The 57,671-nt window shown below is 47.1% G+C and carries 49 protein-coding genes and 1 riboswitch (2 of these 50 running past the window's edge); of the genes, 48 read left to right on the top strand and 1 reads right to left on the bottom strand.

Features of this window, described 5'->3' with window-relative positions; genetic code table 11:
- From RQP50_RS26980 to RQP50_RS26905, 16 genes are all read left to right on the top strand, one after another.
- Positions 1–258, top strand: partial view of a low molecular weight protein arginine phosphatase gene (locus RQP50_RS26980; RefSeq protein ID WP_315747263.1) — the 3' portion only. 324 nt of this gene lie to the left of the window's left edge; 258 of the gene's 582 nt are visible here — the last part of the coding sequence; the start codon falls outside the window, past its left edge; its stop codon occupies positions 256–258.
- A 121-nt stretch (positions 259–379) separates the two neighbouring features.
- Positions 380–460, top strand: a riboswitch (ZMP/ZTP riboswitch).
- 184 nt (positions 461–644) lie between these two features.
- Positions 645–1,103 (top strand): ribose 5-phosphate isomerase B, encoded by a 459-nt coding sequence (rpiB, locus tag RQP50_RS26975; protein WP_021257184.1) that lies wholly within the window; start codon positions 645–647, stop codon positions 1,101–1,103.
- Positions 1,104–1,179: 76 nt separating this feature from the next.
- Complete coding sequence (locus RQP50_RS26970) at positions 1,180–1,749, top strand: TIGR01440 family protein (protein WP_197081630.1); 570 nt, start codon at positions 1,180–1,182, stop codon at positions 1,747–1,749.
- A 151-nt stretch (positions 1,750–1,900) separates the two neighbouring features.
- The gene (locus RQP50_RS26965; RefSeq protein ID WP_044353147.1) at positions 1,901–3,151 is read left to right on the top strand and encodes a serine hydroxymethyltransferase; all 1,251 of its coding nucleotides are present in this window, start codon (positions 1,901–1,903) and stop codon (positions 3,149–3,151) included.
- A 472-nt stretch (positions 3,152–3,623) separates the two neighbouring features.
- Positions 3,624–4,253 (top strand): uracil phosphoribosyltransferase, encoded by a 630-nt coding sequence (upp, locus tag RQP50_RS26960; protein ID WP_005544846.1) that lies wholly within the window; start codon positions 3,624–3,626, stop codon positions 4,251–4,253.
- A gap of 307 nt (positions 4,254–4,560) precedes the next feature.
- Complete coding sequence (wecB, locus tag RQP50_RS26955) at positions 4,561–5,715, top strand: non-hydrolyzing UDP-N-acetylglucosamine 2-epimerase (RefSeq protein WP_315747262.1); 1,155 nt, start codon at positions 4,561–4,563, stop codon at positions 5,713–5,715.
- Between the two features lie 174 nt (positions 5,716–5,889).
- Complete coding sequence (locus tag RQP50_RS26950; protein ID WP_044353145.1) at positions 5,890–6,123, top strand: AtpZ/AtpI family protein; 234 nt, start codon at positions 5,890–5,892, stop codon at positions 6,121–6,123.
- The gene (locus tag RQP50_RS26945) at positions 6,116–6,496 is read left to right on the top strand and encodes an ATP synthase subunit I (RefSeq protein WP_021257179.1); all 381 of its coding nucleotides are present in this window, start codon (positions 6,116–6,118) and stop codon (positions 6,494–6,496) included. Before RQP50_RS26950 ends, RQP50_RS26945 begins: the two co-directional genes overlap by 8 nt.
- A gap of 30 nt (positions 6,497–6,526) precedes the next feature.
- A complete protein-coding gene (atpB, locus tag RQP50_RS26940) occupies positions 6,527–7,315 on the top strand; it encodes a F0F1 ATP synthase subunit A (protein ID WP_315747261.1) in 789 nt (262 codons plus the stop codon).
- Positions 7,316–7,413: 98 nt separating this feature from the next.
- A complete protein-coding gene (gene atpE / locus RQP50_RS26935; protein WP_021257177.1) occupies positions 7,414–7,626 on the top strand; it encodes a F0F1 ATP synthase subunit C in 213 nt (70 codons plus the stop codon).
- A gap of 90 nt (positions 7,627–7,716) precedes the next feature.
- A complete protein-coding gene (gene atpF / locus RQP50_RS26930; protein ID WP_005544831.1) occupies positions 7,717–8,202 on the top strand; it encodes a F0F1 ATP synthase subunit B in 486 nt (161 codons plus the stop codon).
- Positions 8,199–8,747, top strand: coding sequence for a F0F1 ATP synthase subunit delta (locus RQP50_RS26925; RefSeq protein WP_028533392.1), 549 nt, complete (start codon positions 8,199–8,201; stop codon positions 8,745–8,747). Before atpF ends, RQP50_RS26925 begins: the two co-directional genes overlap by 4 nt.
- A 78-nt stretch (positions 8,748–8,825) precedes the next feature.
- Complete coding sequence (atpA, locus tag RQP50_RS26920) at positions 8,826–10,340, top strand: F0F1 ATP synthase subunit alpha (protein WP_021257175.1); 1,515 nt, start codon at positions 8,826–8,828, stop codon at positions 10,338–10,340.
- Positions 10,341–10,443: 103 nt separating this feature from the next.
- Entirely contained in the window at positions 10,444–11,304 is an 861-nt protein-coding gene (gene atpG, locus RQP50_RS26915; protein WP_028533393.1) for an ATP synthase F1 subunit gamma, read from the top strand.
- A 35-nt stretch (positions 11,305–11,339) separates the two neighbouring features.
- Positions 11,340–12,746, top strand: a complete 1,407-nt coding sequence (atpD, locus tag RQP50_RS26910; protein ID WP_072729073.1) for a F0F1 ATP synthase subunit beta — start codon at positions 11,340–11,342, stop codon at positions 12,744–12,746.
- 66 nt (positions 12,747–12,812) lie between these two features.
- The gene (locus tag RQP50_RS26905; RefSeq protein ID WP_005544821.1) at positions 12,813–13,229 is read left to right on the top strand and encodes a F0F1 ATP synthase subunit epsilon; all 417 of its coding nucleotides are present in this window, start codon (positions 12,813–12,815) and stop codon (positions 13,227–13,229) included.
- Between the two features lie 100 nt (positions 13,230–13,329).
- On the opposite strand, the gene RQP50_RS26900 is transcribed toward RQP50_RS26905, so the two are convergent.
- On the bottom strand, positions 13,330–13,983 hold the full coding sequence (locus RQP50_RS26900; protein WP_072729072.1) for an SDR family NAD(P)-dependent oxidoreductase: 654 nt from the start codon (positions 13,981–13,983) through the stop codon (positions 13,330–13,332).
- A 668-nt stretch (positions 13,984–14,651) separates the two neighbouring features.
- Here RQP50_RS26900 and RQP50_RS26895 point away from each other — a divergent pair.
- The 32 genes from RQP50_RS26895 to RQP50_RS26740 all read left to right on the top strand — a co-directional run.
- Complete coding sequence (locus RQP50_RS26895; RefSeq protein WP_315747260.1) at positions 14,652–16,733, top strand: serine hydrolase domain-containing protein; 2,082 nt, start codon at positions 14,652–14,654, stop codon at positions 16,731–16,733.
- Positions 16,734–17,226: 493 nt separating this feature from the next.
- Entirely contained in the window at positions 17,227–17,598 is a 372-nt protein-coding gene (locus RQP50_RS26890) for an NADH-quinone oxidoreductase subunit A (RefSeq protein WP_005544817.1), read from the top strand.
- A complete protein-coding gene (locus RQP50_RS26885; RefSeq protein ID WP_021257170.1) occupies positions 17,583–18,101 on the top strand; it encodes a NuoB/complex I 20 kDa subunit family protein in 519 nt (172 codons plus the stop codon). The genes RQP50_RS26890 and RQP50_RS26885 overlap by 16 nt, the downstream gene beginning before the upstream one ends.
- The gene (locus tag RQP50_RS26880) at positions 18,098–19,237 is read left to right on the top strand and encodes an NADH-quinone oxidoreductase subunit C (protein WP_315747259.1); all 1,140 of its coding nucleotides are present in this window, start codon (positions 18,098–18,100) and stop codon (positions 19,235–19,237) included. Before RQP50_RS26885 ends, RQP50_RS26880 begins: the two co-directional genes overlap by 4 nt.
- 4 nt (positions 19,238–19,241) lie before the next feature.
- Positions 19,242–20,342, top strand: a complete 1,101-nt coding sequence (locus RQP50_RS26875) for an NADH-quinone oxidoreductase subunit D (RefSeq protein WP_072729070.1) — start codon at positions 19,242–19,244, stop codon at positions 20,340–20,342.
- Positions 20,342–21,352, top strand: coding sequence for an NADH-quinone oxidoreductase subunit NuoH (nuoH, locus tag RQP50_RS26870; protein ID WP_021257167.1), 1,011 nt, complete (start codon positions 20,342–20,344; stop codon positions 21,350–21,352). Before RQP50_RS26875 ends, nuoH begins: the two co-directional genes overlap by 1 nt.
- Positions 21,353–21,368: 16 nt before the next feature.
- Positions 21,369–21,821 (top strand): NADH-quinone oxidoreductase subunit NuoI, encoded by a 453-nt coding sequence (gene nuoI, locus RQP50_RS26865; protein ID WP_021258897.1) that lies wholly within the window; start codon positions 21,369–21,371, stop codon positions 21,819–21,821.
- Positions 21,814–22,341: an NADH-quinone oxidoreductase subunit J gene (locus RQP50_RS26860; RefSeq protein ID WP_021258896.1), complete on the top strand. Its 528-nt coding sequence runs from the start codon at positions 21,814–21,816 to the stop codon at positions 22,339–22,341. The genes nuoI and RQP50_RS26860 overlap by 8 nt, the downstream gene beginning before the upstream one ends.
- Entirely contained in the window at positions 22,338–22,649 is a 312-nt protein-coding gene (gene nuoK, locus RQP50_RS26855) for an NADH-quinone oxidoreductase subunit NuoK (protein ID WP_021257164.1), read from the top strand. Before RQP50_RS26860 ends, nuoK begins: the two co-directional genes overlap by 4 nt.
- A 20-nt stretch (positions 22,650–22,669) precedes the next feature.
- On the top strand, positions 22,670–24,568 hold the full coding sequence (gene nuoL / locus RQP50_RS26850) for an NADH-quinone oxidoreductase subunit L (RefSeq protein WP_315747258.1): 1,899 nt from the start codon (positions 22,670–22,672) through the stop codon (positions 24,566–24,568).
- Positions 24,569–26,179, top strand: a complete 1,611-nt coding sequence (locus RQP50_RS26845; RefSeq protein WP_142544838.1) for a complex I subunit 4 family protein — start codon at positions 24,569–24,571, stop codon at positions 26,177–26,179.
- Between the two features lie 4 nt (positions 26,180–26,183).
- Positions 26,184–27,737 carry an NADH-quinone oxidoreductase subunit N gene (locus tag RQP50_RS26840; RefSeq protein ID WP_315747257.1) on the top strand — a complete coding sequence of 518 codons (1,554 nt, stop codon included), beginning with the start codon at positions 26,184–26,186 and terminating at the stop codon, positions 27,735–27,737.
- Between the two features lie 372 nt (positions 27,738–28,109).
- Positions 28,110–30,995 (top strand): S8 family serine peptidase, encoded by a 2,886-nt coding sequence (locus RQP50_RS26835; RefSeq protein ID WP_315747256.1) that lies wholly within the window; start codon positions 28,110–28,112, stop codon positions 30,993–30,995.
- A 12-nt stretch (positions 30,996–31,007) separates the two neighbouring features.
- Complete coding sequence (locus RQP50_RS26830) at positions 31,008–31,268, top strand: DUF1146 family protein (protein ID WP_021257159.1); 261 nt, start codon at positions 31,008–31,010, stop codon at positions 31,266–31,268.
- A 296-nt stretch (positions 31,269–31,564) separates the two neighbouring features.
- On the top strand, positions 31,565–32,893 hold the full coding sequence (gene murA / locus RQP50_RS26825) for a UDP-N-acetylglucosamine 1-carboxyvinyltransferase (RefSeq protein ID WP_315747288.1): 1,329 nt from the start codon (positions 31,565–31,567) through the stop codon (positions 32,891–32,893).
- Between the two features lie 419 nt (positions 32,894–33,312).
- Positions 33,313–34,494: a stage II sporulation protein D gene (spoIID, locus tag RQP50_RS26820; RefSeq protein WP_315747255.1), complete on the top strand. Its 1,182-nt coding sequence runs from the start codon at positions 33,313–33,315 to the stop codon at positions 34,492–34,494.
- Between the two features lie 164 nt (positions 34,495–34,658).
- On the top strand, positions 34,659–35,453 hold the full coding sequence (locus RQP50_RS26815; protein ID WP_065291428.1) for a M23 family metallopeptidase: 795 nt from the start codon (positions 34,659–34,661) through the stop codon (positions 35,451–35,453).
- 349 nt (positions 35,454–35,802) lie between these two features.
- Positions 35,803–36,090: a sporulation transcriptional regulator SpoIIID gene (gene spoIIID / locus RQP50_RS26810; protein ID WP_021257153.1), complete on the top strand. Its 288-nt coding sequence runs from the start codon at positions 35,803–35,805 to the stop codon at positions 36,088–36,090.
- Between the two features lie 168 nt (positions 36,091–36,258).
- Positions 36,259–37,257, top strand: coding sequence for a rod shape-determining protein (gene mreB, locus RQP50_RS26805; RefSeq protein ID WP_021257152.1), 999 nt, complete (start codon positions 36,259–36,261; stop codon positions 37,255–37,257).
- A 45-nt stretch (positions 37,258–37,302) separates the two neighbouring features.
- Positions 37,303–38,184, top strand: coding sequence for a flagellar hook-basal body protein (locus RQP50_RS26800; protein WP_315747254.1), 882 nt, complete (start codon positions 37,303–37,305; stop codon positions 38,182–38,184).
- Positions 38,185–38,207: 23 nt separating this feature from the next.
- Complete coding sequence (locus tag RQP50_RS26795) at positions 38,208–39,032, top strand: flagellar hook-basal body protein (RefSeq protein ID WP_315747253.1); 825 nt, start codon at positions 38,208–38,210, stop codon at positions 39,030–39,032.
- A gap of 17 nt (positions 39,033–39,049) precedes the next feature.
- Positions 39,050–39,523, top strand: a complete 474-nt coding sequence (locus RQP50_RS26790; RefSeq protein WP_083545107.1) for a DNA-directed RNA polymerase subunit beta — start codon at positions 39,050–39,052, stop codon at positions 39,521–39,523.
- A gap of 182 nt (positions 39,524–39,705) precedes the next feature.
- Positions 39,706–40,239, top strand: coding sequence for a CDP-alcohol phosphatidyltransferase family protein (locus RQP50_RS26785; RefSeq protein ID WP_072729063.1), 534 nt, complete (start codon positions 39,706–39,708; stop codon positions 40,237–40,239).
- A gap of 285 nt (positions 40,240–40,524) precedes the next feature.
- Positions 40,525–40,956 (top strand): 3-hydroxyacyl-ACP dehydratase FabZ, encoded by a 432-nt coding sequence (fabZ, locus tag RQP50_RS26780; protein ID WP_021257147.1) that lies wholly within the window; start codon positions 40,525–40,527, stop codon positions 40,954–40,956.
- Positions 40,957–41,145: 189 nt separating this feature from the next.
- The gene (locus RQP50_RS26775; protein ID WP_315747252.1) at positions 41,146–43,152 is read left to right on the top strand and encodes a DUF5693 family protein; all 2,007 of its coding nucleotides are present in this window, start codon (positions 41,146–41,148) and stop codon (positions 43,150–43,152) included.
- Positions 43,128–44,312 carry a polysaccharide pyruvyl transferase CsaB gene (gene csaB, locus RQP50_RS26770; protein ID WP_315747251.1) on the top strand — a complete coding sequence of 395 codons (1,185 nt, stop codon included), beginning with the start codon at positions 43,128–43,130 and terminating at the stop codon, positions 44,310–44,312. The genes RQP50_RS26775 and csaB overlap by 25 nt, the downstream gene beginning before the upstream one ends.
- Before the next feature lie 13 nt (positions 44,313–44,325).
- Complete coding sequence (locus tag RQP50_RS26765) at positions 44,326–45,084, top strand: WecB/TagA/CpsF family glycosyltransferase (RefSeq protein WP_021257144.1); 759 nt, start codon at positions 44,326–44,328, stop codon at positions 45,082–45,084.
- A gap of 114 nt (positions 45,085–45,198) precedes the next feature.
- Complete coding sequence (locus RQP50_RS26760) at positions 45,199–46,332, top strand: MraY family glycosyltransferase (protein WP_268624079.1); 1,134 nt, start codon at positions 45,199–45,201, stop codon at positions 46,330–46,332.
- Between the two features lie 633 nt (positions 46,333–46,965).
- On the top strand, positions 46,966–50,976 hold the full coding sequence (locus tag RQP50_RS26755) for an S-layer homology domain-containing protein (RefSeq protein WP_315747250.1): 4,011 nt from the start codon (positions 46,966–46,968) through the stop codon (positions 50,974–50,976).
- Between the two features lie 613 nt (positions 50,977–51,589).
- A complete protein-coding gene (locus RQP50_RS26750; RefSeq protein ID WP_315747249.1) occupies positions 51,590–54,640 on the top strand; it encodes an Ig-like domain-containing protein in 3,051 nt (1,016 codons plus the stop codon).
- Positions 54,641–54,786: 146 nt separating this feature from the next.
- Positions 54,787–57,363 (top strand): hypothetical protein, encoded by a 2,577-nt coding sequence (locus tag RQP50_RS26745; protein WP_315747248.1) that lies wholly within the window; start codon positions 54,787–54,789, stop codon positions 57,361–57,363.
- A 63-nt stretch (positions 57,364–57,426) separates the two neighbouring features.
- Positions 57,427–57,671, top strand: the beginning of a protein-coding gene (locus RQP50_RS26740) for a hypothetical protein (protein ID WP_315747247.1). The gene runs 307 nt beyond the window's last position; only the first 245 of its 552 coding nucleotides appear in the window; the start codon lies at positions 57,427–57,429; the stop codon falls past the right edge of the window.

Below are 57,671 nucleotides of genomic sequence, written 5' to 3'. Positions count from 1 at the left end.
AAGGAATATGTGAGCAATCCGGATTCAGAGCAGGAGCAATATCAACAGCTGCAATCATTGGCTGCGGATCTTCAATTGAAGCTTGCTATGGGACAAGCTCCAACGGAAGACGAGCTGGTACAGCTTGCTGAATTGCAGCGGCTTATGCCGAATCAGGATGTGGCAGACCCGTATGGCGGTTCTTTGGAGCAGTATCGGATGACAGCGGCGGAGATTCAGACTGCGCTGACTAGGTTGCTTGATAAGCTTCAGCCATAGACGGTTTAAGTGTTGGGTTTATGGCACTGCCAAATGCAGCAGTAGGATGCTGTGTATGTGTGGGCAGGAAAATAACGGTTGCAATTGGTTGCGACATCCATTATGATCGTTCTATATGGAGAGGATCCGATGTAACTGGCGACGGAAGTGGGGAACCACGGTGGAGCATCGGAGCATACGGCCGGTCGCCTGGGCAGAAGAGCAGTGTACGGATAGAGAGCCGTGCTATGCTCTTTTTTTCAATCAATGAGACATGTTACACTGGGAGTAACGTGCAATTGGCTCGTCTAATTTGCGGGAAATTCGTTATAATAGACCCGTAGCATACCGAGCATGGTAACATGGACGGAGAGCACAATTGAAGACAACGGATGGAGGGTACGACAATGAAAATTGCCATTGGTGCAGACCATGCTGGCGTACGACTTAAGGAAGGGATTGTACAAGTCATCAAGGAGCTTGGTCATGACGTCATTGATGTAGGCTGTGATTGTACAACATCAGTAGATTATCCGGATTATGCGGTACCTGTTGCAGAGATGGTTGCCTCAGGCGAAGCAGATCGAGGCGTGCTCATATGTGGTACCGGGATTGGGATGTCCATCGCAGCGAATAAGGTGCCAGGCGTCCGCTGCGGGCTTGTTCATGATTTATTCTCTGCTAAGGCAACGAGAGAGCACAATGATACGAATGTACTTGCTATGGGCGAGCGTGTCATTGGACCTGGACTTGCTGAAGAGATTGTACGCGTATGGCTGGGTACAGAATTCAGCCAAGGAGAGCGCCATATTGGACGTCTTCGCAAGGTCGCGGACGTAGAACATAAATATCACTCGCAAGCGTAGCGAGTGGAGGTGAATGGGCAGTATGGATGAGATCGAGAAGAACGAACATCAAGGTCCAGCATCGTCATTCTTGAAAATGGGGCAGGTTCGCGAGCAAGCAGAAGCAGCTGCACATGCCCTCGTTCGCGAGGCAGGGCTCAAGCCCGGGCAGCTAGTCGTCATTGGCTGCAGTACAAGCGAGGTGGCAGGTGCGCGTATTGGAACTTCGGGCGCAACGGATACCGCGCAGGCGATATTTGCCGGTCTCGACGTGCTCCGCTCAAGCTATGGCCTCGAGATTGCATTCCAATGCTGTGAGCATTTGAACCGCGCACTTGTCGTTGAACGCCGCACATTGGAGCGGCTCCGGCTGGTGGAAGTATCGGCTGTTCCGGTACGGAAGGCGGGCGGCTCGATGGCCGCTTATGCATATCGCCATCTGACTGATGCATGTCTCGCAGAAGAGATATGCGCCCATGCTGGCATCGATATCGGCGAGACGCTTATTGGCATGCATTTGCGCCGGGTAGCTGTTCCTCTGCGTACAGAAGTGCGATATATTGGCAAGGCGCGTGTCAATATGGCGAAGACGCGGCCGAAGCTTATAGGCGGGGAGCGGGCAGTCTATCAGCTTCCAACTGAGGATGGATTGTCATCATGTGAATAGGAGCAGTGTTTGAATGCAGGCCGTTCACAATTATTTGCAGTGGGGCGGGAGAGCCACTGTTGCACTTTTATTACTGCTACGATAGAACCTTAACGCAGATGCGTTGTCATACATTGCAATAAGGGAATGAAAATGTGGGAGGGCTATGCCAATGGTAGATCATTTACGACAAGCAGATCCTGAAGTGTTGAAAGCAATGGACTTGGAGTTGCAGCGTCAGCGCAACAATATCGAGCTGATTGCTTCTGAAAACATCGTCAGTGAGGCGGTTATGGAAGCAATGGGGACGGTTCTGACGAACAAATACGCGGAAGGTTATCCAGGCAAACGCTACTATGGCGGCTGCGAGCACGTGGACATTGTTGAGGATATTGCCCGCAACCGTGCGAAGGAACTCTTCGGCGCTGAGCATGTCAATGTACAGCCGCACTCCGGTGCGCAAGCGAACATGGCTGTGTACTTGGCAGCATTGAAGCCAGGAGATACCGTGCTTGGCATGGATTTGGCGCATGGTGGACACTTGACTCACGGAAGCCCTGTGAATGCATCTGGTTTGCTGTACAACTTTGTGGCTTACGGTGTGGAAGAAGATACGTTCCGTATTGATTATGATAAAGTGCGCAAGGCAGCATTCAAGCATCGTCCGAAAATGATCGTGGCAGGCGCAAGCGCTTATCCACGTATTATCGATTTTGAAGCACTCGGCCAAATTGCGAACGATGTAGGCGCTTTGTTCATGGTAGACATGGCGCATATCGCAGGATTGGTTGCCGCAGGACTTCATCCAAGCCCAGTACCGCACGCTCATTTCGTTACGACAACAACACATAAGACACTGCGCGGTCCGCGCGGAGGTATGATTATGTGCCGTCAAGCTTGGGCGCAAGCGATCGACAAGGCTGTATTCCCAGGTACACAAGGCGGCCCGCTTATGCATGTGGTGGCTTCTAAGGCTGTTGCATTGGGCGAAGCACTGCAGCCATCGTTCAAGCAGTATGCTGAGCAAGTGATCAAGAACGCGCAAGTATTGGCGAGTACGCTGGTTGAGGAAGGTTTGAGTATTGTATCTGGCGGTACAGACAACCATCTGATGCTGATCGATACGCGCAATATCAATATCACGGGTAAAGATGCGGAGAAAGTATTGGATTCCGTTGGCATTACCGTGAACAAGAACGCCATTCCATTCGATCCGACAAGTCCGTTCATAACGAGCGGTATTCGTATCGGAACACCAGCGGCGACATCCCGAGGCATGGATGAAGCAGCAATGCGCGTTATTGGCCAAGTCATTGCTATGACATTGAAGCAGCCACAGGATGAGGCTGTATTGAACAAAGCACGCGGTATGGTCAGCGATCTGACAGCTCAGTTCCCGTTGTACTCTACATTGAAATATTAATTAGGTAGGAAGACACGCCCTTTTGGCGGGTAGGACTCTTTTATTGCATATTTAATGGACAGAGCAGGTAATCACTCTTGAAGATGATCACCTGCTCTTTTTTGCGTAAATAGGCAGGGAGAACTCTCGATTTCAGTATAGGATGCCTAGGTAGTGTGCGAGAGGCTCAGCAGAGTAGAATCTCGACAATTTCCGATGTTTGCTGCATGACCATGTATAAGCTGTCTTCAACATGCTTAGAAATAGTACAGTGTGATCCTTTTGCACCGAGTTGTCGGAAATGTGAAAAATACCTCAAAAGTGCCTGCAAAACGTGCAGTGATAGGCTCGGAATGTTATAATAGAGCCTGTTTAGCTTAGATGAAGCCGGATAAGCTTGGCATGTACGGCTGTTCAAAGTAGGAATATCAGTTCAAATCATCACGTATTGAGATGAAAAGCAACGAGAGTAAAAGGCGGAGGGACACGAAATATGGGTAAACTGGTCATTTGCGATCATCCACTGATTCAACACAAATTGACATTGATTCGAGACAAAAAGACAACGACGAAGGACTTCCGCGAGCTCGTGGACGAAGTAGCAACTTTGATGGCGTATGAGATTACACGTGAACTGCCATTGCAAACGGTGACAGTCGAAACGCCAGTTGCCGAAACAGAGAGCAAAATGATCGCTGGCCGCATGCTGGGACTAATCCCTATTTTGCGTGCTGGACTAGGTATGGTAGAAGGCGTTGTAAAGCTGATTCCAGGTGCGAAGATCGGACATGTGGGCTTGTTCCGCGATCCTGAGACGCTTCAACCGGTTGAGTACTATACGAAGCTTCCTACAGACGTGACTGAGCGGCAATTGATCGTTATTGATCCAATGCTTGCTACAGGCGGATCGGCGATTGCGGCTATTGACGTGCTGAAGAAGCGCAGCTGCACGCAAATTAAATTGATGTGCCTCATTGCAGCGCCGGAAGGTGTCAAGGCTGTTCAAGAAGCACATCCGGACATCGACATTTATTTGGCGGCATTGGACGAGCGTCTGGACGATCACGGCTATATTGTTCCAGGTTTGGGTGACGCCGGCGACCGCTTGTTCGGCACAAAGTAGAAGAATTCGCTTTTGATCACGAAGCAACTCAAGAGGCAATTCGGCATCGAATCTTGCATTCACTCTCGAAGAACTTATGCTTACGAAGTATGTTTCCTGCGGAAACATTTTATCTGCTCATGTAGTCTTTGTCTGCACTCTGCTGCTCCTTACAAGTTTTGCTCGGCAAAACTCGCTTCGGAAGCTCGGCTTCGAGTTCTTGCAACCTTCTCGGTGCTGAAAAGCGATCTTTTTGAGGTCAAAAAAATGATTTTAGAGCCAATAATGTATTGACTATTATGCAAGAAGAAAGACGGAGGATAAGACTATGTCCAAAGTGAAAGTAATGACGGTATTCGGTGTTCGTCCAGAAGCAATTAAGATGGCGCCGCTTATTCTGGAATTACAGAAGCATCCGGAACACATCGAATCCATCGTATGCGTCACGGCCCAACATCGTCAGATGTTGGACCAGGTGCTCGATGTGTTCAATATTAAGCCAGACTATGATCTGGACATTATGCAGGCGCGTCAGACGCTGAATGATATTTCTGTGCGTGTCCTTCAAGGATTGGAGCCTGTATTGCGTGAAGCGAAGCCAGATATTGTGCTTGTACATGGTGACACATTGACGACGTTCCTCGCCAGCTACGCAGCATTCATGCAGCAGATTAAGGTAGGGCACGTTGAAGCGGGACTTCGTACATGGAATAAGCTTTCTCCGTTCCCGGAAGAAATGAATCGCCAATTGACAGGCGTTTTGGCTGATTTGCACTTTGCGCCTACCGATTGGTCGGCAAGCAATTTGCGTAAAGAAAATAAGCAAGATGCATCGATATTTGTCACAGGCAACACAGTTACAGATGTGTTTCAATATACAGTACGATCTGACTACAAGCATGAGGTGCTCGATTGGGCGCAAGGCAAACGTCTAGTATTGATGACTGCACATCGCCGCGAATCACAAGGTGAGCCGCATCGCAACATTTTCCGTGCTGTTCGCCGTATTGCAGACGAATTTGAAGACATCGCTATCGTATATCCGGTACATCCAAGTCCGGCTGTACGTGAACCGGCTCATGAGATGCTGGGAGATCACCCGCGCATTAAGCTGATAGAACCGCTTGATGTGGTTGACCTCCACAACTTCTATCCGCACACGCATCTCATCCTTACCGATTCAGGCGGTCTTCAGGAGGAAGCACCGTCATTTGGCATTCCTGTGCTTGTCCTCCGCGAAACTACCGAACGACCGGAAGGCATTGATGCAGGAACACTGGAGTTGGTCGGCACGGATGAAGAGAAAGTGTACGAGCGTGCGAAGGCGCTGTTGTCGGACGAAACGACATATGCACGTATGAGCAAGGCTGCGAACCCTTATGGGGATGGCAAAGCGTCCCAAAGGATCGTCAGTGCGATTCTTCACAGTTTTGGGGTTCAAGAAGAGCGTCCGGAGCCATTTCACACAAAGTTCACAAATTGATAGATGACACTCTTCTATGAGGGAAGGCACCAGCATACAGTGATACTGTACGGTTTACGCGGATTTTCGAAGCTTGAAAGCGAATGTATATCGTTTTCATCCTTGTTGTTACGCGGTTTTTATCAATTGACAAAGACTCGTAATCTTAAGTAAAATGAATGGGAATTATAGGCTATGAAAATGTCGAATCGTAACGATCGCCCATGGCTGGTCGCCCTCTCTATTAGTGGAGCGGGTGTCTTGCTTGCCTTGTACATACTCTTAGGCTTTTACGCGGGGAAGTGGATCGCGAATGCGTCTAATGGGTCCAAGCTCTGGCTTGGAGTAGGGAGTATCGTCGGGCTATGCCTTGGCATCGTCAATATCATCTACTTAGTAAAGAAGTTCATGGGGGAACAAAATGAATGATATGGCTTCCATGGTTCGTGCCGTTACGAGAGTAACGCTCCTCTTGTTGTCTGCGTTCATCCTCGGTTGGGCTGTAGCGCCGGAATACCGGATATATACGGCTGGACTGACACTGGGAACTGCGGCAGGGCTGGCCTATGCTCACTATTTGTCTATCAAAGTTAGACAGATTGCAGAGATGGCTGCTAGTCAAGAGAAGAGGCGGTACAGCTTTGGATTTGTAACTCGGATGTGCATTGTACTCTTGGCAGTCATGTTCGCCATTAAGTTCGAACAGCACATATCCCTTGTGGCGACAATTGTCGGATTTTTCATTACTCAGTTATTGTCGATTTTCGTTAGTATAATTTGGGCAAGCAAAAAGAAAGTGTAAGCAGTCTATTGGAAAGGGGTGAACACATTTATGCACTCAGCACCGATTATCGAGGTTATGGGACTGCACCTGGATTTGTCCATCATCTTCACGCTACTTCTTAGCGGAATCATTACCTTTATTATTGCCCGGCTCGCTGTTCGCAATCTTTCGGTTGAAAAGCCTTCCAAGATGCAGAACTTCTTGGAGTGGGTTGTCGAATTCGTGCACGGCATTATCGGTAGTGCGATGCCGCTGAAGAAGGGGAAGGCATTCATCTCATTAGGGATGACGCTTATCTTGTTTATTTTCGTATCTAACGTACTAGGATTGCCGTTCGCAGTGATTACCGAAGCGCACCATCCGGTGTCTATCTTCGGTCACGAGATTGTAGCAACTAGTCAGGCGGCATTCGATGAGCTTGCAGCTAAGGGTAAACCTGAACACGTCCACTTGTTGTGGTATAAGTCGCCAACGGCTGACGTATCCGTAACATTCGGTCTGGCGTTCTTGGTTTTCATTCTCGTGAACTACCTAGGCCTCAAGAACAATCGGAAGCACTACTTGAAGCACTATATCGAGCCATTCCCAATCTTCCTTCCATTGAACATCGTGGAGAACTTGGCGAAGCCAATTGCGCTTGGTATCCGGTTGTACGCGAACATCTTCGCGGGTGAGGTACTGATATCCACGCTCATTGGAGCAGGGGTATTCGGTCTACCATTCCTCGCGGCATGGCAAGGCTTCAGTATATTTATCGGCGCGCTCCAAGCCTTCATCTTCACGATGTTGACAATGGTATACATCGCGCAGGCATCTGTACATGAAGAAGAACATTAACAAACTCTGCCGAGACCCATACTCGTATGGGCAACTTCGGGTGAGACATATAAACAAAGCAATTCAATAATACATGAATTTTGAGGAGGACTTTTCTAATGAATTTGATCGCAGCAGCAATTGCAGTAGGTTTGGGCGCTTTGGGCGCAGGTCTTGGTAACGGTATGATCGTTAGCCGCACAGTTGAGTCGATTGCTCGTCAACCAGAAGCTCGTAACATGTTGCAAACGACAATGTTTATCGGTGTTGGTATCGTCGAGGTTATTCCGCTCGCCGCTACAGTTATCGCGTTCTTGGCAATGTTCTCTTAATGAATAGACAAACGGTTTGGCGGGGAAGGCCGATGCCATCCGCGCCTTCGTTTTGTTAGCACGTCATGTTAACGGAAAGGAGTGACTGTAGTGAGTTTTGTTTGGGAAAATTTCGTGTGGGCGATCCTTGCTTTCTTAATCCTATATTTCTTACTTCAAAAGTACGCGTTCGGACCATTGTTCGACGTGATGGAGAAACGCCGCGAGCTCGTGCAGCAGCAATTGGATGAAGCGGCGAATAGCCGTTCACAGGCACAAGTATACGTAGAAGAACAGAAGGAAGCTCTTGCTACAGCGCGCAAAGATGCGTATGACATCATCGAACAAGCGAAACAAACGAGCGTTCGTCAAGCAGACGAGATTATCGGCGGCGCGAAGAGCGAGGCTGTTCGTCTGAAGGAAGAAGCAGCTCGCGATATCGAGAGCGAGAAGAACAAGGCAGTTGCCGCTCTTCGTGAAGAAGTGGGCAACATGTCCGTTGCAATCGCATCGAAGATCTTGGAGAAGCAAGTTGACGAGAAAGATCAAGAGCAATTGGTCGGCCAATACCTGAAAGAGGTAGGAGGCAAACAATGAGCCAGAACATCGTAATCGCCAAGCGTTATGCCAAAGCGTTGTTCGAACTTGCTCAGGAGCGTCAACTGGTCTCAGAAACGGAACAGCAGTTGAAAGATACTGCGGAATTGGTGAAAGCCAATCATGAATTGTACCTTATTCTGACGTCGCCGAATATTGGTCATGCCGAGAAGTCAGCAGTACTTAGCAAAGTACTGGACGGTCACGTATCTGATATCGTGTTGAACATGGTTCAGCTGCTTATCGAACGTGGGCGCATTGACGCACTGCGCGAGATTGCGGACAGCTATGTTCGCATTGCTGGCGAAGCACTCGGCGTCCTGGATGCAACAGTGACATCCGCTTATCCGCTTGATGAATCGGAGAAGGAAGCTGTCGCTGCTGAATTCGGTCAGAAACTAGGCAAGACGATTCGCGTTCATAACGTTGTTGACGCATCCGTAATCGGAGGCTTGCAAGTCCGCATTCGGGATCACCTGTATGACGGCAGCTTGTCCGGCAAGTTGGAACGCCTAAATAGATCATTGAAATCGCAAGCGCAGTAGTTCTTATCGAGACTGTTCAAGAAGTCCGTTTTTGAACTCTCATTTACTATTTAGCACGGAAGAATGGGGTGAAGCGAGTTGAGCATCAGACCTGATGAAATCAGTACACTGATTAAAAGTCAAATCGAACAATATAAATCGGAGATCGAAGTGGCGGAAGTCGGTACGGTCATTAATGTTGGTGACGGTATTGCCCGTGTACACGGACTAGAGCAATGTATGTCCGGCGAGTTGCTCGAGTTCTCTAACGGCGTTATGGGTATGGCCCTCAACTTGGAGGAGAATAACGTTGGTATCGTAATTCTTGGGCCTTACAAAGACATTCGCGAAGGTGACCAAGTAAAGCGTACAGGCCGCATCATGGAAGTTCCAGTCGGTGAAGCGCTGCTTGGACGCGTTGTCAATCCGCTCGGCCAGCCAGTAGACGGCAAAGGCCCAATCGCTACGACGGAATTCCGTCCAGTCGAATCCAATGCACCAGGTGTTATCGACCGTAAATCGGTACATGAGCCGATGCAAACGGGTATTAAAGCGATTGACTCCATGGTTCCAATCGGCCGCGGTCAGCGTGAGCTGATCATCGGTGACCGTCAAACAGGTAAGACAACGATCGCAATCGATACGATCATTAACCAAAAAGGCAACGGCGTGAAATGTATTTACGTCGCAATCGGCCAAAAGCAATCTACAGTTGCACAAGTTGTAGAAACACTTCGTCGTCATGGCGCATTGGAGTACACAATCGTGGTTACAGCATCGGCATCCGAGCCAGCACCGCTTCTGTTCTTGGCTCCATATGCAGGCGTCTCCATGGGCGAGTACTTCATGTACAAAGGCGAGCACGTGCTCGTAATCTATGATGACTTGTCGAAGCAAGCTGCGGCTTACCGCGAATTGTCCTTGCTCCTTCGCCGTCCTCCAGGCCGTGAGGCATATCCTGGTGACGTATTCTACTTGCACTCCCGCTTGCTGGAGCGCGCTGCGAAGCTGAGCGACGAGAATGGCGGCGGTTCTTTGACTGCATTGCCATTTATCGAAACACAAGCATCTGACGTTTCGGCTTACATTCCGACGAACGTAATCTCGATTACCGACGGACAAATTTTCTTGGAAGCTGACCTGTTCTATTCCGGTCAACGTCCAGCGATTAACGTAGGTATTTCCGTATCCCGTGTTGGTGGTTCCGCACAGATCAAGGCGATGAAGAAGGTAGCAGGTACACTTCGTCTCGACTTGGCACAATATCGTGAATTGCAAGCCTTCTCCCAATTCGGATCCGATTTGGATAAGTCAACGCTTGCCCGCTTGAACCGTGGTGAGCGCTTGATGGAAATTCTGAAGCAAGGTGTCAACCAGCCGCTTCCAGTAGAGAAGCAAGTTGTCAGCTTGTATATAGCGACGAGAGGGCATCTGGATGAAATTCCAGTTGCAGATATTCAACGCTTCGAGAATGAATTCCATGCTTACTTGGCAAGTAACCAAGATAGCATCTACCAATCGATCAGCGATACGAAAGACTTGGTAAAAGAAAACGAAGACGCACTGGTTGAAGCGGTAACGAAATTCAAAAAGAGCTTCGCCGTGTCCGTGTAATAGATAGAAGTTGACTGCAGCTGGGAAGCCTCAGGGCTCCCGGTGCGCATTCGAAGAAGTCCGCTTTGCCCTGCGCAAAGCGCTAAAGGCAGGTGAGATGGAAGTGGCTAAAGGAATTCTCGAGATTAAGCGCCAGATCAAGAGCGTGCAGAGCACGAAGCAGATCACGAAGGCGATGGAGATGGTTGGTGCGGCGAAGCTGCGCCGCGCACAATCGAAGGCTGAGGCAGCTCGTCCTTATGCGGATAAGCTGAAGGAGGTCGTCTCCAGCATTGCGGCTGGTACGCAAGGGATTTCCCACCCGATGCTAGAGAAGCGTCCTGTGAAGAAGACGGGATATCTCGTTATCACATCCGACGGTGGCTTGAAGGGCGGCTACAATGCCAACGTGCTTCGTAAGGTCATGGTGACGATGCAGGAAAACAAGCTGACGAAGGATGATATCGTATTATTCGTCATCGGACGCAAGGGTCGTGATTACTTCCGCAGAAGAGGATTTAATATCGTGGAGGCTGTTACGGAGTTGCCGGACACGCCTACATTTGCAGATATTAAGTCTATCGCATACAACGCCGTGAAATATTTCGAAGAGCACAAGTATGATGAACTGATTCTGTTCTATAACGAATTCGTGAACGCAATCACACAGGTGCCGGTAGAGAAAAAACTCTTGCCGCTTGATGATGAAGCGTTTAACGGTCCAGTAACATCGTATGAATATGAGCCTTCTGCTGAAGAAGTGCTCGGGCAGTTGCTGCCGAAATATGCGGAGACACTTATTTATAGTGCGCTCCTCGATGCGAAGGCAAGTGAGTTCGGCGCGCAGATGACCGCGATGGGCAGTGCGACGAAGAACGCAACGAAGATGATCAACTCGCTGACGCTCGTGTACAACCGTGCACGCCAAGCGGCGATTACGCAGGAAATTTCGGAAATTGTAGCAGGGGCAAACGCTCAGGCTTAATCGGAAATGCATGTTTGACAGTAGGAGGGAACGAGATGAGTAAAGGACGCGTGATTAGCGTAATGGGTCCGGTTGTCGACATTGAGTTCGAACGTGGACAACTGCCTGAAATTTTGAACGCGATCAAGATTGAGCAGAAGTCGACAACTGCCGGCGCGCCTGATATCAACTTGACGTTGGAAGCATCGGTTCACTTGGGTGACAACGTAGTTCGCTGCGTTGCGATGTCTTCTACAGACGGCTTGATTCGCGGCATGGAAGCGTCAGATCTTGGCGCTCCAATTACAGTACCGGTAGGCGAAGTGACGTTGGGTCGTGTATTCAACGTGCTTGGAGAAGCAATTGATAATGCGGGCGAGGTTGTGAAAGAAACGGTTAGCCCGATTCATAAAGAAGCTCCTAAGTTTGACGAGCTTTCCACGCAAGCGGAAATTCTCGAAACAGGGATCAAAGTAATCGACTTGTTGGCTCCTTATGTGAAGGGCGGTAAGATCGGTCTGTTCGGCGGTGCCGGCGTAGGTAAGACGGTAACGATCCAAGAGCTGATCAACAACATCGCGCAGGAGCACGGCGGTATTTCCGTATTTGCGGGTGTCGGCGAGCGTACGCGCGAAGGTAACGACTTGTACCATGAAATGAAGGATTCCGGCGTTATCAGCAAAACGGCGATGGTATTCGGTCAGATGAATGAGCCGCCAGGAGCGCGCTTGCGCGTTGCCTTGACGGGTCTGACAATGGCTGAACATTTCCGTGATGAAGAAGGCAAGGACGTTCTCTTGTTCATCGATAACATCTTCCGCTTTACACAAGCGGGTTCCGAAGTATCCGCCTTGCTCGGCCGCATGCCTTCCGCGGTAGGTTACCAACCTACATTGGCTACGGAAATGGGTCAGTTGCAAGAACGTATTACTTCAACGAAAAAAGGTTCTGTTACATCCATCCAGGCGATCTACGTTCCTGCGGATGACTACACAGACCCGGCTCCAGCTACGACGTTTGCTCACTTGGATGCAACGACGAACTTGGAGCGTAAAATTTCCGAGATGGGTATCTTCCCTGCGGTTGATCCGCTTGCATCCTCATCCCGGATCTTGGCACCAGACATTGTAGGTGAAGAGCACTATCATGTCGCACAAGGTGTTAAGCGCCTCTTGCAGCGCTATAAAGAGCTTCAAGATATTATCGCAATCCTTGGTATGGACGAGTTGTCCGAAGAAGATAAGTTGACGGTTGCGCGCGCGCGCAAAATTCAACGCTTCTTGTCTCAACCGTTCCATGTTGCGGAACAATTTACGGGTCTTGCTGGTAAATACGTACCTGTTAAAGAAACAGTACGCAGCTTCAAGGAAATCCTGGACGGCAAGCATGATGACCTTCCAGAAGCAGCCTTCTTGTACGTTGGTACAATCGAAGAAGCTGTGGAAAAAGCAAAGACGCTGTAAGCGGCTTGACGTGAAACGGGCTGTCTATTGCTAAGGCATGGACAGAACGGAAGGAGGAAACCGCAGTTGAGCACCTTTTTGTTGGAAATCGTTACACCGGAGCACAAAGTGTTCGAACAGCAGGTGGACATGATTAGCGTCAAGGGCGTCGAAGGAGATCTCGGTATTTTGGCGAACCATATTCCGATGGTTACGCCGCTTCGCATTGGTCCAATGAAGATCAAAGAAGGCGGCAAGGAGCATTGGATTGCGGTTCATGGCGGATTTGTTGAAGTACGTAAGGACAAAGTCGTTGTGCTTGCAGAAAGCGCGGAAATGCCGGAAGACATCGATGTGGAACGTGCCAAGGCAGCGAAAGCCCGGGCGGAGCAACGTCTGGCGATGGCTGCACGGAGCAAGCAGGATTCCCTGGACTTCCGTCGTGCGGAATTGTCGCTCCAACGTGCCGTGACGCGGATTAAAGTCTCGCAAAAAGAATGGTAATCATGATATAAATCGAAGAAGAGCTGTTCCAGAACCCCTCAGGTTTTGGAACAGCTCTTTTTTCATAAGGATTATTTTTTCATCATTCATATGAACTTGATTATGGCTTCAACATAACCTCAGCCTCAGAGCGCTTCGTATGCATGCTGTAGAAGGCTTCTCCGACCAATTGTGGGTCAAAGGAGGTATTGGGCTGGACGAAGCCGCAGACGGTCAATGTGCCAGCATAGAGACCGTATTGCTTGAACTCATCATGTAGGCTGAGGGCAAGGCTGCGCAGACCAGATTTCCCGACACCGAGAGATGCCAGTGATGCTGTCGGCTGCAGTGCTTGTCCACCACCCGTCAGCAGGTATGAACCTGTACCGCGTGTTTTCATGCCCGGAAGAATACATTGGGCAGTCGTCAACGCTCCTACTACGTTTACCTTGAAGTCTTCGATCATATCAGAAGGCTGTACTTCAGAGGGAAGTCCAGGTGCATGGGCGGAGGCGTTGTATACGACGGCCTCAGGCGTGCCGTACTCTGTTTCAAGTGCTGACAGTGTTTGACGAATAGCAGTTTCGTCGCTAGTAAGTGCGACAGCCCCTGTCGCTTCAATATTCATATCATGCAGGATGTCTTTCATTTGCTCTAGCGTATCTGCTTCTCGCGTAATGAGAACAGGAAGGTAACCACGTTGTCCAAATGACTTGGCAATGCCAAGTCCGATGCCGCAGCCGGCGCCGACGATCCAAATCATCGGTTGTGTCATATTATCGTTCAACCCCTTGTTGTATGATCCGATGTATGGATATTGTAAACCGAATATGTAGCAGAGTTCAAAACCATTTTTCACATAACCCGTCATTCATCGGAAAATAAATTTTGGAAAATATCATTTTATTGCTTGACGCATGTACGGGGTCTGATTATAATAAAGACAGTTAATATTGATAATCATTCTCAAATGAAGGTTATCAATTAACCTCATCAAGTGTACGTTCGGGAAGGCTGCTTCTTGAACCGTCACATCAAGTGAAATATCCTTCTTCTTGGTTCTTTTGATTTTCAGTAGGTTGGTTAATTGTAGGTAGTTTCCTCATCCTCCGTGAGCTGTGGCCGGATCGCAGCTCTCTTTTTTTTGCCCTCATTTCCACGCTCAGCTAAATGGATGGTCACTGCTCAAAAGAGTGAATCTAGGTTAGGGCTGAGCTGAATTGAAAATGAGCTATATGAGTTGAATATAAGTTGGATATAAGTTGAATATGTACTGGATCGCGATGAAGAAGCTGGCCCGTGGAATGCGGGCATTCATTGGCCCCTTTTTTGATCTGTAGATCAGGAAGGGGGTTTGTTGTTTTACTTTTTTTACTTTTTAAAATGAACGAACCTTAATGGTAAATCGTACTAAATACAAATTCACAATAGGGGGAATTTGTAATGAGGAACAAAACATTCTTTTGGGTACCGGCACTAACCCTTGCACTGTCCATGATCGTACCATCATCGGCAATGGCTTCTACATCAGGAGGCAATGTCGCCTCAGCTGCTCCAGGATTAGAACAGATCGCGGCGGAGAAAGCTGCTCTTCTCACTAAAATGGGGACAGTCAGTGTACAATATGCACTGATTGACAACGGCAAGATTACGGTGTCCGGCCAGGCTGGCATTAACGATAGAGAAGGGAAGAAGCCGTTGACCAAGGATACGATGTATGGCATCGGCTCAACGAGCAAAGTGTTCACGGCCGCAGCCGTCATGAAGCTGGCAGACGAGGGAAAGATTGACCTCGATGCGCCCTTGATCGACTATATTCCTGACTTCACAATGAAGGATGAACGGTACAAGCAGATTACTCCGCGCATGCTGCTAAACCATTCCTCCGGCCTGCAAGGCACCAGCATGGGAAACGCCTTCCTGTTCGAGGATAATGACACTTACTCGCATGATACGCTGTTGAAACAATTATCAACACAAAGCTTAAAAGCGAACCCAGGCGCGTTTTCTGTTTACTGTAACGATGGCTTCACATTGGCTGAGATTCTGGTAGAGAGAGTTAGCGGCATGAGCTTTACAGCATTTATACACAACAATTTTACGGAACCATTGAAGTTGAGCCATACGAAGACATCGCAGGACGTACTGGAACAAGACAAGTTGGCGGGGCTCTATTTCCCTTTCTACCCAGGTCAGCTTCCTAATGAAACTGTGAATATGATTGGTACAGGGGGGATATACTCCACGGCGGAAGATTTGGTGCGATTCTCGCAACTCTTTACAGGTGAGACTAAGGGTATCCTCTCTGATAAAGCGGTGCAGGCGATGGCAAATGAGGAATACAGGAAAGGTTTATGGCCAGAAGATACAGACAATAGTTTCAACTACGGACTCGGCTGGGACAGCGTGAAGCTGTTTCCATTCAATGAATATGGCATGAAGGGATTAGCCAAAGGCGGCGATACGATGCTGTATCATGCTTCCCTCGTAGTGCTTCCAGAACAGAAGATGGCGGCAGCAGTGTTGACTTCTGGCGGTTCAAGCATGACAAATGAGATGCTGGCGAACGACTTGCTGCTGCAAGCGCTGAAGGAGAAGGGGGCAATTAAAACGATAAAACCGGAGAAATCCTTCGGCAAGCCGGTAAAGGCGGGAATGCCTGCTGAGGTGGCGAATCAGGCTGGTTATTATGGTACTAGAAATCAGCAAGTGAAGGTTGAGATCAAGAAGGACGGTGAACTGACTTTGCCGTTAATGACTCTCATTGACCATTCGAAAGAAAAGTATGTGTACACATCGGATGGAAGCTTCATCAATGAGAATGGAACTTCCAAGGTCAGTTTTGTAACCGAGAAGAATGGCCGCACATACATCTGGGTGAGAGAATATATGACAATGCCAGGTCTGGGACAGTTTGTACTGTCGCACTATGCAGCAGAAAAATTGGAAGAGAACAAGCTCTCTAAGGAGACTGCTGAGACTTGGGAGAAGCGAAAAGGCATTACGTTCTATCAAGTAAACGAGAAATATACCTCCATTCTGTATTTCTTGATGAAACCTACGATACAAATAGCCCTTACTGATGAACTGCCAGGTTATCTAGGGGACAAAAAAATTACAGGTTCAAACACGGCCGAAAGCGAGCTTAATATTCCGGGCATGCTGGGCGGTCGGGATCTGGCGGAATCCAGATTCTTCTCTCAAGACGGAGTCGAATACATGGAGGAAGCCGGCAAATTGTATATCAGCGGTGCGAACGTTAATCCCCTCTATGCAGGAAAAAGTTCAACTGCCACGCTGCAAGCGAACGGGCACGCCAGATGGTATACAGTTCCGGATGCAGCTGCAGGCAAGACGATGACTGTTGCGCTACCGGCGAAGGGTGGATTCGTGGTCTATAACGAGCAAGGCCTACCAGTTAACTTTACAGTTGTCAGCGGCAAAAACGAAGTGACGCTGCCTAAGAATGGCACAATCGTCTTTGCTGGTACACCGGGCTCGGAATTTGGCATTACATTGAAATAAACCAAACGATAGATAATGGAACGGCGACAGCAGCATGCATGCGATAGTTGAAGTAAGCTGAGCCGCTTCTTGGATCTGCTAATCTGAAGTGCACTCTTCATAGTAGTCATTGGGTAGACAGCTCTGTGTCATATCTAATGAATGTCTATAAGGAGTGCATTTTTGGTTTTTACAAAATATATTCCATAGCTCTGCCAGTGGTCGCATTCAGTGAGAGGAAAGAAGCATATCTGCAGATTGGTTACTCTCCTGAGACTCCAGAGCTGCTCGAGCTCCCAGATGTTCATAAAACATTCACCAGCTGATCTTCTATCGTTCTGCTTATGTGAATATGTATATAACCAAAACCGAACAACTTTTCATAAAACTGTCCAAAAGGTGGTATTAATTGCATAGACGGAGTTGGTAGGTTTTGTTATAATTGTGGCGGGTTTATTACAAAATTCTCTATTTTTTTGCAAAATGGCAGTTGCTGCGGCGGAGGGGATGACTTTTGGAACAGTACATCAACAATTACGTCATTGTGGCCATTTTTATTGCACTCGGTATTTTATTGCCGGTTGTCGCACTGACGGTAGGGAGATGGCTTAGACCAAAGAAGCCGACAGATATGAAGCAAACAACTTATGAAAGCGGTAACGAACCTGTTGGTGTCGGACAAGTCCGATTCAACGTACGGTACTATTTGTTTGCGCTCATGTTTGTCATTTTTGATGTCGAAACCGTTTTCTTGTATCCATGGGCGGTTGCATACAATCAGCTTGGATTGTTTGCACTTGTCGAAATGTTGATTTTCGTCGGATTGCTGTTGGTTGGATTAATTTACGCCTGGAAAAAGAAGGTGCTTCAATGGGACTCACTTTAGAATCAATTACGCCGGAAGAACGGCAGGAGTTGGAACGCAATGTGTTCTTTGGCACGCTTGAACAGTTGAAGGCATGGGCTCGCAGTAATTCATTATGGCCGCTTACGTTCGGTCTTGCCTGCTGCGCAATCGAGATGATGGGGACGGGAGCGTCGCACTACGACTTGGATCGCTTCGGTGTTATCTTTCGAACGTCTCCAAGACAATCGGATGTTATGATCGTATCTGGTACAGTCACGAAGAAGATGGGGCCGCTCTTGAAGCGTCTGTATGATCAAATGCCTGAGCCGAAATGGGTCATCGCAATGGGATCATGCGCGACGGCTGGAGGGCCGTACGTGAAGTCGTATTCAGTCGTCAAAGGCGTGGATCAGATAGTGCCTGTTGATGTTTATATTCCTGGCTGCCCGCCTAATCCTGCGGCCCTTATCTACGGCATCAACAAGCTGCAAGAGAAAATCCGCTATGAGGCGAAAACCGGAAAGCGGGTGACGAATCGATGAGCGAGGAACAAGAGAAGGACAAGACAGCTGAAGAACAATCCTCTGAGCAACGATCGAAGCAAGAATCAAATACGGAATCTAATTCGATTCCAGAATCAAAATCAGAATCGAATCTAGGTTCGAAACCGGATTTAGATGAAGCAACTGCAAGTGAAGGACACAAGACCGCAGCAGGAGAACAGTCCGAAGTGAAAGCGGATGAACCGCAAGTGCCAGTTCAGGCGGCATCAGATGTGGAGACCGTCCCTGAAGTGCCAGCGCAGAAGCTAGAGACGGTCGAAGGGACAGTAGAAGAGCAGAAGGAAGCGGCAGCACTACAAGATGATCCAGTGGCTCCTGCATCTGCTGAATCCCAGGAGCATGCGGATGCGACGAAGGAGGTTTCCGTTACAGCGGAAACGGAGAAGCCGAAGCGTGCCCCTTTGACGGAAGAGGAGAAGGCTGCGCGAATTCAAGCGGCTGCTGAGGCGCGCGCGGCGCGGGCGAAGGCAGCAGAAGGCGATAGTGAAACATCGACTACAGCCGATGCAGTAGCTCGTCCACCAAGAGCGCGTGCGAAGGAAGACGGTGCAGGGGATGCTGCGGAGAAGCCAGAACGGCCCGCACGAGCGCCTCGGGCTAAGGCAGACGAAGAACCGCCAAAGCCGAAAGAGCCCTCACCCAAACAGCCAGTTCTTGATCAGCTCATAGCCTTGCTTAAGGCCGCAGTCGCAGAGGATGCGGTTGAAGAGGCGGCTATCAATGAAGTCAATGATCATTTGCCAACGGTAACGGTGAAAAATGAACATTGGCAGGTAGCAGCTCAGCTGCTTCGTGAACATAAAGATTGGTCGTGTGACTATTTGCGTAATTTATCCGGCATTGACCAGGAAACTCATTTAGAAGTAATCTATCATCTTATCAATTTAAGCACGAAAGCAGAGGTTGCTGTTCGTGTAAAGACAGATCGCGAGGTGCCTTCCATCGCATCGGTAACGCCTATATGGCCTACTGCGAACTGGAATGAGCGCGAAGTTTACGACTTGTTGGGCATTTCGTTTCCGGGACATCCCGACTTGCGTCGCATCATGATGCCGGATGACTGGGTTGGACATCCGCTTCGCAAAGACTACGTGCCGTTAGATTCGGAGGTGTAACCCTGTGATTCGTACAGAAGAACTATTGCTTAATGTTGGACCGCAGCACCCGAGTACTCACGGTGTATTCCGCATCGTCGTCAAGATTGATGGCGAGGTGATCAAGGAAGCGACCCCGGTAATGGGATATTTGCACCGCGGAACGGAGAAGCTTGCGGAAAACTTGAACTATACGCAAATTATTCCTTATACCGATCGTATGGATTATGTGTCCGCCATGACGAACAACTATGTACTCGTGCATGCCGTTGAGAAGCTGATGCAGCTGGAAGTTCCGGAGAGAGCAGAGTTTCTCCGACTTATCGTTATGGAATTGCAACGCGTAGCAAGCCATTTGGTATGGTGGGGGACGTATTTGCTTGATATTGGGGCGATGAGCCCGTTCTTATTTGCGTTCCGCGACCGGGAGATCATTATCGATTTGTTCAACGAACTATGCGGGGCACGGCTGACATACAACTACATGCGGGTCGGCGGCGTCAAGTGGGACGCGCCTCCAGGCTGGATCGACAAAGTCCGCGAGTTTGTTCCATACATGCGCAAAAGGCTGGATGAATACAACAAGCTCGTAAGCGGCAACGAAATTTTCCTGACCCGCATTAAAGGAATCGGTACTTATGATGCGGAAACGGCAATCGCATATGGACTTAGCGGTGCCAATCTACGCTGCACGGGAGTGAATTGGGATCTGAGGAAGCAGGAGCCTTACAGCCTGTACGATCGATTCGAATTCGATGTTCCACTTGGAACCCGTGGGGACTGCTATGAACGGTATTTAATTCGTGTTGAAGAGATACGGCAAAGTTTACGCATTTTGGAGCAGGCTGTGGAGCAATTCCCGAACGAGGGAGAGACAATGGGCAAAGTGCCGCGCGTCATACGTCCGCCTGCTGGTGAAGTATACGCTCGTATTGAATCTCCGCGCGGAGAGATTGGCTGCTATATCGTATCCAAGGGCAAGGCGGAGCCGTTCCGGTTGAAGTTCCGTCGGCCGTCCTTCGTTAATTTGCAAATACTGCCGAAGCTGCTCGTAGGCGAAACGATGACGAATATGATTACCATACTGGGCGGGATTGATATCGTCGTCGGGGAGGTGGATGCATAGTGGGGGACTTGTTGAATCAGACGCTCACGTGGCAGAATGGTCTAATTTTTATTGCATGGGGAGTTGTTCTTCTTTTCGTCGTCCTTGGCTTCGTAACCTATGCGATTTACTTCGAACGCAAGGTCATCGGCTGGATGCAGCTGCGTCATGGTCCTACACGGGTAGGTCCGCTGGGACTGCTGCAGACGGTTGCTGATATATTGAAACTACTACTCAAGGAAGACACAATACCTCGCAAGGCTGATAAAGCACTATTCATCTTGGCTCCAGTCATCACGTATGTACCGGCATTTGCGGTCATTGCGACGATTCCTTATGCCGCTAATCTAGGCTTTGCTGATCTAAATGTAGGATTGTTATATTATGCCGCATTGTCCAGCATCTCTACCATTGGTATTATTTTAGGAGGGTGGGCGTCCAACAACAAATACTCGCTGCTTGGCGGAATGCGCTCAGCGGCGCAAATGATTAGCTATGAAATTCCGCTCGTTATCTCAGTCGCGGGTATAATCATGTTGAACGGATCGCTCAGCTTGCGTACCATTGTAGAAGGGCAAGGGAACTATTTTTGGGAATGGAACTTTATCCCGCAAATCATCGGATTCATTGTCTTTATTATCGCGGGGGTATCCGAGTTGAATCGTACCCCATTTGATTTGCCAGAAGCAGAATCAGAGCTTGTTGCGGGTTATCATGTTGAATATAGTGGCTTCCGATTCGCCTTCTTCATGTTGGCGGAATACGTGTATGTATTCGCACTCTCGGCACTGACGACGGTCTTGTTCCTAGGTGGTTGGCATCCACCGCTCCCGTTCCTCGATTTCATTCCGGGGCTGCTGTGGTTCATCCTGAAATTTTCATTCTGCGTCTTCTTCCTATTCTGGCTGCGTGCAACGATGCCACGTATACGCGTAGACCAATTGATGGGCTTTGGGTGGAAGGTGCTGCTGCCGCTTGCCCTGCTTAACGTCTTCTTGACGGCGTTTTACATCGAAATTTTCAACAAATAGGCTAGGGGTGAGATCCGTGAAAGGACTGTTGAAGGGTCTAGGCGTTACATTCAAGGCGATGACGTCGAAGAAGGTCACCTACAAATACCCAGATGTTCCGCTTGAAATGCCTGACCGTTTTCGCGGCATACAGCATTTCGATCCGGATAAGTGCATCGTATGCAATCAATGTGCCCGCATCTGTCCAACGGAATGCATTACGTTGACAGGCAAACCGAATCCAGATCCAGAGAAGAAGGGCAAAGTGATCGACACGTACGATATTAACTTTGAGATTTGCATTTTGTGCGATCTTTGTACGGAAGTATGTCCGACCGAAGCGATTGTCATGACCAACAATTTTGAACTGGCGACATACAGTCGCGATGACTTGTTCAAAAATTTGAACTGGCTGAACGACAATAATGTCAATGTTCGTCAAGAGAACAACTCCGCCATGCCGAAGGGGGGCGCGAAGAAAAGTGTTTAACTTCTCTTTGGATTGGACGGGGGAGACGATTGTCTTCTTCGTGTTGGCCATCTGCATTATTTCCGGCGCGGTATTGATGCTTAACTTTACGAAGGTTGTACATATGGTCGTCTCTGTTGCCTTCTCCTTCCTAGGGTTGGCAGGGATGTACGTGCTGTTGGATGCTGAATTTGTTGCTTTTGTGCAGGTACTTGTTTATACAGGCGCGATATCGATACTCATGATTTTCGGAATTATGATGACCAAGCACGATAAGCAGGATGAGGCATTCGTCAAGCCGTGGAAGGAAGCGTTGGCCGCGATAGGCTGTATTGCCCTGTTTGGAGTGCTATTCTTCTCTATTCGCAGCTCTGAGTTTCCTGTACATCAAGACGCTGCATTGGTTCAGGATAATACGCTGAATATCGGGAAGCAACTGTTCACAGAGCATGTCATTCCGTTCGAGCTGCTGTCTGTTCTGTTGACGGTGGCCTTTATCGGAGCAATTGTGCTGGCTAAGAAGGAGGCGGATGAAGGATGAGTACGATGCTTGCTTCCTTTTTAACACTTGCTGCTATATTGTTCTGTATTGGTTTATATGGTGTATTAACAAAGCGCAATGCTGTTATTGTGCTGTTGTCCATTGAGTTGATGCTCAATGCGGCGAACTTGAACTTGATTGCCTTTTCGAAATACGGGGTCGTACCGAGCCTGAAGGGGCAAATTTTCTCTCTCTTTACAATTGCGATTGCAGCTGCAGAAGCGGCAATTGGTGTCGCCATCCTTATCGCGTTGTACCGGAATCGCGGAACGGCCAACGTGGACGAATTTGACGACTTGAAGAGATAATCGGTAGGGAGGATACGACAATGGAATCCGTCTTTTCGCAATTCGCATGGGCTATCCCGGTCATTCCGCTGCTCGCGTTCCTCATACTGACGGCATTTGGCCGCCAGATGAAAGGCGCAGCCGTTCTGCTCGGTGTCATCAGCTCTCTTGCTGCGTTCATTCTGTCTGCGCTCCTCTTGTGGGAGCGGGTGTCCGGAACGATGGAGGACTATACCCGGAGCTTTGATTGGATTCGCTTCGGTGACATCCGCCTGGAGTTCGGATTCGATGTGACGAACTTGAACGCGCTAATGCTCGTCATTGTCACGCTGGTCAGCTTACTAGTAAATGTATATTCCAAAGGCTACATGCATGGTGATGAGCGGCAAACGGTGTTCTACGCCTATATTGCGCTCTTTACCAGCTCGATGCTTGGACTTGTGCTGTCTCCAAACTTACTCCAGCTCTATATCTTTTGGGAGCTTGTAGGGGTATGCTCATTCCTCCTCGTTGGATTCTGGTATGAGCGTCATGCAGCACGTGCTGCGGCTAAGAAGGCCTTCATCGTCACACGGATCGGAGACGTTGGTTTATTTATAGCACTGCTGCTTCTGTTCTGGTACATGCCGGGTCATGCGCTTGACTTCGGATCGATCAGCAATGTGTTCAGCAATGCAGATACACTGGCACAGAGCGGTATATCTGCCGGACTGACGACATGGATTGCATCTCTCATATTCGTAGGAGCGGTTGGCAAGTCGGGTCAATTCCCGCTGCATACCTGGCTCCCAGATGCCATGGAAGGGCCGACACCGATCTCAGCACTTATCCATGCGGCTACGATGGTTGCGGCAGGGGTATATCTCGTTGCACGCACGTTTGATATTTTCCACATGTCGCCTACGGCAATGACAATTGTCGCGAGTGTTGGAGGATTTACTGCGATCTTTGCCGCGACGATTGCAATCGCACAGCGCGATTTGAAGCGCATCCTTGCATACTCAACGGTTAGTCAGCTCGGCTACATGATGATGGCGCTTGGTCTTGGGGCTGTGACCGCAGGGGTGTTCCACCTGTTTACGCACGCCTTCTTTAAGGCGCTTCTGTTCCTCGGAGCGGGAAGCGTCATTCATGCTGTACATACACAAGATATATTCAAGATGGGCGGCGTTGGCCGCAATATGAAGGTTACAGCTTGGACATTCGGTATTGGCGCACTGGCACTGTCTGGTATTCCTCCTCTGTCCGGCTTCTGGTCTAAGGATGCGATTTTGACAGCGGCTTGGGATCAGAATAATTGGCTCTTATTTATTATTGGTGCAGTTGCTGCATTCTTTACCGCTTTTTATATGGCGCGTTTGTTCTTCCTCGTATTTACGGGGGATCCATCAGCAGACAGCGAGGCTTCCAAGGCACATGAATCGCCATTGTCTATGACAGTGCCATTGATCGTGCTCAGTGTACTGGCTGTGGTTGCAGGATTCGTCAACACTCCGTTCGGGGGCAGCTTCGGCACCTGGCTCACAGGCGAAGAAGTAGGTGAGCACGCAAATATCATGGTGATGATTGTATCGGCGCTTATCGGTGTATTGGGTATTGGACTTGGATATGTCATGTACGGACCTGGTCGCAAGCGTCAAGATACGCTCGAACATACGGCGGCACCTGTCTATCGTCTGCTTGCCAACAAATATTATATTGATGAACTATATCAAATCGTATTTGTTCGTAGCCTATCGGGTATTGGGCAACTGCTGAAGGCAATCGATAAATGGGTAATAGATGGTCTGGTACGCTTGGTAGCATGGTTTACAGTCAGTGTTGGCCGAACATCGCTGCGTGTGCAGAACGGTCAACTGCAAACCTATGGCCTGGTATCCCTGTTTGGCTTTGTCGGATTAATTCTGCTCGTGCTGGCACTTGGAAGGAGGTTCTGGTAGATGCTGAATATACTTTCTTCGATGCCGCTGCTAACGCTGCTGACCTTCTCTCCGCTTCTTGGAGTCATTGTGCTTCTGTGCATTCCGCAGGGGCGTACACGTGCGATTCAGGTGACAGGCATTGTAACGACATTCGTGCCTCTTCTACTGGCGCTTATCATTTATGGCAATTACGATGCACTCGAGCAAGGCAAAACCATAGCAGAGCAATGGTCATGGATATCGATTCCGCTCAATTCAGAATTGATTGAAGGGCTAAGCTCATGGGCATTTACGATTCAATATCATTTGTCGATAGATTCCTTATCGTTGCCGCTCGTGGTAATGACCACGATCGTAGCTTCGATGGCGGCGTTTGCTTCCTTGTATGTGAAGAAACGCTGGAAGTCGTATTTTATTCTTTTCCTGCTGCTTGAAGTTGGAATGCTGGGTGTCTTTATGGCACGTGATTTGTTCTTATTTTTCATGTTCTTCGAATGGACGCTGGTACCGACTTACTTCCTTATTGGTATCTGGGGCTATATGCATCGCGAGAAGGCTGCGAATCAATTTCTGCTGTACAATGGGCTCGGTTCTGCGCTTCTCTTAGTTGCCTTCATTGTACTTACGGTGACAGCAGGCTTTGCACCTAACCCGGACATGGCGGCGAATGGCCATTACGTATATACGGGCAATCTTGATGTCATTATGAAGAACATTAATGATGCGACTTCTTTTATATATCAAGAGCAGAGCGGCGTATATTTGTCTGACAGCATGCGGACGTTTGTCTTTTTCTTGCTCATTGTGGCCTTTGGTGTGAAGCTCCCGATCTTCCCATTCCACACATGGATGCTGCGCGTGCATGCTGAAGCTCCGGCACCTGTGGTGATGCTGCACTCAGGAATATTGCTGAAGATGGGTGCTTACGGTCTTATTCAGTTCGGAACAGCATTGCTTCCGAAGGAGACCGCATCTTGGGCAGTACTACTAGCAGTACTGGGTGTTATTAATGTGCTGTATGGGGCCATACTCGCCTTTGTGCAGACAGAATTTAGACTTATCTTAGCTTATTCTAGTATTAGTCATATGGGCTTCGTTCTGCTTGGTATCGCAGCGATGAATGACATTGGGCTTCAAGGTGCTGTTGTGCAGATGGTCTCGCATGGATTTATCTCTGCGTTGTTCTTCCTGCTGGTAGGCGCATTATTGGAGCGTACAGGAACAACAAAAATTGGCGAACTGGGTGGATTAGCGAAGGGCATGCCATTCTTGTGCGGCATCTTATTGCTGTCAGGCTTGGCATCGTTAGGCTTGCCAGGCTTGTCGGGATTCGTAGCAGAGCTTCTGTCCCTGCTTGGTCTGTTCGGAACGATGAAATGGGCATCCATACTTGCTGCACTTGGGATTATATTAAGCAGTGTCTATGTGCTTCGTGGGGTACTGGCAATCTCTTATGGGCCAAGAGACGATCGCTATGCAAGCTTGAAGGATGCCAGACTTGTCGAAGCTGTGCCGATCATGGTGCTGACGGCATGCATTATTTTAATCGGATTGTTCCCATCATTCGTTACGGCTCCGATTGATAATGGCGTCGAGCATGTCATTGAATTATTCAAGGTGAGGGGGTAGGCCCATGGAAGCGACTACAGTTAAACTGCTGCAATTGGGCGATCTCGCACTGCTGGCACCCGAGCTGACGCTTGTTATTGCAGCGATTGTGATCTCGCTCATTGATTTGGCGCTGCCCCGTCGTGTGAACCGGGATATTATCGGGGGGCTGTCCCTGCTGGGCGTTCTAATTTCGCTTGGCTTCGTGGTATGGAAGTTGTATCAACGAACATTACTTAACGAGGAAGCGGCTCGATCTATGCAGCTGCTCAATCAAAGCTATCGCGTTGATGATTTTGCCCTGCTGCTCAAAATTGTATTTCTTACCGGTACGGCACTCATACTGCTAATGAGTATTGGCAATATAAGAGATAAGGAGATTCCGCATCGCGGCGAATATTATTACTTGCTGCTTCCAGCTGCACTTGGCGCGATGATCATGGCTTCATCAGGAGATTTAATTACGCTTTATGTTGGTCTGGAATTGTTGAGCATTACTTCCTACATTCTCGTTGGGTTGAAGAAGAATGACCGGAAGTCATCAGAAGGTGCATTCAAATACGCGGTACTTGGAAGTGTAGCGTCTGCATTTATTTTATACGGGATGTCCTTTGTATACGGCATGACAGGAAGTACGCAGCTTGGTGCGATTGCAAGAGGCTTGGCGGATCAAGTTCATTCCTTCGAACCGCTCATCTATGTCAGCTTTTTACTCATGCTGGTGGGCTTCGGTTTTAAGGTTGCAGCAGCACCATTCCATGCCTGGTCACCTGATGTATATGCGGGTGCGCCAACACCTGTCGCTGCCTTCTTGGCAGTTGTATCCAAAGGTGCGAGCTTGGCAATTTTGTTCCGCGTATTCTATAGTCTGTATTTTGGTCTGGGTGCCAATAGGGATATGCTCATCTATCACGACTTCGCAACGATTCTTCTCGTGCTAGCAGCGGTGTCTATGGTGATCGGGACCACAATGGCGCTCAAGCAGTCGAATGTCAAGCGGCTCCTAGCCTTGTCTGGTATTGCGAATGCAGGTTACCTGCTTGTGCCGATTGGGCTCGATATGTTGGATGGATCGTGGCATTCATCGAACTTCTCGGAGTTCCTATTCTACTTGTTAGCCTATTTATTTACGACGATCGGTGCGTTTGCCGTCCATACGGTTATGGAGCGCGCTGCAGGCCATGATGAAATGAAGGGATATGCTGGCCTGTATTATCGTTCTCCGTGGCTAGCTGTAGCGATGACCGTACTTGTGCTGTCACTTGCAGGAATCCCAGTTACAGCCGGATTCATGGGTAAGCTGTACATCATTTTTGGAGCAGCTGCCAACCATGCGGTATGGCTCTCTGTGCTCATGATGGTAACAGGCGTAATCTCCTTCTACTTCTACTTCGGCTTCATACGCCAGATGTATATGCGTGCTGGCAATGAGGATGAAGTTCGTATATCGATTACTCAACGAGCAGTCATCGCCTTATGCGTATTGATTGTACTGCTGCTCGGTGTGTTCCCTGGCTTCGTCGTGAAGGTCATTCAACATGTGTTCTCAATTGGAGTAGATTTGCTGATCCGCATGTAATCGGAACACAGGTAGTTGGAGCATACAATGACGTATAGGCTAGTATGTGCTAGCGGAGAATCGAGGTCTCTCACGAGAGACCTCGATTCTTTTTTGTAAATGTAGGACTCAGGACTCAAATTGATCAATACGAACAGGAAAGCATGTCTCCATGGCGAAACTTTATAACGTTTAACGTGTAAAGGTATATTGTGATTGAATGGATGGGAGAAACGTCGGTTGCTTGTCTTTACCATTCATTGACGTGAATAAAGAGCAAGGTAGAGGTCGGAAGAATTGGATTCGGTGACGAATTTGGTCATCTTCTCGTGAAATCATGTATTAACACCCTCTAGCACAGGCCTTCGGAACAAGAATAGGAAGGGATTCATTATGAAACGATTGCCTCGCGTCGTCGTGACTGGCACCATCATTGTACTATCAAGCATGCTGCTGATAGAATCGTCAGGCATGCGCCAAGCGATCTCGCCGATATACGAGGTAAGGTTGGAGGAGGCGACGCAGCGAAGCTGGACGAATGAGCAGCTATCGCCATCTGCGAGTCTTGTCAGGAATGAGAACCATGAGGAGGAAGCAACCTCAACCTCATGGATTATTAAGTGGAAACAAGGGGCACAGGATGACGTATTATTGCGTCGAAGTATAGTAGAATCAGAACAGGAATCAGTAGGAATTATGGTTGTTCGACCTAAGGAGGAAGAGAAGTCGGAAGATTGGCTTCGCGATGCCAAGCGCTCGGACGATATCGAATACATCCAGCCGAATCATACGGTTCGCACGCTGCAATCGGTGATAAAGCCGAATGATACTTTATACGGGCAGCAGCACTATTTGCAGCAAATCGGAATTGAAGCGGCATGGACGAAGACGAGGAGCAATTTGTCTACTACAATTGCGCTGGTTGATACGGGGGTTGACTTTAACCATCCCGATTTGAAGCCGAATATCGTGAAGGGGGTTAACCTGCTAGATACAGGTATCCCACAAGATGATAACGGTCATGGTACTAGCGTTGCCGGCGTCATCGCAGCAGTAGGCAATAATAACAAGGGGACAACCGGAATTCTATGGTCAGCCAAGATCATGCCTATTAAGGCACTTGATGCTAGAGGCTATGGCGATGAGGATAAATTAGGTGCGGGCATTCTATACGCTGTCGATCACGGTGCCAAAATCGTTGTCATGTCGGTTGGACTGTACCGATATTCAAAGTACATGGAAGAGATTGTGAATTACGCCGAGCAGAAGGGCGTTCTACTCATTGCAGCTACTGGAAATGATGGCAAACGCTTTGGAGAGAAAATCGCGGTCAAATATCCAGCTGCTTATCCTACGGTGCTCGCCATCGGTGGAAACACAAGACAGCAGCGGGTAGAGCCGCGTTCGAATACGGGGCCAGAAGTGGATCTCGTTGCACCGTGGCATGTATTTACCACAGCATTAGGTGGTGGCTATGCTGCTGAGGAAGGCACCTCGATGGCGGCTCCCCAAGTAGCTGGAGTGGCGGCATTGCTGTGGAGCCAATATCCTGAACTGAAGCCATATCAAATTCGTCAGCATTTACGGAAGACGGCGAAAGATATCGAAGCCCAAGGCTGGGACCAGCTTAGCGGATACGGGATGCTGCGTGCCGATCAAGCGCTCTTGAATCCGGTAGAGAAGGATCCATTTGGGACGAATACAACTCGTGATAAGGCAAGGATGTTCCCGATTGACACTTCCTTAGCAGCAGAATTGAACGGGAAGAAGAAGAATAACTGGTTCGTCGTAGATGCACCCTACGATGGAACACTAGAGTTGAACGTGCAGCGAATTCAAGGAACTAGCAAAATCGGAATCACACATTTCTTAGCAGATAGTCGTTCGGGTACCGCGTATAGTCACCCTATTAGCAAGCCGCTCACCGTTCCAGTTAAAAAAGGGAAGAATGTGTTTCGATTCTATGCGGAAGAAGCTGGCGCAGCCATATCTTATAAACTGTCGTCACGCTTTCTCATTTATGAGGATCCGTTCGAACCGAATGACAAGCAGTTTCAAGCATATGCCCTGCCTGCACGGACGCAGGATATTGTAGGGACATTCAGTCATGCTTCCGACTTGGATTGGTATACGATTCAACTGCCGACCAAGGCGACACTTCGGTTGAAACTAGACACAGACACCGTGCGTATTGACCCAGCGATAGAGATTCGCGGTTCACAGATGGAAACGCGATGGGTGGATGAACAGAAGGAAGGCCAAGCTGAATCGGTAGTTCTGCCTGACTTGCCCGCGGGCAAGTATTATATATTGGTGCAGAATGCAGTAACAGCTCGTCCTGAAGCAGTGGCGGGAGAGTATAAGCTGCATATTGAATACCTGACTCAGTTCACGGATCCGAATGAGCCGAATGATAAAGTATACGAAGCGATCACAATGAGTGAAGGAACGGAATATAAAGGTGTCTTTCATGAGGATAATGATGTGGATTGGTTCCAATGGAAAGTGAAGGAGCAGGCGTATGGGCACTTTCGGATAGGCAATGTGCCTTCGAATCGTGTGGTGACGATGTCCGTTCTGTCGAGAGAGCAGAAGGTGCTTGCCTCAGCACGCAACCGGTTGGGTGAATCCGCTGTAGAATTGGGCACTGAGCTGGAGCCGGGCACGTACTACGTTCGACTCACGACAAGCGATAAGTTCGATACACAGTTCTATTCCTTATCTGTGCAGGCAGATCCACTTGTGGCTGGGTTCCGAGACATAGGGGAGCATTGGGCTAAGGATTCAATCGTCCGAGCAGTCAAGTCAGGCTGGATTAACGGTTATCCTGAAGCGGAATTTGGCCCGGATCGGCCGATCACTCGTGCAGAGGCTGCGTCCATTCTCGCCAATGCGTTTAAGTTGAATGCGAAGGGAAAGCAGACAACTTCATTCAAGGATGTCACTTCGAAGCATTGGGCGTATTCTGCGGTATCACGAGTTGCCAATGCCGGTATTGCGGGGGGTGTTGGTGGCCAGCGCTTCGCGCCCAACCAGAAGGTGAAGCGTTCGCAGATGGCGGTAATGATCGGCAATGCACTTCATCTGAAGGCTGGAGCGATAAGCACGGGGCCGTTTGCGGATGTTCCTGCTGTCCATTGGGCAGCCCCTATGCTGGCTGAGATGAAGCGACAAGGGTACGTGCATGGTTATGAAGGCAATACGTTCGAGCCGGATCGCGATGCGACTCGGGCTGAGTTCGCAGCGATGCTCCTCGTTGCCTTGGATAGGAAATCGTAAGGAGGAGTCTAAGTGGGCGGAAATGAAACATGGACACAGGTCACCTCGTCTGTAGGCTGGAGTGGTGCGATTCAAATGATCATTACACTGATGTGCATTGCACTCGCGTGGTGGGCACTGCAAAATGTAAAGATCGATTTGTTCATTCGGCATCCGCAGAGCCCACAAGGCAAAATGGTTCATTTGATTTTAGCCATTTTGGTTGGCCGGGCAGTGGCACAGTTTTTTGTCGATTATTGGAGCTGGACACAATCACTGCGTTTTTTGTTTTGAAACCATCAATAATGGTTAAGAGGAATTGGACGGCGGTACACCGACGGGGTTAATACCGTGATTTCCTCTTGATTAAACCCCGTCCGGCAAGGGTTCAAGCACTTGTCGAATAACATCGAATGAAGATGTCAACACTGGATGATAGCCCCAAGGAAAATGTGGAAGGGTCTGTCGAAAAATATCGCTTGTCCATAGCTGTAAAGCAGTGGTATGATGTAATTTGGAAATCAAAAGAACGTACCATTTTTTACAGATATACGGATAATGGGGCGAAATAAAGCGCGGAGGGAAACATGATGAGTAAATTTATCGTCCGCGGAGGCAACCGATTGACGGGTACTGTGCGTGTTAGTGGCGCGAAGAACTCTGTACTTCCGATCATCGCTGCTTCGTTACTGGGAGAAAAAGGCGTTAGCGTAATTTGCGATGCACCTCCACTTGACGATGTGAAAACGATACACAATGTACTAGAAAAATTAGGTGCAAGCCTTACATATGCCGACGAAACCATTTGTGTGAATGCGGAGAACCTTCATTCTTTTGAAGCCCCATATGAGTTGGTACGTAAGATGCGAGCATCATTCCTCGTCATGGGCCCATTGTTGGCTCGCGCAGGACAGGCGCGTATTTCTCTGCCTGGTGGATGCGCTATTGGGAGTCGTCCGATTGATCAGCATTTGAAAGGCTTTGAAGCTATGGGTGCGGTTATCGGTCTTGGACAAGGATATATTGAAGCGAAAGTGAACGGCCGACTGAAGGGTACCAAGATTTACTTGGACTATGCGAGTGTCGGTGCGACGGAAAATATTATGATGGCCGCTACATTGGCCGAAGGTACAACAATTATTGAAAATGCAGCTCGTGAGCCGGAAATCGTCGATTTGGCGAACTATCTGAACAAGATGGGCGCAGTAGTTCGCGGTGCAGGAACAGGCGTTATCCGCATTGAAGGTGTGGATCATCTGCATGGTGCTGAGCATACGGTTATCCCTGACCGCGTCGAAGCAGGAACTTATATGGTTGCTGCAGCGATGACAGGCGGAGATGTGTATGTGGAAGGTGCGATTGCAGATCATCTTGGTCCTGTTATTGCGAAGATGGAAGAGATGGGCATTACGATTGATCCGGATGAGAATGGTATCCGCGTCCGTGCGGAACAGCCGTTGAAGGCTGTCGACGTAAAGACGCTTCCATACCCTGGATTCCCGACAGACATGCAGTCGCAAATGATGGCATTGCTGCTTGCAGCAGAAGGCACATCTGTAGTGACCGAAACGGTATTCGAAAACCGCTTCATGCATGTGGATGAATTCAACCTGATGAATGCAAACATCAAGGTTGAAGGCCGTACTTCTGTCGTAACAGGCCCGGCTAAGCTAAGAGGTGCTAAGGTAACGGCAACTGACTTGCGTGCTGGAGCTGCATTGATCTGTGCAGGGTTGATTGCGGAAGGCACAACAGAAGTCGGAGGCGTTCATCATATTGATCGTGGTTATGTGCACTTAGCAGAGAAGCTGTCATCGCTCGGAGCAGATATCTACCGCGTGAAGATGAATGAAGAGCCAAAAGGCGTGAAAGAAGAGAAGGAAGAAGGGACTTTTCGAGCACAGCCAACTTGGGCGTAAGCCTATCGTGAGCTAAAGCTGGAGAAGAAGCTTCCACCCGGATCATATAGACAATTGCATCGATAGAAAAGGTGTACCGGCTAGACATAAAGCCGCCTCGTGAAGAGGCGGCTTTTTTGCGTGTATATGATTTTGGGTGCAGATGTTTTGAGTATGTGCTGTTTTGCATGAAGATGTCCTGGTACGCATACGATTTTTCGAATGTATTCGCATGTGTAGATGACGAGTTGCTGGTAGTCATCCGTATCGAACCTAGAAACCTTCTACATGTAATCAGGAAGGGATACGAGGGTATGTGGTTCTGTCTTCTCTTAAAAAAGCATAGGGTAGAGAAAGAGGAGGATTGATTCTGTTCTTTTCGTGAAATGCTAGATAAGAAAGTGAGAGGAATCGTTAAAATAGAAAGAGGAGTGAGACCAATGGCAACGCAACCGATGTTATCTGCGCAGGCGCGGCGGCTCGCACGCTGGCTGAAGCCGCGCCTGCGCCTTGGTGGCAGGGGTCGCTGGGGCCTGCGAAGACGCCCCCTGCCGCTGCTAGCGCGCACCGCCCTATGGGCTGGCGCGCTTATTGCGCTCGCGCTGCTCGTGCCGCTCCTGCTGGTGCAAGAGCACCAGCAGGGGGTAAGCACGAGCGCTCGTAGCGAGCGCGCGGCGCCGCAGGCGCCGAAGGTGTCGCCGCCGCCCAGCACAGCGGCGGCGCAGCCCATGGTGCGCGTGTACCTGAGCGGCACGCGCCAAGTTGAGAGCGTCGCGCTGGAGCAGTATGTGCGCGGCGTCCTCGCAGCAGAGATGCCGAGCAGCTTCGAGCTCGAAGCGCTCAAGGCGCAGGCGATGGCCGCCCGCACGTACATTATGCGCCGCCTGCTGGCGCAGGATACAAGCGGCGCACCTGAGGGGGCCGACGTAACCGATACCGTCGCCCATCAAGCCTATAAGCCGCTCGCGGAGATGGAGCGGCTGCCGAAGGAAGCGGCGGCGAAGCTGAGCCGCGCCGTAGAGGAAACAGAGGATCAGATCATTACGTATGAAGGCAAACCGATTATGGCTGCATTTTTCTCCACAAGTAATGGATATACCGAGAATGCCGAGGATTATTGGGGAAACCCGGTCGCTTACTTGAAAAGTGTGGCAAGCCCTTGGGATGAACGGGTAGCGCCGCGATTTGCGGAGAGCACTACATATAAGGTAGAGGCGCTTCTATCAGAACTAGGTGTATCCGCGCAAGCATTGAAGCTGCAATCCGGTGGCGGGACATCAAATAAGTCCGGATCCGCGCAAGCCATTCGGAATCAGCTCCGGATCTTATCCCGTACCCCCGGAAAGAGAGTTGGTCAAGTTCAAGTCGGTACAGAACAGTTCACAGGTCGCGAAATTCGAGAGAAGCTAGGGCTGCGATCGAGTGCATTCGATTGGAGCATGGTGGATGGAAAACTAGTCATTACTACGTACGGTTTCGGGCATGGTGTTGGCATGAGCCAATACGGTGCGCAAGGAATGGCCAAAGAAGGGGCTACTGCGGAACAAATCGTAACGTACTATTATAAGGGTGTGAAGGTGGACAAAGCTTCGAAGTTAGCATCGGCTAAACTAAAAGGATAGTTCAGCAAGACGCAGATCAATTATGCAGAGAGGCAGGGAAAACCCTTGTTATATAAGGAGCTAGACTTCTTGCAGAAGCATTGGTAGCTTCATATCTTAAAAATTAGCATTTCTACGTATAAAAGTACTAGCCTCGGTAACAATGGTTACTGAGGTGATCACAAATGAGTGAACAAAACCAAAATCAAAACTCAAAAAACAAAACAACGATGAATACATCTACGACAAGCACAGCAAATCCGTCTGAAGCCTCCAAATCGATGCAAGGGGCTCAAGCGGTTCACACATCCTCATGGAGAAAGCTGTTGTCGAAGAAATGGGTATTCCCCGCTTTGTACATGGCCGCAGCAGCAATTATCCTAACTCTAGTCTGGGTCTATCAAGACTTGAATCACAAACCGCTCGACCCAAACAAGGATGCGACGCAAGCAGGGCAAACAATCAAGCAAGGCGAATCAACTGCAGGTACAACAGCTGGCACCAAAGAGGACGCAGTCGAAGTAGTTGCAACCAACGAAACACTCGGTTGGCCAGTGGCGAATTCTGGTGATGTAGATGTCGTCATGCCGTACTATGACGAGAAGGCTTCGAAGGAAGAGCAAGCGGCAGCAATGGTGCAGTACAAGCAAACCTTTACTCCGAATGTAGGTATCGACTTGGCGCGCAAGGACAAGCAGGCATTTGATGTAGTAGCTGCAATGAGCGGTAAAGTAACACGTGCTGAACAGCATGCGACGAATGGATTTGTTGTCGAAGTCGATCATGGCAATGGCATGAAGACAGTATATCAGAGCTTGGCTGATGTGAAAGTAAAGCAAGGCGATGCTGTGAAGAAGGGCGACGCGCTAGCTACAGCAGGTCGCAGTGAATTGGAGAAGGAACTGGGCGTTCATGTTCACTTTGAGGTGTACAATGAGAATAAGCCAGTAAATCCGACAACGGTTCTGGTTAAAAACTAATTCAGTAAAACATGGTAACAACATCGGGCGAATGTCTTAGGGGCATTCGCCCGTTTTTTATTTGTTGGGGGAATAGCGGAATTGAAACGAACTTTTTCTAATATTTTTTTGCTCTCGCCACTCCAATGATGAATGATCGAATTTACGGATTATCAAGAAGAGAATTTCCGCTTGACTAAGCTTTTTTTCCTGTTTTAACTTTGCTTGGATTGCCTTGTTGTTCGACTTGTCCGATGAGAGCCTTGGCAAAAATATCGGCTAAGCCAAGCTTGTCAGGCTCGGTTACAACGCATAAGTGTGCGACCCACTCATATAATGTACCAATTAAACCGAGTAGGGAGGCGGGAACGTGCACGACTACATCAAAGAACGGACCATCAAAATCGGCCGCTGCATCGTCGAAACGAAGCATACGGTTCGTACAATCGCTAAAGAGTTCGGCGTGTCTAAAAGCACGGTGCACAAAGATTTGACCGAACGGCTGCCTGAGATTAACCCCGATCTGGCTGATCAGGTGAAGCACATTCTCGAATACCATAAGTCCGTTCGTCACTTGCGTGGTGGAGAAGCAACGAAGATCAAATATAAGAAGACGACTTCAAAAAAACGTGAGGTGATGACGGCCGGTAAATCCTAAACCACCACCCCATTCCAATAACTTTTTAAAATGTGAGCTGCCCTCCAATCTGTCATTGAACGTAGCAGAGAAAGTATGATATGGTAAACGATGAGTAAATATTTTGCAGAAAACGGTCGTAATTTCTCGATTTAGACATGAAAAATGAATGTGGAGGCTCTCGAACTTATGCTTAGCAAGGATATTGGAATTGACTTGGGAACGGCAAACGTTCTCATCCATGTCAAGGGGAAGGGGGTCGTCTTGAACGAGCCTTCGGTTGTAGCAATCGAAAGCGATTCAAAGCGAGTCCTCGCCGTGGGTGAAGAAGCCCACAGAATGGTTGGTCGGACACCGGGCAATATCGTACCCATCCGCCCGCTTAGAGACGGAGTCATCGCTGACTTCGAAGTTACGGAAGCAATGCTGAAGCACTTTATTTCACGAGTCGGCGGTCGCAAATGGTACTCGCACCCACGCATCTTGATTTGCGCGCCGACAAATATTACTTCAGTAGAACAGAAGGCAATTCGCGAAGCGGCTGAGAAGAGCGGTGCCAAAGATGTTTTCCTGGAAGAAGAACCGAAGGCAGCGGCAATTGGCGCGGGTATGGATATCTTCCAACCGAGCGGCAACATGGTCGTTGACATCGGCGGCGGAACGACGGACGTGGCGGTATTGTCCATGGGAGACATCGTTACCGCCTCTTCTATTAAAATTGCTGGGGACAAGTTCGACAGCTCCATCATGAAATATATAAAATCCAAGTATAAGTTGCTAATCGGAGAGCGTACGTCTGAAGATATTAAGATTAACATCGGGACGGTGCGTGAAGGTGGACAACGGGAAATGGACATCCGCGGACGTGACATGGTTTCGGGCCTCCCATATACCGTAACGATCACATCCGATGAAGTTCGAGAAGCTTTGTGGGATCCAATTTCTTCGATTGTCGCTGCTGCGAAATCGGTATTGGAACGGACACCGCCAGAATTGTCGGCGGATATTATCGATCGCGGCGTCATTTTGACTGGCGGCGGGGCGCTTCTTGATGGATTGGACGAGCTGATGGCTGACGAATTGAAGGTTCCTGTGCTTATTGCAGAGGATCCAATGCATTGCGTCGTCAAAGGTACCGGAATCATGCTGGATAATTTGGACAAGGTCGTTAAGAAATCATTCGTTTAATCCGATATACATTGTATATGCTTTGACAGATCGGGAGGAAACGACATGATTAGAGGTTTATATACAGCTGCCTCGGGCATGATGACCCAACAACGGCGGCATGATACGGTTACGAATAATATAACGAATATCAATACGCCCGGGTTCAAGTCAGTAACAGGGGCAGTGCGTTCATTTCCTGAGATGATGCTGTCCTTACAGGGCGGAGATAAAGGGGCAGGTCGTACCATTGGCCGCTTGAATACAGGGGTATTCGCGGAAGAGAGCCGTATGCTGTTCAGCCAAGGCGATCTGATGCAGACGAATCAATCAGGCGACTTTGCATTATTGACGGATTTGGGCGTCCCGGGCGTGGTCTTTGATGCTTCAGGCAAGGGACGGGATGCGCAAGGCAATATTGTTTATAAGCCGGAAGCATTCTTTACGGTTCGGGAAGGCAATGAGTTGCGTTTTACGCGTGATGGCCATTTTCGCTTGAATGCCCGCCATGAGCTGACGACGGCAGACGGAGCACTTGTGCTGAACCGGAACCAAGCTCCAATTGTATTGCCGGCGAATGCGTCGATAGATGATATCAAACTGGATGGGACAGGCCGGATGTATGATGCGCGAACGAACGCTGCGATTGGAGGGGCAGATCTGCTCATTTCCCGTATCGACAATCCGAATCAGCTTATTCGGACGGGGAATGGCCGCTTCCGACTGGACGCAACAGGGGCTGGGCAAGCAGCAGCAGTCGCGTGGACAGCTGGTGATCAACAGCAAATTCAGGTACAACAAGGTTATTTGGAGCGTTCTAATGTAGATCCTACGCAATCGATGACGGATATGATGACGGCATTCCGTGCCTATGAGGCGAATCAGAAAGTCGTTCAATTCTTTGATAAGACGCTGGAAAAGACGGTCAATGAGGTAGGGCGCGTCTAAGCGCTTAGAATAGGAGGAACGATATGAACCAGTCTATGATTTCTGCAGCCTCTTCGATGAATGGCATTCAGCGCAAGCTGGATATCGTCGCGGACAATATGGCGAACTTAAATACGAACGGTTATAAGCGGAAGTCAGCGACATTCGCTGATGTGCTTACGAATGTAAGACAGCATGATAAGGATTACCGCCAACCAGGAAGAGCGACCCCGATGGGATATACGCTTGGCTATGGATCTTATTTGACTGCATTAAGTCGAGACTTCACGCAAGGGGCATTGAAGCAAACAGGTGTAAGTACGGATTTTGCGTTGGAAGGCAACGCGCTATTCGAGCTCGAACTGGACAATGGTCAATCTGCTTGGATTCGAGAAGGCGGTTTTCATTACACGATTGATCCGAATACGAAGGAAAAGGTGCTTGTGACGGCTCAAGGGGATAAGGTGCTGGACAAAGACGGCGCTGAGATCCGAATTGGACTGGATCAAGAGATACAGGTTAATGACAAGGGGCAAGTATTCGCGACGAAGAACGGCTTGACGGTTGTTCCGAATCCGATCGCTACGCTGAAGGTAGTAAAGCCGATCAGCCCAGAACTCCTTATTCAGACAGAGAACAACTATTACGTAATGGCCCCAAATACGAACCGCAATGCTATTGTGGAGGATCTTGATCTTACACAAAACCAAGCGGTTCACGTTCGGCAAGGCATGATTGAGCAATCGAATGTATCGCTGATCGACGAGATGAATGACTTGATTCAAGCGCAGCGAGCGTATCAGATGTCCGCTCGGGCCTTGACTTCCGGAGACGCGATGTGGGGGCTTGCGAATAACCTTCGCGCGTAAACGAAGCAGGTGAGATAATGAGTGACCAAGAAGGGAAAGACAAGAAGCTGCTCGATTATGAGTACGAGCCGCTGCAACAGGATATATCGTTAGCGCGTCTGCACCGCTCTCATTCCGGCTCGGAACCAGAGGATGTGGAGACGAAGACGGAGGCCGAATCCGACGTTCATGAGGAATTGCCGGTAGTGGGCAAGCCTGCTCAGCAGCCAGTATTCGAAGAGCGGCGCAAGCAGCGTCTGCGCAAAGGTAAGGATGCTGCTAAGCCAGCGTCTGAGGTGGAGCAGGAAGAACCTCAGCCACCTCAGCAGAAGCCGGTTCGTCGTTCGAAGGCAGGGAAGTGGATTTTTCGACTGGCTATTGTCCCACTGTTATGCGTGCTAGCCACATTCGGCGGAATGGTTGCCGGATTTGTCGTGTTAGGTAAGGGCTCTTTTACAGATGCACTGAATATAAACACATGGACACACTTGTTCCAACTTGTGTTCGGATAGCGGAGTCCCCACTTTGTGGGGATTTTTTGCTTGTTTGGTGGCCGAAAGGACTTTGTCCGTCATCGCTCCCCCCTTGAGGGCTATAGGGAGCTATACGATTTGATAAAGTTTCATTTTTGTTTTCGGGCATGTATAATGAGTTGGAGGAACAATGAAAATGGGGGGAACTGGGGGTTTTGAGGTTGAATTTACCGAATATGTTGACGATGATTCGATTCGTTCTCATCCCCGTATATGTGGCTTTGTTCTTCATAGGTGAGCGGTACGCCGCATTCGGAGTTTGGTTGCTCGCTGGACTGACCGATATTCTGGACGGGTATATCGCGCGCAAACATAATTTAGTAACGAATATCGGCATGATGTTGGATCCATTGGCAGATAAGCTTATGATGTTGACCGTCATGTTTTCTTTGCTATGGTCTGGAGATATGCCATGGATGGCTGCTGTAGCGATGCTGATTCGAGATGCAGGGATGATTGCATGTTCCGCTTTATTTCATTTCAAGGGAAAGAAGACAGTGCCTGCGAATTGGATGGGGAAATTGACGACAGTCTTCTATTATATCGCGATCCTGTTCGTCTACTTCCAATGGACTTATGCAGTTGAGCTCTTATGGGTGGTTATCGTATTCTCATTCCTTACATCCTTTATGTATGCGCTCTTGTTTATTCGAATCAATCGCAAGGAAGAGGCAGAAGCTGAGCATCGGATATGATGCAGGCATGTCTCTTGTGGGACAACGAAAGAAATGTTTATTTTTACCTTGATGACGATTCATCATTTGTTTTACGTTCAAGTTACTTGTCTTTACGTGTCTTGCTAAGACAGAATGACTTGCATGGAAGTTGCGCATTCTGATTCTAAGAAGAGAGCTCCCCGAACAGCCGAAGCTGCGGGAAGCCCCTTATCTCAACCTTCAGGCCTGCAGTCATGAAGGATGATCTTAGTATTGACGCATAGCTGTCGTCCTATACGGCAGAGGAAGAGAGGAGATTGCATTATGTTGACAGTTGAGCAAATCCAGGAAATTATTCCACACCGTTACCCTTTTCTGCTCGTTGATCGTATTCTTGAAGTAGAAGAAGGCAAGCGTGCCGTCGGAATTAAGAATGTTACAATGAACGAGCCGCATTTTGCAGGTCACTTCCCTGGTTATCCGGTTATGCCGGGAGTTCTCATTGTTGAAGCGCTCGCACAGGTTGGTGCAGTAGCTATTTTGAAATTGGAGCAAAATCAAGGGAAACTTGCTTTCTTTGCTGGAATCGACAATTTCCGTTTTCGTGGACAAGTCGTACCTGGCGATACGCTTACACTTACAGTAGAGATTACACGATTGAAGGGGACGATCGGCAAGGGACAGGCTACAGCCAAGGTTGGCGATAAGGTCGTTGCTGAAGGTGAATTAATGTTCGCATTGTCGGATCGCGAGTAGAATACAGCATAGGTGGAATCATTTGCAATGAATGCAGAGAGTTCGGTTATTCTAAGGATAACCGGAGCTGAACATTAGCTGTGTGCCATCGGTGTCGAATGGACTCGGAACTCATCGAATGATGCACGATAGAAGCATTGTGATATTCCACATGATGATGTATTCGGAATGGCTTAAGGAGGGAAACAAGTGTTTCAACAGGTAGAGAAATGGAACCGACAAATGAAAAAGTGGCTATGGCTTGTGGTCATTGTCGGACTGGTAGCTGCTATTCCTGTAGCAGTGCAGCGCGTACAGACAGAACAGTCGGCGAATAAGGTTGAAATTGTATTCAATTATCGTAATTTGGTCGATATGTCTGCGCTGATGCCCAAGCCAAATGAATTTATTGATGAGCAGTTGGGACGCTTAAAAGATGCAGGCGTTCACACGATGGCGTTGTTCGAAAGCAATTTGTCGGATATGAAGTCCGCACGAAGATTGTTGATTTACAACTCTAGCGATGCAGCAACGCTGCAGAAGAAGCTTCCGCCTCTGAATGAAAATTATACATATCTTTTGTTCACGACATCTGAGAACGAACAGAAGCTTTCTCCTATGATTGAGAAGACTTTCCTTCGTTTGGGTGTAGAGGTTCGTACGTGGCAGTATGAAGGCCACAATGGATTGATCTTGGAAACTCCGGTTGAATCCGCAGTAATGAAGTCAATGCCACAGGATCCAATCACAATTCAGATGCTTGTGGATAAAGGATATACAATTATGCCGCGTTTGTCCGACAGCTCGGAATATGATCAAGAGCAAATGGATGAGCTGCTGCAATACTACAATTCATTGGGCGTAACGCGTATTCTCTTTGATGGCGATGCAGTTAAAGGCTTTAATGATGATGCAGAGAAAAAAAGTTTGACAGGCTTTGCTGATCTATTGAATAAGCACAACATCGGTATTGCTGCCATTGAAGGCTTGAAGAAGCCGCAGCAGGGGATGAACAAGCTTGCTTATTTGACGAAATATAATGTAGTTCGACTTCATTCGATTAACGATCAGGAGTCATTCAATGAAATCGATGTATTAGCTGATCGCTTCTCGCTTGCTACGAAGGATCGCAATATTCGGATGATTTATTTGAACGCAGGTGTGAAAAAAGATATGAAGAAGTCTGAGATTGTGACTTCCATTGATAATCTGATTCACACACTGAAAGAGCCTGGAGATGCAATTGCATCGATTGAGAAAAACGGATTTACAATGGGTACAGCTGAACCATTTACGGTATTTGACGCTTCTTGGCAGAAAATTGCGAAGATTATCGTAGTTATTGGCGGCGTAGCATTAATCGCGCTGATGCTTTCTTATTTTGTGCCGGCTGTGATGCTTCCTGCCTTCGTTCTGGGCTTGATTGGAAGCGCAGGAATGTACGTATTGAAGCCAGCCTTCTTCGAGCAAGTGCTTGCCCTTGGGGTGGCGATAAGTGCGCCAACGATTGCGATGGTGCTCGCTGTTCGAAGAGTGGACATGAGTCCTCCGGTTACAAGCTTCAAGGCTCGCTTTGGCAAATCGGTTGGATTGTTCTTGCGCACGACGGTGTTGTCGCTGATGGCTATTCCGTTCGTCATTGCATTGCTTAACAACATTACGTACAGCCTTGTAATAACTCAATTCCGTGGAGTCAGTCTGCTGCACTTCCTGCCGATTGGCCTTACCGCATTGTATATCTTCCTCTACCGTGGAGATTCTGTTGTGAAGGAAGCCAATCGTTGGCTTAAGATGCCGGTTACGGTATTGATGGTCGTGGCTGCTGGCGTCGCGGGCGTAGTGGGATTGTACTACCTGTCGCGTACGGGGAACGCAGGTAACGTATCTTCCTTGGAAAAATCGTTCCGTTCCTTGCTTGAGAATACGTTGGGAGTTCGGCCACGAAATAAAGAGTTCTTGATGGCGCACCCGTTGTTCTTGATTGCGGCATTTGCAGCATATCGTTATCGGATAGCTCTATATGCATTCATCATCGCGGTTATCGGCCAGTTGTCCATGGTTGATACATTCGCTCATATCCATACGCCGATCATCATGTCGACACTTCGTACACTCCTTGGTCTTGGCCTTGGACTGGTTATCGGGATCATTGGCATTTTCGTGTGGACTATCATTGAAAGGTGTTGGGATGCATGGCGTCCAAAGCTACAAGAATAGTACTGTCCGGATATTACGGATTCAATAATAGTGGTGACGAGGCGGTTCTGTTGTCGATACTGACCGCCTTGGAACGTGCTGGCGAAGAAGCTGGCATGGCAATCGAGCCTGTCGTATTGTCTGGTGATCCAGAGACAACGACTCGGTTGTATGGGGTAGAAGCTGTGCATCGAATGAAGCCCGGAGCCTTGCTGGGTGCGATTCGCAGCAGCGATGGGTTGATTAGCGGCGGCGGAAGCTTGCTGCAGGATGCGACCAGTTCGAAGACGATTCCTTATTACTTAGGTGTGCTGAAACTGGCACAGTGGTTCCGTAAGCCGACGTTCATTTATTCGCAAGGAGTTGGTCCGGTAAACCGCCAGTCTTTCTATCCGTACATTCGTCACGTATTTTACCGAGCTGCTTATGTGTCTGTACGTGATCGTGAGTCTGCAGAGCTTTTGATGCGAATGGGAGTAGGCAAAGATGCGATCCATGTTGTACCTGATCCAGTAATGGGTCTTCGGTTGCCGTCATCTGGGCAGCCCGCACTCGATTATGGGACAGGGTTCGATGCGGCAGGCCGCCCCTATGTTGGGGTTTCCCTTCGATTCTGGAATCAAGATCGATCCGATATGGATGCGATCGCTGATATGCTGCTTCAGCTTAGTCGGATGCGGAAAGTCCATTTGCGGTTTTTGCCGTTCCATGGAGCAAGTGATGAAGAGGCATCCCGTTATGTCATGAAGAAGCTTGAGGATAAGGTTTCCGAAGTAGAGGGATTGTGCGGCGGCCCATCACCTGCTGCTTCTGAAGCTGGCACGGTGATGAGCTTATGCGCTCCGCTTGAGCATCCTCAGTCCATGCTGCAGGAAGTAAGTCAATGCCGGGTGTTAGTCGGAATGCGATTGCATTCTCTCATTTATGCGGCCTCCCAAGAAGTGCCTCTTGCGGGTATTTCTTATGATCCGAAGATCGACCAATTCCTGCATCGACTGCAGGAAGAGGCGATTGGCACAACAGCCAAGCTAGATGCTGCTCGTGCTGCATCTCATATGTGCTGCTTGCTCGATGATGTAGATGGCTGGCGCGAGAAACATCAAAAAGCAATAACTTTATTGAAGCAAGAAGCAGAACAGCCAGCGCAACAAATTGTGCAATGGCTGCGTCATAAGGCGTAAGGTGGTTTGTGATATGTTAGAAATGAAGGATGTACCTAAGGTTTCGATTTACGGCATTCCCTTTTCCAAGTTGAATATGGAAGATACCGTAAAGCTTCTTGTTGATCATATTGACGCTGGGCGCTCCATTCAGGTGATTACAGCGAATCCCATCATGGTGATGGCCGCCTTGGAGAATGATAAGAATATGGCCGTCATGAAGCAGGCGGACTTGGTTGTTCCAGATGGAACAGGCATTGTCTGGGCAGCTAATAAGTTCGGTGATCCTGTCGTTGAACGAGTAACGGGCTTCGATCTGCTGCATGAGCTGCTGAAGATGGGTGAACCGCGCAAGTGGAAGGTGTATCTCTTGGGTGCAGCTCCAGAGGTGGTTCAAGCGGCAGCAGAACGGTTACAAGAACAGTATCCGTCCATCTCCATTGTCGGATACCGAGATGGCTTTTTCAAAAGTGATGAAGATGAAGAGGTTATTGCACAAGTTCGTGCGGCGAATCCTGACTTATTGTTCGTTGCTCGCGGAGCCGACACACAAGATCCTTGGATTGCAAAATATCGCCAACAGCTGCAAGTTCCCTTTATGATGGGTGTTGGGGGCAGCTTTGATGTTATTTCAGGCAAGGCCAAGCGGGCACCAATGTGGGTACAGAAGCTGCGTATTGAATGGCTGTATCGCTTAGTCAAGGAACCGAAACGCTTCATGCGAATGATGGCATTGCCTAAATTTGCTTGGAAAGTGATGCGGGATAAAGATAAGCCCACAAAAGTGCAGTAAAATGACGCTTAATCTTTCATTTTCGTAAGTTTTCACATGAATCCGGCATTGGTGTTTCCATTTTGAACGGAGTATAATTCGATCCGGTAACATAAATGGGGGTTGAAACTACCGATGATGACCGTATACGCAATTGGTGGCTGCCTGGCAGCTCTGCTGCTTGCCACAGGATTAACGCCTTTAGTGAAGAAGTTTGCGATCAAAGTAGGTGCGGTTGACGTACCGAATGCGCGGAAAGTGCATACGCGCATCATGCCCCGCATGGGTGGTTTGGCTATTTTTGCGGCGTTCGTACTGACGCTGCTTGGACTTATGTTATTTATCCCTGATACACTGCTTGGTTCATCGCGAGATGCGAATCTTGTGAAGGCACTGCTTGCCGGAGGCTCCATCATTATACTGATTGGTGCACTGGATGATCGTGTTGAGCTGTCCGCGAAAGCGAAACTGCTCGGTCAGATTGTAGCTGCGTGTGTCGTGGTATTCGGATTTGATTTAACTGTAGACTTTGTAAATGTGCCGTTTGGCGATAAATATTTATTTATTGAAACATGGGTTGCAATTCCGCTTACGATCTTCTGGATCGTTGGTGTGACGAATGCAATTAATTTGATTGATGGCTTGGACGGACTGGCTGCTGGTGTTTCCGCTATTGCCATTGCTACCATCCTCGTCATGGCGATCTTTATGGGCAATCCGGTAATCATCTTGCTCTGCGCGATCTTGCTTGGAAGTATTATTGGATTCCTTTTCTTTAACTTCCACCCAGCTAAGATCTTTATGGGGGATTCCGGTTCCTTGTTTTTAGGCTTCAGCTTGGCTGTCTTGTCCATGCTGGGCTTCAAGCAGATTGCAATCATGTCGTTCATTACACCATTGCTTATTATTGGTGTGCCGCTGTCCGATACATTCTTCGCTATTGTACGCCGCTGGCTGCAGAAGAAGCCGATCTTCGCACCAGACAAAGGTCACTTGCACCATTGCCTGCGCGAACTGGGCTTCAGCCATCGCAAGACAGTGCTCATCATTTACGGGATTGCTGCATTCTTCGGATTGCTGGCGGTTATCCAATCCGTAGCCGCATCGCATGATGCGAACTGGGTAACGCTCGTTGTTATCTGTGTGTTGCTCGTATCGCTCCAGCTTGGGGCTGAAGTGATTGGTATCGTAAGTAAGACAAGAAAGCCGATGCTGAACATCCTGCACCGCTTGCGCATGAAGGTACACGCTGAATCACGTTCGAAATAACGATAGCCACAAGTCTTTTATGGGGACTTTGATGAAGTAAGAAGGCAATTATAATGTATGTTGTAACCTTTGCTCTTGAATGGATCAGGCTTGTCCTGAACTACTCGAGGCAAAGGTTTTTTTATACTCGTCTATAGTGTCCAATATGCTTTTCGATATGATATGTACTTCTATGTCGCGCTGCTGGTTCTATATCACCCATTAGAATCCTTCTATAGAGTCATTTTTCCTCTTTCTTGACAACCTCATATAGGATCGTTTATGAACTTCTTTAGTAAACCATTGAAGTGTGGATCTATTCAATTCAACTACTTAGCTATTCCCTTTTAAAAACACCTCAAAAAGAACCTCTACAAGTATCTTGTAAGTAGGTCTGTTAAATCTCCTTTTTATCATTTTTAAGTGCTTAATAATTCCCCTCAATGTGTGCCTCTTAACTAAAGTCTTCTGAAAGTTCTACTTCCGTGAGCACCACAGTAAATGTCCTTTCTCTTCTCTTTGTCTGTTCTCAATACAAACTTCGGAGTTTTGACTAAAATTTAGGACGAAATTAGCCGATAACAGAAATAACAAGTAAGAACGAGCCGATGGAGGCAACTCAACTACGGTTCTATAATAAGGAGGCTATTAGCGTTGAAGAAACTGGTATCCATACTGTTGACGCTCGCGCTTGTCGTTACGCTTATCCCGGCATCTCTCGGTACAGCAGTATCGACGGCATTCGCAGCAAGCGCCAACCACTTCGTATTTCCGAATGAACAGTATTCTCCTACATCTGCACGTATAACAAATAGTGAACGTGTGACGCTTGAGGGAACATTGAATGGCGTTAACGGAAATTCGATCTCTTATAGCGTGTACAAGCTGAACAAGAATCCTGATCCAACCGCGACGGATAAATATTTAGTGGATCAAAACGACAAACGTGAAGGCCAAACGGCCAACATTATGATCAATGGTTCGAAAATCCAATTGTATAATTTGCAGTTGTATCCTGGATTGAACCAAGTTACATTCAAAGGCTTGCAAGGCATGTCGGATGTGTATGACTCCATCTTCATCGAGTATCGCAATGGTCCAACGATGTACGACATGTCCGTATCCTTGGATGGGAATGTGTATAACTTAAAAGAAGATGAATCGACAATTGTTTACTCCGATGCTTCCCAAGGGAAAAAGTCGGTGAACGTCAGCATCTCGGGTAAAGCACCGAATGCGGATAAGGTACAAATCGAAGTGAACGGACGAAGCTGGTCCTTCGGCGTATCCAAAAGCAATGATTGGACGTTCTTTGCTTCTCCAATTGCCATTGAGCAAGGCCGGAACTTAGTTAAGATTAAAGTATTTAACGGCACACAATCGGTTGAAACAACAAGAGAAGTGGCATTTTTCAATGGTGATGTGACGTTCCATGATGTTCACATGAAGGAAAATGGCGGAACAACAAAATATGATTTATCGCAAAGTCCTACGATTACTGCCAATACCAACGGTGTAATTTATGGGCGCGTTCTTATCCCTTACGATTCAACCAAAGCGAAGCCAACCAGCGTGGGTGTTGCATATGAAATGATTGAAACGGGTAGCGGTAATAAAACAAACGGAAATGCAACGAATGTGGTTGAGGTTTCCTCGAATCCGAAATTTGTGGAGTACTCATTTGAAATACCAGGCGCTGTCCAAAAAAATAAGCGTACCAACCTAACATTGACATCGACGAACTATGCTTTGTCTACTCCTTCATTGCAGAGTATGTCTGGATTTTCCGTATTGTTGAAGGATGCGAACCAACCATATATCTACGCAGCTAATTATTTGAGTGGATATAACAACACAATGACGCCAGGGGAAGCTGTGGCGTTGCAAGGCGGAAAGCTGGATGGTGCGCAGTTATTCTCCATGCCGGCTGCGATTCAATTTTTAGTTCCTAATGGAAGCAGTCCTAGAATTTCGATTGAATCTGTAACAGACGCATTAGGCAAAAAACAAGATCCTAATACTTACAATTTAAACCCTACGATTGTTGCTGAGGACGTAACGGTTCAAAATATCAATGGGGTGCCGACTTCTATGAGCCGGGTTGTATATCTGATTGATAAGCTGCCAAGCACAGGTAAACAGACGATTGTGTTTCGTTTGGATGGCTCCACGGAAACATATACGGCAACTGTTACACTTTTGTACGGGCCATATGTGAAATACGACGGTGCATTTGACGGCCAAAAAATTTATACGGACACAACAGATTCTAATCGTCAAGCTCAAGTTATGAAAGAATTGCAGGACTTGGCGGGTCAAATTTACAATATTGCCAACGAAAATGAGATCGAATACTCAGGGCCGAAACAAACGGTATTCTTCAGTATCAACAATACAACATTGGAACTAGCCAAAGGTACAACAAATAGTCAGTTCAAATTAGTAAGCCCACAAAAGGCCTTTGATGCGTTGTATATGGGAGACAACAAAATCAAATTTGTATTCCGTTCTCAAAAATCGCATTACGAGAACACGATCACAGTAACGCTCATTCCGACTAACTTACCGGTAATTCCAGCACCTGAGACAGACGGAATCTATCCATACAGCACAACGTATCCAGATCCGAAGCCAAATGACCCCCGCTTTGAGAAAAAAGGCAGCGTTTATCTGACTCGTGAAGCAAAAATGAATGTATACGGTACATTCGACTTTGTTGATCTCGGAAAAAATAAAGCTGAAATTGAAGGAAAACTTACTAGCTTGCGGGGCAGTGGTACTACAAAAAATGAGCTTCAAAATTATAAATTGGTCATCCAATCGCCTGTATTGAAAAACGACAAAAACCCATTAGGTAAAATCGAGTGGACACTGGAGAATATGTTCACCGACAAAAATGGGGATACGTACAATTCGAGTGCAGTAGTTAACGGCATATCGGTGTACTACGATAATGATAAACAATACTTTAGCTTTATTATTAAGGGCATAAGTCTTCCGGGAGATGGAACCCCTGTCGCAATGAACATGACAGTATTTAACAGTGGCGAAGGTGGCCCTCGTGCAACATATCGTCTGGAAGTCGTACCAGTAGATGTGCCTTACACGATTTTGAAGCCAGCGCTTGAAAAGCGAGTGGTTAACCAAAACTTTGTTGAAGTCATTATTGACTCGCCAGGTGCAGAAAAGGTAGTTATTAATAAAATTCCAGCAGAAAAAATTATTTACTACCCAAGCTATGACAAGACACAAAAGCCATACGAAAATGCGTATCGTGCATTTGTCGTAGGACTTAAAGCAAATAAAGACAATAAAATAGAAATTGCCATTTCAAGAGGCAAGGATACCTTCAAAAATACGATTACGGTGAAGTACGTACCTACGTCAATTCCAGGGGCTCAGTATATGGAGCCAATGAAAAAATCACATAAGGTATTTGAAGGAATTGTGAACTTGACTTTCGAAAAAGGTGCGAATCTCGTAAGACGCGACTATAATGTGCCGCAAAACTTCAAAAACCAAGTATTTAGTGGTCACAACCTACTGTTCGCGATTGCGAATTCATTCGATGGTGAAGTAGATCGACGTGAATTTGAGTATCAGCCTGCGAACTATGACTTGGCGAAGATAGAAGCAAAGAACATTTTCGAAGCAAGCTTCCCTGAACGCTTTATTAAGGCTGGTCCAGTTATTTGGATGGATCCAGGTCAAGCGGATGACATCAAGACAGAGTCTGTTTATGACCCAATTAAGTATGGTGTTGAGCCTTATCAGTATCCAGGTTCGCCAATTGAGATGTTCTATAAGCGCGACCTGCGCAATGAACTGATCATGTCTAAACCGGGTAAATTGACATTGAGTTATGATAAAAACGTAACCGATGATGGTGGTCGCACTGTGAGTGTGTTCCGTTTTGATTCGGAATTACAGCAATGGGAGAACATTGGCGGTGTTGTAGATTCGAAGAAACATACCGTAACCGTTCCAATTACGCGCTTTGGATACTATGTTGTTGGTAAGATGTCTTACTCTTATCATGATGTGGTACAACATCCATATGCACGTGATTTCATTGAAACGATATTTGCAAAAGGCGTTATGAATCCATTTGATCCATTCTCCATGTTTGGTACAGATATGTATGTATCTCGTGGTGAATTCACTCGTATGATTGTCCGTGCGAAAGAGATGCCATTGAATTATGACGGTAAGAAACATTTCAATGACGTCGTTGTACCAGCGGCTGATAAGATGAATACGATTAATGTGAATCAGCTGTGGGACTTCCGCTATGTGGAGACGGCTGCACGTGATGGTATCGTTCGTGGTGTTTCACCGAATGAATTTGGTGGGGACTACTCGATTATCCGTCAGGATGCAGCGGTAATGCTTGCGAAAGCTTTGAACATGAAGCTTGAGACGAAGCGTGATAAAGTTCGCAAGGATCTGTTGAAGTATTTCCAAGATGCGGACAAGATAGATTACTATGCACAGCCAGCGGTACTTGCTATCGCGAAGAAAGGCTTCATTACAGGAGTTCCGATTGACCCATCTGATCCGAAGAAGGGTTATGTATTCCAGCCATCTGCGAATATGCTCCGTGGCGACGCTGCTCTCATTATGGCGCGTGCTATGATTGATTTGAAGAAGCTGCCGAAGATGTAACATAGATTCAACGTGTACATCTTCGGGTAATAAGGAGAGAGCCGATTTTGCCCGGCTCTCTTCCTTTATATAATAGAAGATATTCGTTTTATTAGGATCATTGATCTGGTAAACATGTAATGAATCTACCTATGATCATATTCATGGGTGATCTGTCATTCAGTGGAAAACATTAGCCAGTGACTCCTTCTTAGCTTGGCGCTATACTAGGAGATGTATTCGTTCATGCATACATATAGATGAATTCAAGTATTGCAATATGTATAGCATATCCGTGTATATGCGTTACTGAATGTAATGAGCAAGACATTGTCTGAAATCTGCGAAAAAATTTAAAAATAATTTTCCGTAGAGCGCAACTTTTTCGAAACCTGTGCGTTTAATATGATGAAGCTCGAATACAGTGGTTAATTTAATTATTGTTCCCTGTATTTCACAAAAATATACTTTACGCTAGGCAGTTGACATTGTATAATGTCTAGAGTGGTATGAGCATTTCTATTTATTTTCATTTGTTCCTAATCGATTACTAGTTTCTGTGGCATGTCCTTATGTTGCAGACTTCTTTTTAGATTACATTTCGCTCACTCTGAGGAAGGGGGTGAATCGGCGAATGAGGGAAATGAACTATCAAACTTCTACGCAACAAACTAAACAAACGAAGCAATTTAGAGGAGGAGAAAAAAAGGTTATGAAGAAAAGATTGGCCCTTCTGCTTTCCGTTGCTATGGCGTTCTCTATGTTCGCAAACGTAGCTTTCGGTGCTGACGCAGCTAAAACAACTCAAGAGAAATTTGATGCATTGAAAACTCAAGGTGTATTCAACGGTTATCCAGATGGATCCGCTGGCCTTGATAAAGACATGACTCGTGCAGAATTCGCGAAAGTACTCGTGAAATTGTTCGGTCTGAAAGAAATCCATGGTGAATATTCTTACAAAGATAAAAACTATGGTAAAAATAACTGGGCAGCTCCATTCATCGAAGCTGTAACTAAAGAAGGCTTGATGCAAGGTAAAGATTTGGAGAAGAAGTTGTTCGACTTCAACGGCAAAATCACAGTTGAAGAAGCAGCTAAAACTTTGGTTAATGCTTTGAAACTTGAAGAAGTTAAAGACGCTCAAAACAACGCTTCTTCATGGGCTAAAGGTTTCTTCCAAGCGGCAGTTGACGCTGGTTTGTTCTCCAAAGATGCAAACCCTAAAGCGAACGCAACTCGCACTCAATTGGTAGAAGCAGCATATGCAGCTGACGAACTCGTTAAAGGTCCTAAAGTTGCATCTTACAAAGTAATCGACTCCAAAAACGTTGAATTCACAATGACTGACAAAGAAGTTGTGAAAGTTACTTTGGAAAAAGCATTGGAAGCTAACAAAGAAACTGAAGTTAAATTCCAATATAAAGGTAAAGACGTAACTGCTAAAGTTACTTACACTATTACTTCTGCTCAAAGCATCAAATCCGTTACAGCTGACAACTTGAAAGAAGTTGTTGTCGCATTTGACGGTTCTCTCGAGCAAAAATCTGCTGAGAACAAGAACAACTACGATGTTAAAGACATGAAAATCGAGAGCGTGACAATGGCGCAAGACAAAAACTCTGTCACAATCTTGCTTGAAGAAAATGGTTCCGACATGAAGAACCAAAAAGAAACTGAAGTGAAAATCAAAAACGTGAAGAACGAAGATGGTTCCAAAACGTTCAACGAAACAAAGAAATTCACTCCAGTTGACGTGAAAACACCTGAAATCAAAGAAGTTGTTGGCTTGGGTACGAAAGCATTCAAGATCGTATTCTCTGAGCCAGTTAAACGCGGTGATGCAGTTGCATCCGCCAACTACAAAGTTGACGGTTCAATAGTAGCAGGCAGCGTTGACTACATGTATCCAAATGTAGTAATCGTGAAAAAAGACTTGTCCGTTGGCACTCACAAAGTGAGCGCGAGCAGCATTGCTGACTTCTCCGGTCTGAAGAGCATTCCAGCAGACAAAGAATTCACGATTGCTGAAGATACAGCAGCTCCTGAAATCGTGTCAGCAAAGACAACTGATTTGAATGAGCTTGAGCTTGAATTCAACGAAACTGTTCGTTCCATCGAGAAAGTGTACCACAACACTTCCGGTAACACTGGTAAAATCACTTACAAAGACAACAAAGTTAAAGTTGTATTCAGCAACAAAATGTACAACGGCGACAACACGATCTATGTAAAGGGTGCAACTGATTACAGCGGCAACAAAGCTGACCGTGAAATCAAAGTGAACCCTACATTGGACACAACTCGTCCAGAAATCGTGAAATTGGAAGTTAAAGAAGTAGGCACATTGAACAACCATCAGTTGGTTCTTGAATTCAACAAAAAGATTGAAAAGGAATCTGCTGAAAACAACAAAAACTACACATTGAAAGATAGAGACGGCAAAGTCTTGACGGATAAAGATTTCAGTGGCGTAGATAGAGATGGTCATCCAGTTCAGAAGCCATCTTACAATGAAAAAGAGAACAAAGTTACAATCAACTTGAACGCTAAGTTGAACAACCAAACAGATTACATCTTGGATGTAACTGGTGTTCGTGACACTGCAGCATTGCAAAACACAATGGCTCCATGGTCGCAAACATTCACAGCTAAGCAAACTGCAAAAACAGGAATCGTTCGTTCTTGGTTTACTACTGAAAACGGCGAAGAAAACCTTTACGTTCAATTCAAGGACGAAATGGCAACTAGCGGTGATGGAAGCGTCTTGATTAAAGAGAAATATCTCCTTAACGGCAAATCTATCACAGATCATGACATCACTATGATGACTGGCGACACTGTGCGCATCACTGCTAAAGCAGGGAAATTGGGCTTTGACAGAACTAATAATCATCCGAATACTTTGTCTGTAAGTCAAGTGAAAAATTCTAAAGGTGATTACCTGAAGCAAGATAATGGGTACACTTTGATTTACAGCGGTACTTACGCTGAGAAATTCGAAAATGTAATTGCTATCAACAGCGTTAAAGTAACTTCTCGTGAAGAAGTTAAGGTTGAGTTTGGTGGAAAAATTAACTATGTGGATGCAGATGATTTCTCCATTTCCGTTAATGACAGCACATACTACAGACCTACTGATCATGAGTTGAGCAATGATGGCACAGTTCTTACTCTGAAGTTCACTGGTAACCAAATGCTTCCAGCTAGCTTGCCTAAAGCTAAACTTAACGTTCGTACAAATCCAAATACTGCAGACTTGTTGAACGTTAAAGTTAAGTCTGGTTCTAAAGATATCACTGACTTCACTAGCGTTAAACCTGAAGCAGTTGCTAGCTCACTGAGTGTTGCTCCAACAGCTACAGCTGCAACATACGAAGCAACAATTCGCGTAACAGCAGACGTTAAATTGGGTCAAAACCACTCAGCTGCTGATGCTGCAAAAATCTTCGTTGTAAAAGTTAACGAAGACACTAATGTTAAAGTTAACAGCGTAGAGCCAAATGGTTCTGCACTGAAAATTAACTTCACATTGACTGGTGACAAGAAGTCTCTGGTTAAAGATGAGGATACGATCTACGTTCAAATGTTGGATCAAGAAAACAACGTATTGAAGTACATCGTTGATACAAACAACATCAATGTTGCACTGAGTGGATTCTATGCATCTACTCAATACAACCGTTAATAATTAAAAGAAAGCCCTTCGGGGCTTTCTTTTTTTATACAAAGCTTACAACAATGTAACCCTCCAACTTGCTCAAAATCGCAACTTTCTTTTATCTTTATGCGTTATACTATATATGTAGATTCTACGCATAGGAGGAAAGTAGATTGAAAAGAACAACCGCCATTGCGACAATGTTATCGTTGTCCCTCATTTTAGGGGCGTCAGCCTTCCCTACGGCAAATATTTATGCTGCAGATACAAAAGCTTCTAAACAACAAAGCACAAGCAAGCAAACAAAACCTGCGGCTAAACCGACGCCAGTACATACGCTTAGTGAGTTAAAGCCAATTCGCTTGACTGCTAAAAGTGCAGTTAAGCTGACGGATGTAAACATGTATAAACAAGATGAAAGTAATATTTTGACGTATACGTTAACTTATTATAATAATGATCAGCGCAGCTTGCCGCTTATTGATTACTGGACGAAGGTTCGGACAAAAGGTGGTACGGTGTTTTCTAGTGTATTGACTACAAAGGATAAAGAGAAAAAAACAGTACCAGGTTTGTCTGAGATGAGTGTTACCTATTATGCAAAAGTAGCGAAGGGTCTTACCATTAATGATTTATTTTTTGATATCATAAAGTGGGATTTTAGCAAAGCTGGTTTTGAAAACAGATTGGGTTCTTTTCAAATTCCTACATGGATGACTGCATCGACTGTAGTTGGAAAAAGCAGCACAGTACGAATGAATGACATTCCTATAAAAACAAGCATTGATCGAGTAACCTCGATGCTTAATGAAGACATGAATTATGTAAATGTTGCAGTAAATGTGGAAAATTTAGGGTTTAAAGCGTTGGAGAATCCAACTTACAAATACGTAATTAAAACAGCAAGCGGAAGCAGTTACCCTCTTGTACCAGATAGCGCAAGTAAGGAGTATAAGCTGCAGCCTAGCGAGAAAAAGACATTGAATTTCATGACGGCAATTCCTAAGAGTGTCGTTATCAAAAACTTGGAGCTTCAACTACTGACAGAGGATGAGACAGCAAAAATTAATCTGCCTGTAGCAACCTTAAAGTTGCCAGCTTCGAATGCAGCCACTTCTGTTATTCCAGCGAATAAAGAGCAAGTGATAACGATCGACAAGGCAAAGGTAAGCACTAAAATTTTGAACGGTTGGGCAAACCAAAGTTTTGAAGATAATGATATTACATTGACCTTCCAATTTGAAAACTTATCGAATCGTCCAGTGACGATACCAAAATATGAATTTGTTTTGAAAGGGCCAAACGGATTATCCGTGCCGATCCCTACAAAATCACTAGATAATTTGACTTTGAAAGCAATGGAGAAACGACCAATCACATTAAGTGCGATGGTATCTACTGACGTGTCTCTTGAACAATTAAAACTTCAACTCAATAAGCCTGGAGATTCCGAACAAAAGGATCCAACTAAGCCTGAAACGAATCAAAAGGACTCGAATTTCAAGTTCCCAGAAGGAACTTATAAATTGCCTGATCTTCAATCCATGCGTAATCAAACGGGAATTGAATACGATGTGCAGCATAGCAAAGGCAACCTTGGAATCACAATAGAGTCTCTACAACGTCTACCTTGGTTAGACGGGGATGTACTGTCAGCAAAATTAAAAATTAAAAACAAAGAAACGAAAACAATTCAGTTGCCAGCTTTAGAAGGTGTCTTTAAATTGGATACTTCCGGTGTATCTGGTAAAACACAGGTGATAAGCTCGAATGGTGCTTTAATCATCGGAGCGAGGGAAGTCATCGATGTATACATCGTAACGAAGGTACCAAGTTATATGGACTTCTCTCAAGTCCAGACGGCGCTAATGGAGAAAATAGGGGAAACGGATAGTGCCCCAATTATTCAGTTCACGAATGGAGGCAAGTTAAGCAAATTGCCTGTCGTTGAATTTGGAAAAGTATACAATCTTACTACTCAAGGACGCAAAGCGGATATTGAAGTAAAGAACAGTAAGGTGTATGAAGGTGCCGTTGAACAAATCATCTATACGGATCTTGTTATGAAGAGCCAGGAAGAGCGCCAGACAATTTTATCTCAAATGGTAGCATACTATCGATCAGATGATGGACGTTACTATAAAGCAAATCTTTCCCAAGTGCAGGGCCCTACGAGTCCGCAAGGATTGAATGTCGTAACGGCATGGGTGAAAGTACCGAAAACGGTTAATAAAACAGATTTGCAGCTTATTATCGGTGAAGGAATTACCGAGAATAAACTAACACCTCCAAAGGGTGAGTCTGATGGATATATCAATGCAGTAGCAATGGATTTGAAAGTCGTACAGCCTACGGTTCAACGAGACTTTGTAAATCTTGATTTCTTCCCTTACTCATTGACACTATACAATTTTTATGTAACTGCCAACAGAACATCCAACTTGTCCATCGAGTTCTCTTATGATATGACTCGTCAACTCGAGTACAATATGGGAGAGTACGGTCATAAGTTAGTCATTGAAATTGTAGATTCTAGTGGCAAGAAATTCGAGAAAGAGGTTGACTTTGTTAAAGAATTTAAAGAGGGCAAGAACCAGTCATTCTCAACATCTATACCAGATGCCTTTTTTGAAAAAATCGAGAACGGTGGCTTCCAGCTAACCTTATATGATCTATTCGATAAAGAGAAGATCAAGCTAGCTAGCCATGGTAGTGCGTACAACATTAGAAACGCAAAAACAGCGGACTAAAACAATAAAGAAAACTCCCCTCGTAGAGGGGAGTTTTTGGCATAAGAAGTAGGGGAGGAAAAAATGAACAAATTTACGAAGGTTATTTTATCTACAACATTAATAACAGGGGGGATTGTGGCAGGTTCTATTTTGGGTGTGAATGCATTCGCAGCAGATACAACGCCGGGAACATCTTCAGATCCACTTGTAACGAAGAGTTATGTGGATCAACAAGTTAAATCCCTTATTCAAGCTGAATTGAAGAAAGGCAATACAGGCAATGACACTACGAGCAAGGACAAAGATAACCCGAAGAAGGATCAGCC

The sequence above is a fragment of the Paenibacillus suaedae genome (genome assembly GCF_032337355.1).
Classification (GTDB): Bacteria; Bacillota; Bacilli; order Paenibacillales; family Paenibacillaceae; genus Paenibacillus_B; species Paenibacillus_B suaedae.
The sequence above is the reverse complement of the archived record's forward strand: the minus strand, read 5'-3'. Positions and strand labels throughout refer to the sequence as shown.

Coding starts and splice junctions, on each gene's coding strand:
- RQP50_RS26790 (WP_083545107.1), top strand. CDS start 39,050: ATGAGTGACCAAGAAGGGAAAGACAAGAAGCTGCTCGATTATGAGTAC.
- RQP50_RS26840 (WP_315747257.1), top strand. CDS start 26,184: ATGGAAGCGACTACAGTTAAACTGCTGCAATTGGGCGATCTCGCACTG.
- RQP50_RS26885 (WP_021257170.1), top strand. CDS start 17,583: ATGGGACTCACTTTAGAATCAATTACGCCGGAAGAACGGCAGGAGTTG.
- RQP50_RS26800 (WP_315747254.1), top strand. CDS start 37,303: ATGATTAGAGGTTTATATACAGCTGCCTCGGGCATGATGACCCAACAA.
- RQP50_RS26880 (WP_315747259.1), top strand. CDS start 18,098: ATGAGCGAGGAACAAGAGAAGGACAAGACAGCTGAAGAACAATCCTCT.
- fabZ (WP_021257147.1), top strand. CDS start 40,525: ATGTTGACAGTTGAGCAAATCCAGGAAATTATTCCACACCGTTACCCT.
- murA (WP_315747288.1), top strand. CDS start 31,565: ATGAGTAAATTTATCGTCCGCGGAGGCAACCGATTGACGGGTACTGTG.
- nuoL (WP_315747258.1), top strand. CDS start 22,670: ATGGAATCCGTCTTTTCGCAATTCGCATGGGCTATCCCGGTCATTCCG.
- RQP50_RS26795 (WP_315747253.1), top strand. CDS start 38,208: ATGAACCAGTCTATGATTTCTGCAGCCTCTTCGATGAATGGCATTCAG.
- RQP50_RS26925 (WP_028533392.1), top strand. CDS start 8,199: ATGAGCCAGAACATCGTAATCGCCAAGCGTTATGCCAAAGCGTTGTTC.
- RQP50_RS26900 (WP_072729072.1), bottom strand. CDS start 13,983: ATGACACAACCGATGATTTGGATCGTCGGCGCCGGCTGCGGCATCGGA.
- RQP50_RS26965 (WP_044353147.1), top strand. CDS start 1,901: ATGGTAGATCATTTACGACAAGCAGATCCTGAAGTGTTGAAAGCAATG.
- atpE (WP_021257177.1), top strand. CDS start 7,414: ATGAATTTGATCGCAGCAGCAATTGCAGTAGGTTTGGGCGCTTTGGGC.
- RQP50_RS26765 (WP_021257144.1), top strand. CDS start 44,326: ATGTTAGAAATGAAGGATGTACCTAAGGTTTCGATTTACGGCATTCCC.
- RQP50_RS26835 (WP_315747256.1), top strand. CDS start 28,110: ATGAAACGATTGCCTCGCGTCGTCGTGACTGGCACCATCATTGTACTA.
- RQP50_RS26950 (WP_044353145.1), top strand. CDS start 5,890: ATGAAAATGTCGAATCGTAACGATCGCCCATGGCTGGTCGCCCTCTCT.
- upp (WP_005544846.1), top strand. CDS start 3,624: ATGGGTAAACTGGTCATTTGCGATCATCCACTGATTCAACACAAATTG.
- RQP50_RS26750 (WP_315747249.1), top strand. CDS start 51,590: ATGAGGGAAATGAACTATCAAACTTCTACGCAACAAACTAAACAAACG.
- nuoK (WP_021257164.1), top strand. CDS start 22,338: ATGAGTACGATGCTTGCTTCCTTTTTAACACTTGCTGCTATATTGTTC.
- RQP50_RS26760 (WP_268624079.1), top strand. CDS start 45,199: ATGATGACCGTATACGCAATTGGTGGCTGCCTGGCAGCTCTGCTGCTT.
- spoIID (WP_315747255.1), top strand. CDS start 33,313: ATGGCAACGCAACCGATGTTATCTGCGCAGGCGCGGCGGCTCGCACGC.
- atpD (WP_072729073.1), top strand. CDS start 11,340: ATGAGTAAAGGACGCGTGATTAGCGTAATGGGTCCGGTTGTCGACATT.
- rpiB (WP_021257184.1), top strand. CDS start 645: ATGAAAATTGCCATTGGTGCAGACCATGCTGGCGTACGACTTAAGGAA.
- RQP50_RS26945 (WP_021257179.1), top strand. CDS start 6,116: ATGAATGATATGGCTTCCATGGTTCGTGCCGTTACGAGAGTAACGCTC.
- RQP50_RS26970 (WP_197081630.1), top strand. CDS start 1,180: ATGGGGCAGGTTCGCGAGCAAGCAGAAGCAGCTGCACATGCCCTCGTT.
- wecB (WP_315747262.1), top strand. CDS start 4,561: ATGTCCAAAGTGAAAGTAATGACGGTATTCGGTGTTCGTCCAGAAGCA.
- mreB (WP_021257152.1), top strand. CDS start 36,259: ATGCTTAGCAAGGATATTGGAATTGACTTGGGAACGGCAAACGTTCTC.
- atpB (WP_315747261.1), top strand. CDS start 6,527: ATGCACTCAGCACCGATTATCGAGGTTATGGGACTGCACCTGGATTTG.
- RQP50_RS26895 (WP_315747260.1), top strand. CDS start 14,652: ATGAGGAACAAAACATTCTTTTGGGTACCGGCACTAACCCTTGCACTG.
- RQP50_RS26845 (WP_142544838.1), top strand. CDS start 24,569: ATGCTGAATATACTTTCTTCGATGCCGCTGCTAACGCTGCTGACCTTC.
- csaB (WP_315747251.1), top strand. CDS start 43,128: ATGGCGTCCAAAGCTACAAGAATAGTACTGTCCGGATATTACGGATTC.
- RQP50_RS26815 (WP_065291428.1), top strand. CDS start 34,659: ATGAGTGAACAAAACCAAAATCAAAACTCAAAAAACAAAACAACGATG.